This is a genomic window from Paenibacillus sp. cl6col, from assembly GCF_900102125.1.
Taxonomy (GTDB): Bacteria; Bacillota; Bacilli; order Paenibacillales; family Paenibacillaceae; genus Paenibacillus_B; species Paenibacillus_B suaedae.
This window is the reverse complement of the sequence record NZ_FNAZ01000003.1, coordinates 176102-233772: the sequence shown is the minus strand read 5'-3', so window position 1 is coordinate 233772 and position 57671 is coordinate 176102. Positions and strand designations below refer to the sequence as shown.

General features: G+C 47.9%; 49 protein-coding genes and 2 pseudogenes (2 of these 51 running past the window's edge). 49 read left to right on the top strand and 2 right to left on the bottom strand.

All coding sequences use genetic code 11. From position 1 onward, the window contains the following. From BLS15_RS09010 to BLS15_RS08815, 41 genes and pseudogenes are all read left to right on the top strand, one after another. Window positions 1–96, top strand: partial view of a DHH family phosphoesterase gene (locus tag BLS15_RS09010; RefSeq protein ID WP_021256509.1) — the 3' portion only. The gene continues 903 nt to the left of window position 1, outside the view; the window shows 96 of its 999 coding nt (coding positions 904–999); its start codon lies off the left edge, out of view; the stop codon is at window positions 94–96. Then, on the top strand, window positions 93–1013 hold the full coding sequence (gene truB / locus BLS15_RS09005) for a tRNA pseudouridine(55) synthase TruB (protein ID WP_090511248.1): 921 nt from the start codon (window positions 93–95) through the stop codon (window positions 1011–1013). The genes BLS15_RS09010 and truB overlap by 4 nt, the downstream gene beginning before the upstream one ends. Window positions 1014–1186: 173 nt before the next feature. After that, a complete protein-coding gene (locus BLS15_RS09000; protein ID WP_021256507.1) occupies window positions 1187–2164 on the top strand; it encodes a bifunctional riboflavin kinase/FAD synthetase in 978 nt (325 codons plus the stop codon). 195 nt (window positions 2165–2359) lie between these two features. Beyond that, window positions 2360–2629, top strand: a complete 270-nt coding sequence (gene rpsO, locus BLS15_RS08995) for a 30S ribosomal protein S15 (protein ID WP_021256506.1) — start codon at window positions 2360–2362, stop codon at window positions 2627–2629. A 199-nt stretch (window positions 2630–2828) separates the two neighbouring features. Next, window positions 2829–5033, top strand: a complete 2205-nt coding sequence (pnp, locus tag BLS15_RS08990) for a polyribonucleotide nucleotidyltransferase (protein WP_021256505.1) — start codon at window positions 2829–2831, stop codon at window positions 5031–5033. Window positions 5034–5238: 205 nt separating this feature from the next. After that, complete coding sequence (locus tag BLS15_RS08985) at window positions 5239–6231, top strand: polysaccharide deacetylase family protein (protein WP_227774550.1); 993 nt, start codon at window positions 5239–5241, stop codon at window positions 6229–6231. A gap of 63 nt (window positions 6232–6294) precedes the next feature. Continuing rightward, window positions 6295–7569, top strand: coding sequence for a M16 family metallopeptidase (locus tag BLS15_RS08980; RefSeq protein ID WP_021256503.1), 1275 nt, complete (start codon window positions 6295–6297; stop codon window positions 7567–7569). After that, window positions 7502–7996, top strand: a complete 495-nt coding sequence (gene dut / locus BLS15_RS08975; protein WP_172619420.1) for a dUTP diphosphatase — start codon at window positions 7502–7504, stop codon at window positions 7994–7996. Before BLS15_RS08980 ends, dut begins: the two co-directional genes overlap by 68 nt. Window positions 7997–8159: 163 nt before the next feature. Next, entirely contained in the window at window positions 8160–9059 is a 900-nt protein-coding gene (gene dpsA / locus BLS15_RS08970) for a dipicolinate synthase subunit DpsA (protein WP_021256501.1), read from the top strand. Continuing rightward, the gene (locus BLS15_RS08965; RefSeq protein ID WP_021256500.1) at window positions 9056–9649 is read left to right on the top strand and encodes a dipicolinate synthase subunit B; all 594 of its coding nucleotides are present in this window, start codon (window positions 9056–9058) and stop codon (window positions 9647–9649) included. Before dpsA ends, BLS15_RS08965 begins: the two co-directional genes overlap by 4 nt. Window positions 9650–9722: 73 nt before the next feature. After that, complete coding sequence (locus BLS15_RS08960; protein ID WP_021256499.1) at window positions 9723–10763, top strand: aspartate-semialdehyde dehydrogenase; 1041 nt, start codon at window positions 9723–9725, stop codon at window positions 10761–10763. A gap of 128 nt (window positions 10764–10891) precedes the next feature. Continuing rightward, window positions 10892–12109 carry an aspartate kinase gene (dapG, locus tag BLS15_RS08955; protein WP_021256498.1) on the top strand — a complete coding sequence of 406 codons (1218 nt, stop codon included), beginning with the start codon at window positions 10892–10894 and terminating at the stop codon, window positions 12107–12109. 59 nt (window positions 12110–12168) lie between these two features. Beyond that, on the top strand, window positions 12169–13044 hold the full coding sequence (gene dapA / locus BLS15_RS08950; protein ID WP_021256497.1) for a 4-hydroxy-tetrahydrodipicolinate synthase: 876 nt from the start codon (window positions 12169–12171) through the stop codon (window positions 13042–13044). A 231-nt stretch (window positions 13045–13275) separates the two neighbouring features. Continuing rightward, window positions 13276–14952, top strand: coding sequence for a ribonuclease J (locus tag BLS15_RS08945; protein ID WP_021256496.1), 1677 nt, complete (start codon window positions 13276–13278; stop codon window positions 14950–14952). Between the two features lie 178 nt (window positions 14953–15130). Next, window positions 15131–15838 (top strand): annotated as a pseudogene (locus BLS15_RS08940) (ClpP family protease); the annotation flags it as partial. A gap of 251 nt (window positions 15839–16089) precedes the next feature. Continuing rightward, window positions 16090–16299, top strand: coding sequence for a YlzJ-like family protein (locus BLS15_RS08935; protein WP_021256494.1), 210 nt, complete (start codon window positions 16090–16092; stop codon window positions 16297–16299). 171 nt (window positions 16300–16470) lie between these two features. Next, window positions 16471–19227, top strand: coding sequence for an FtsK/SpoIIIE family DNA translocase (locus tag BLS15_RS08930; RefSeq protein ID WP_028531185.1), 2757 nt, complete (start codon window positions 16471–16473; stop codon window positions 19225–19227). Between the two features lie 142 nt (window positions 19228–19369). Further along, window positions 19370–20125, top strand: coding sequence for a spore cortex-lytic enzyme (gene sleB, locus BLS15_RS08925; RefSeq protein WP_021256492.1), 756 nt, complete (start codon window positions 19370–19372; stop codon window positions 20123–20125). A gap of 244 nt (window positions 20126–20369) precedes the next feature. Next, on the top strand, window positions 20370–21650 hold the full coding sequence (locus BLS15_RS08920) for an EF-P 5-aminopentanol modification-associated protein YfmF (protein WP_175460756.1): 1281 nt from the start codon (window positions 20370–20372) through the stop codon (window positions 21648–21650). Between the two features lie 3 nt (window positions 21651–21653). After that, window positions 21654–22934, top strand: a complete 1281-nt coding sequence (locus tag BLS15_RS08915) for an EF-P 5-aminopentanol modification-associated protein YfmH (protein ID WP_090511242.1) — start codon at window positions 21654–21656, stop codon at window positions 22932–22934. An 80-nt stretch (window positions 22935–23014) separates the two neighbouring features. After that, entirely contained in the window at window positions 23015–23761 is a 747-nt protein-coding gene (gene fabG / locus BLS15_RS08910; RefSeq protein ID WP_021256489.1) for an elongation factor P 5-aminopentanone reductase, read from the top strand. Window positions 23762–23854: 93 nt separating this feature from the next. After that, window positions 23855–24109 carry a DUF3243 domain-containing protein gene (locus tag BLS15_RS08905; RefSeq protein ID WP_021256488.1) on the top strand — a complete coding sequence of 85 codons (255 nt, stop codon included), beginning with the start codon at window positions 23855–23857 and terminating at the stop codon, window positions 24107–24109. Between the two features lie 241 nt (window positions 24110–24350). Continuing rightward, window positions 24351–25115, top strand: coding sequence for a DUF3388 domain-containing protein (locus BLS15_RS08900; protein WP_021256487.1), 765 nt, complete (start codon window positions 24351–24353; stop codon window positions 25113–25115). Window positions 25116–25165: 50 nt separating this feature from the next. Then, window positions 25166–26131 (top strand): helix-turn-helix domain-containing protein, encoded by a 966-nt coding sequence (locus BLS15_RS08895; RefSeq protein ID WP_021256486.1) that lies wholly within the window; start codon window positions 25166–25168, stop codon window positions 26129–26131. A gap of 133 nt (window positions 26132–26264) precedes the next feature. Continuing rightward, on the top strand, window positions 26265–26429 hold the full coding sequence (locus BLS15_RS28925) for a hypothetical protein (protein ID WP_021256485.1): 165 nt from the start codon (window positions 26265–26267) through the stop codon (window positions 26427–26429). 127 nt (window positions 26430–26556) lie between these two features. Continuing rightward, window positions 26557–27048: a YajQ family cyclic di-GMP-binding protein gene (locus BLS15_RS08890; RefSeq protein WP_036592415.1), complete on the top strand. Its 492-nt coding sequence runs from the start codon at window positions 26557–26559 to the stop codon at window positions 27046–27048. A 157-nt stretch (window positions 27049–27205) separates the two neighbouring features. Beyond that, the gene (rimO, locus tag BLS15_RS08885; protein WP_021256483.1) at window positions 27206–28534 is read left to right on the top strand and encodes a 30S ribosomal protein S12 methylthiotransferase RimO; all 1329 of its coding nucleotides are present in this window, start codon (window positions 27206–27208) and stop codon (window positions 28532–28534) included. Further along, window positions 28531–29112 carry a CDP-diacylglycerol--glycerol-3-phosphate 3-phosphatidyltransferase gene (gene pgsA, locus BLS15_RS08880; RefSeq protein ID WP_021256482.1) on the top strand — a complete coding sequence of 194 codons (582 nt, stop codon included), beginning with the start codon at window positions 28531–28533 and terminating at the stop codon, window positions 29110–29112. Before rimO ends, pgsA begins: the two co-directional genes overlap by 4 nt. A gap of 127 nt (window positions 29113–29239) precedes the next feature. Further along, on the top strand, window positions 29240–30508 hold the full coding sequence (locus tag BLS15_RS08875; RefSeq protein WP_090511239.1) for a competence/damage-inducible protein A: 1269 nt from the start codon (window positions 29240–29242) through the stop codon (window positions 30506–30508). A gap of 252 nt (window positions 30509–30760) precedes the next feature. Then, complete coding sequence (gene recA / locus BLS15_RS08870) at window positions 30761–31819, top strand: recombinase RecA (protein WP_036592478.1); 1059 nt, start codon at window positions 30761–30763, stop codon at window positions 31817–31819. Window positions 31820–31889: 70 nt separating this feature from the next. Continuing rightward, window positions 31890–32570, top strand: a complete 681-nt coding sequence (locus BLS15_RS08865) for a regulatory protein RecX (RefSeq protein ID WP_021256479.1) — start codon at window positions 31890–31892, stop codon at window positions 32568–32570. A gap of 303 nt (window positions 32571–32873) precedes the next feature. Continuing rightward, window positions 32874–34421, top strand: coding sequence for a ribonuclease Y (gene rny, locus BLS15_RS08860; RefSeq protein WP_021256478.1), 1548 nt, complete (start codon window positions 32874–32876; stop codon window positions 34419–34421). A 133-nt stretch (window positions 34422–34554) separates the two neighbouring features. Beyond that, window positions 34555–35349: a TIGR00282 family metallophosphoesterase gene (locus BLS15_RS08855; protein WP_021256477.1), complete on the top strand. Its 795-nt coding sequence runs from the start codon at window positions 34555–34557 to the stop codon at window positions 35347–35349. Between the two features lie 200 nt (window positions 35350–35549). Then, a complete protein-coding gene (locus BLS15_RS08850) occupies window positions 35550–35810 on the top strand; it encodes a stage V sporulation protein S (protein WP_005550495.1) in 261 nt (86 codons plus the stop codon). Window positions 35811–36021: 211 nt separating this feature from the next. After that, complete coding sequence (locus BLS15_RS08845; protein ID WP_021256476.1) at window positions 36022–36981, top strand: dipeptidase; 960 nt, start codon at window positions 36022–36024, stop codon at window positions 36979–36981. A gap of 204 nt (window positions 36982–37185) precedes the next feature. Further along, window positions 37186–38919 (top strand): 2-oxoacid:acceptor oxidoreductase subunit alpha, encoded by a 1734-nt coding sequence (locus BLS15_RS08840; RefSeq protein ID WP_021256475.1) that lies wholly within the window; start codon window positions 37186–37188, stop codon window positions 38917–38919. 1 nt (window position 38920) lies between these two features. Then, complete coding sequence (locus BLS15_RS08835; RefSeq protein ID WP_021256474.1) at window positions 38921–39787, top strand: 2-oxoacid:ferredoxin oxidoreductase subunit beta; 867 nt, start codon at window positions 38921–38923, stop codon at window positions 39785–39787. A gap of 104 nt (window positions 39788–39891) precedes the next feature. Further along, entirely contained in the window at window positions 39892–40461 is a 570-nt protein-coding gene (gene pduL, locus BLS15_RS08830; protein WP_021256473.1) for a phosphate propanoyltransferase, read from the top strand. 362 nt (window positions 40462–40823) lie between these two features. Beyond that, on the top strand, window positions 40824–41207 hold the full coding sequence (locus BLS15_RS08825) for a DUF1259 domain-containing protein (RefSeq protein WP_021256472.1): 384 nt from the start codon (window positions 40824–40826) through the stop codon (window positions 41205–41207). 490 nt (window positions 41208–41697) lie between these two features. Further along, the gene (miaB, locus tag BLS15_RS08820; protein WP_021256471.1) at window positions 41698–43251 is read left to right on the top strand and encodes a tRNA (N6-isopentenyl adenosine(37)-C2)-methylthiotransferase MiaB; all 1554 of its coding nucleotides are present in this window, start codon (window positions 41698–41700) and stop codon (window positions 43249–43251) included. Between the two features lie 86 nt (window positions 43252–43337). Further along, a complete protein-coding gene (locus BLS15_RS08815) occupies window positions 43338–43841 on the top strand; it encodes a YlbF/YmcA family competence regulator (RefSeq protein WP_021256470.1) in 504 nt (167 codons plus the stop codon). Window positions 43842–44030: 189 nt separating this feature from the next. Here BLS15_RS08815 and BLS15_RS08810 read toward each other — a convergent pair whose 3' ends face one another. Together BLS15_RS08810 and BLS15_RS08805 are read right to left on the bottom strand one after the other, a co-directional pair. Beyond that, window positions 44031–45038: an electron transfer flavoprotein subunit alpha/FixB family protein gene (locus tag BLS15_RS08810; protein ID WP_090511235.1), complete on the bottom strand. Its 1008-nt coding sequence runs from the start codon at window positions 45036–45038 to the stop codon at window positions 44031–44033. A gap of 101 nt (window positions 45039–45139) precedes the next feature. Next, window positions 45140–45916, bottom strand: coding sequence for an electron transfer flavoprotein subunit beta/FixA family protein (locus BLS15_RS08805; RefSeq protein ID WP_028531173.1), 777 nt, complete (start codon window positions 45914–45916; stop codon window positions 45140–45142). Between the two features lie 220 nt (window positions 45917–46136). Here BLS15_RS08805 and BLS15_RS08800 point away from each other — a divergent pair. The 8 genes and pseudogenes from BLS15_RS08800 to BLS15_RS08765 form a co-directional block, all read left to right on the top strand. Beyond that, window positions 46137–48345 (top strand): annotated as a pseudogene (locus BLS15_RS08800) ((Fe-S)-binding protein). A 212-nt stretch (window positions 48346–48557) separates the two neighbouring features. Further along, window positions 48558–50978 carry a 3-hydroxyacyl-CoA dehydrogenase/enoyl-CoA hydratase family protein gene (locus BLS15_RS08795; RefSeq protein ID WP_268632503.1) on the top strand — a complete coding sequence of 807 codons (2421 nt, stop codon included), beginning with the start codon at window positions 48558–48560 and terminating at the stop codon, window positions 50976–50978. Window positions 50979–51204: 226 nt separating this feature from the next. Beyond that, a complete protein-coding gene (locus BLS15_RS08790) occupies window positions 51205–52470 on the top strand; it encodes an acetyl-CoA C-acyltransferase (protein WP_021256465.1) in 1266 nt (421 codons plus the stop codon). Between the two features lie 83 nt (window positions 52471–52553). Continuing rightward, window positions 52554–54371 carry an acyl-CoA dehydrogenase family protein gene (locus BLS15_RS08785; RefSeq protein WP_021256464.1) on the top strand — a complete coding sequence of 606 codons (1818 nt, stop codon included), beginning with the start codon at window positions 52554–52556 and terminating at the stop codon, window positions 54369–54371. A gap of 75 nt (window positions 54372–54446) precedes the next feature. Further along, window positions 54447–56189 (top strand): long-chain-fatty-acid--CoA ligase, encoded by a 1743-nt coding sequence (locus BLS15_RS08780; protein WP_090511231.1) that lies wholly within the window; start codon window positions 54447–54449, stop codon window positions 56187–56189. Between the two features lie 161 nt (window positions 56190–56350). Then, window positions 56351–56776, top strand: a complete 426-nt coding sequence (locus BLS15_RS08775) for a PaaI family thioesterase (protein ID WP_021256462.1) — start codon at window positions 56351–56353, stop codon at window positions 56774–56776. 77 nt (window positions 56777–56853) lie between these two features. Beyond that, on the top strand, window positions 56854–57405 hold the full coding sequence (locus tag BLS15_RS08770) for a cysteine hydrolase family protein (RefSeq protein ID WP_036592466.1): 552 nt from the start codon (window positions 56854–56856) through the stop codon (window positions 57403–57405). Between the two features lie 51 nt (window positions 57406–57456). Beyond that, window positions 57457–57671, top strand: partial view of a nicotinate phosphoribosyltransferase gene (locus BLS15_RS08765; RefSeq protein WP_021256460.1) — the beginning only. Its footprint extends 1282 nt past the window's final position; only the first 215 of its 1497 coding nucleotides appear in the window; its start codon is at window positions 57457–57459; its stop codon lies off the right edge, out of view.

Genomic DNA, 57671 nt, shown 5'->3' with positions numbered 1-57671 from the left:
GGAGGCGGTCATGTCCGTGCAGCAGGCTGCAAGCTTACTGGTACTTTAGAAGAAGTCATTACCATTGTAATAGAACGGGTGAAGCAAGCTTTATGAGTAACTATCATGGTGTATTACCCGTATGGAAGCCTGAGGACTGGACGTCCCATGACGTAGTTGCCAAAGTACGCCGCCTTATTTGGGAGAAGCGTATCGGGCATACGGGAACATTGGATCCGAAGGTTGTTGGAGTGCTGCCGCTATGTATAGGCAAGGCGACACGGATCGTTGAGTATTTGCAGGAGATGCCTAAGCAGTATGAGGCAACCCTCCGATTCGGTGTATCAACAGATACCGAGGATCTAAGTGGAGAGGTACTGGAGCGCTCGGACGCTTCGCATTTGACGGAAGAGATGATTCGTGAGACGATTCTATCCTTTATCGGGCATATCGAACAAGTGCCTCCGATGTACTCCGCTGTTAAGGTAGACGGAAAGCGACTGTATGATCTAGCGCGTGAGGGGAAGACGGTGGAGCGTAAAGCGCGCCAAGTTACGATCCATAACATTGATCTTCTAGATGTACAGTTAGGCACCTCTGAACCGGAAGTACGTTTTCTAGTTGAGTGCTCCAAAGGAACTTATATCCGAACACTATGTGTTGATATCGGTCGTAAGCTTGGCGTTCCATCTACAATGGCGAAGCTGATGCGAACGGTATCTGCTGGGTTTGTTCCTTCACAATGTGTAACCTTCGATCAGATTGAGCAGGCTGTCGCGGATGGAACATTTGAAACGATGCTTCTATCTGTGGAGGATGCAATCTCAGATATGCCTAGAATTCAGGTTTCTGAGAAGTTTGCCCACTATGCATTGACCGGCCGATCAATTCCTTTGCACGCTTTACAGCCGAAACCTTTGACGAATGGTACGATTCGATTGTATGATGAACAAGGAACGTTCTATGGGATATTCCAAGTTCCACAGGGGCAATCGGTATTGCGTCCTGTGAAGGTATTTCTTCCGAACGAGTAATGTATATAATGCTGTGCGCGATTCGAGCAGGCAATTGACTCGGCTTGCGCTAGCTTTTGTCTACTCTTGTGAAAGGGAGAACATACTAGTAGGTAGGAACTTTGGTTTACTGTCCGTGTAACTGGATTGGGAGTTTAACCACAAATCGATAATACGCAGGGGCTCTGATTACAATGGAAACGATAGCATTACATGCAGCGCTCGATGATTCGAGCTGGCGACTGCAGGAGCAGCCGCAAGTATTAATATTAGGACATTTTGACGGTATTCATGAGGGACATGTACAGGTCATTCGGCATGCGTTGGACTACGGGAAGCAGCATCAATTGCCCGTAAGTCTGATGACTTTCCATCCACATCCCAAGGGAGTATTCGGCAAGCCGGAGTATGAACGATTCATTACGCCATTGTCGGAGAAAAAACGGATTTTGAGTCAGCTTGGGCTTGACCGTTTGTATGTTGTACATTTTGATTTGTCATTCGCTAAGGTTACCGCGCAGCAGTTCGCAGAAGCGATCTGCCGTATGAAGGTAAAACACGTCGTTGTCGGCTTCGACTATCGCTTTGGTCATGGTGGAGAAGGCACTGCGCAATTGCTGCAGGAATGGGGCAAGGGCTGCTTTACTGTGGATATCATACCGGCACATAATGATGTTGAGACCGCAGTGAAGGTGAGCAGCACACGGATTCGCGAGAGTCTGCTGCAAGGTGATGTTGTCAATGCGAATCGACTGCTAGGCCGAACGTATATCATTCGCGGCGAGGTTGTTCACGGTGACGCCCGTGGTCGTACGATGGGCTTCCCAACTGCGAATGTCCGGGCAGAAGAAGCATATGTCATCCCAGCGAATGGCGTATATGCAGTGAAGGTGCTGGTTCACGGGACGTGGCATGATGGTGTGCTGAATATTGGCTTGAAGCCGACATTCAAGACGGGAGAAACCGTTCAATCGGTTGAAGCGCATCTGTTTGATTTTGATCAAGATATATACGGGGAGACCGTAACGGTTGCCCTGATGAGCTACATTCGTCCAGAGCGCAAGTTCAGCTCCATACAAGAGCTGATCGCACAGATTACTGCGGATTCAGAGGAAGCGCGCCAACGTCTAAGCACGATGGATAAGGCGCCTGCAGTAACAATTGGCGTCTAATATTGTGCACAATATTCTTAGCCTTCTATCTTTGTACGAATTGATTGCTAAGACTTGTTTTACTTTTGTAGATGGAGATGCTATACTAATAACGTTGTCGTGAAAAACGACCTGTCCATAGCTTGGTTATTCGATCTCACCGTCGATGACGAGGCTAATGGCGTAAACTAACACATATTTTAGGAGGTGAATAGGATGGCTATGACTCAAGAGCGTAAACAACAGCTTATTGAAGAACATAAGACGCACGCTACGGATACAGGTTCTCCGGAGGTGCAAGTCGCTATCCTTACTGAAAACATCGTAAACTTGACGGACCATCTTCGTACACACAAGAAGGATCATCATTCCCGTCGTGGTTTGATGAAAATGGTAGGTCAACGCCGTAAATTGTTGGCTTATGTTAAGAACAAAGATGTTAAACGCTACAGCGCATTGATCGCAAGACTCGGTCTTCGCCGTTAATAGCACGAACCAAAGCAGCCTGGTTGTTCATTGCCGCTTCTTATCGCGGCATGCAACCGGGTTGCTTTTTAGTGATTGCATATGATACTACATATTGTGATAGTAGACAAACTCCCATCAGGACGGTATTTCAAATGAAATGCAGGAAATAATGGGAGTAGTAACGAAGAATATAAAGTGAAACTTAAGGAGGGATCCGATGAACCGCATCGAGATGGAACTTGGCGGCAGAAGGCTTGTCCTGGAAACGGGTCGTTTGGCCAAGCAAGCAAATGCCGCAGTCAAAGTCGAGTACGGTGATACAGTCGTATTGTGTACCGTTACCGCATCGAAGGAACCTAAAGATCTAGATTTCTTCCCATTGACTGTCAATTACGAAGAAAGATTATATGCTGTAGGTAAAATTCCTGGAGGATTCATCAAGCGCGAAGGTCGTCCAAGTGAGAAAGCGATTCTTGCCAGCCGCCTTATTGACCGCCCAATCCGCCCATTGTTCCCGGAAGGTTTCCGCAATGATGTGCAAATCGTGGATTTGGTTATGAGCGTGGATCAAGACTGCCCGCCAGAAATCGCGGCAATGATCGGAACATCCGCTGCATTGACGATATCTGATGTGCCATTTAATGGCCCTATCGGAGGCGTGATTGTAGGTCGTATTGACGGTCAATTTATTATCAACCCAACCGTTGAACAAGAGGAAAAGAGCGATATTCACCTTGTTGTATCGGGTACAAAAGACGCGATCATGATGGTTGAAGCAGAAGCGAACGAAGTACCGGAATCGGTTATGCTTGAAGCAATCATGTTCGGTCACGATGAAATTAAGAAAATTGTAGCGAAGATTGAAGAATTCGCTGCGATGGCAGCTAAACCGAAGATGGAAGTGAAGTTGCACGCAGTTGATACAGATGTGAATGCAGCTGTTCGTGCGTTCGCAAAGGAACGTCTCGTTGAGGCAATTCGTATTCCTGAGAAGCATGCGCGTCAAGATGCGATTGATGCAGTCAATCAGGAAGCAACTGCACACTTCGAACAATTGTATGTGGAAACGCCTGAGAATATGAGTGATGTGAGCGAAACCTTGTACGATATCGTGAAGGAAGAAGTTCGCCGCTTGATTACACATGATAAAGTTCGTCCAGACGGCAGACAGCTTGAGGAGATTCGTCCGATCGATTGTGATACAGGACTCTTGCCTCGTACTCACGGATCTGGCTTGTTCACACGTGGACAAACGCAAGCACTCAGCATCTGTACGCTAGGCGCGCTTGGAGATGTGCAAATTTTGGATGGTCTTGGCTTGGAAGAGTCGAAACGCTTCATGCATCACTACAACTTCCCTCCATTCTCCGTAGGGGAAGCTCGTCCGCTTCGTGCTCCTGGACGCCGCGAGATTGGTCACGGTGCACTCGGTGAACGTGCCTTGTCCAAGGTGATTCCGCCTGAGAGCGAATTCCCGTATACAATCCGACTTGTATCCGAGGTCATAGAATCTAACGGTTCTACTTCCCAAGCAAGTATTTGTGCAAGCACACTTGCGATGATGGATGCAGGGGTTCCGATCAAGGCACCGGTTGCAGGTATTGCAATGGGTCTGATCAAAGACGGGGAACACTTCTCCATCTTGTCCGATATTCAAGGTATGGAAGACCACCTCGGCGACATGGACTTCAAGGTTGCTGGTACAGCTGAAGGTGTTACAGCCATTCAAATGGATATCAAAATTGATGGTATCGACCGCAGCATCTTGACACAAGCGTTGGATCAAGCACGTGCAGGACGTATGCACATCTTGGGTAAAATGAATGAAGTCATCCAAACTCCACGTGAATCCTTGTCACAGTATGCGCCTAAGATCTTGACGATGCATATTAATCCAGATAAGATCCGTGATGTTATTGGTGCCGGCGGTAAAGTCGTCAACAAAATCATCGAGGAAACAGGTGTCAAAATTGACATCGAGCAGGATGGCCGCATCTTCATCGCATCTACAAATGCAGAGTCCAATGAGCGTGCCCGTGAAATTATCGAGGGTATCGTGAAGGAAGTTGTCGTTGGTGAAGTATACACAGGAACAGTGAAACGCGTTGAGAAGTTCGGTGCATTTGTTGAAGTGCTTCCAGGCAAGGAAGGTCTTGTGCATATTTCTCAATTGTCAACTGAGCGTGTAGAGAAAGTCGAAGATGTCGTTAAAATTGGCGATAAGCTTGAGGTTAAGGTTGTCGAGATCGACCAACAGGGACGCATCAATTTGTCCCACAAAGTGCTGCTTCAGCCTGCACAGACAGAAGGAACTGCAAGCTCCGAAGCTGCAGCTACAGAACGTCCACGCAGCAGCAGACCACCACAAGGGGGCGGCAATCGTCCACCTCGCGGACCGCGTCCGTCTAAGCCGCAAAGCTAAGTCGGATACAGCGAGCAAGACAAGCCTGAGAAGGCAACATACGTAGCAAGGAAAGAGGCAGACTGGTTTCTGGCTCTTTTTTTGATGCAAAAAATAGGTATTGATTGCATGATAGGCATAGATTGCTTCCAGACCGAATAACTCGTCCCGAAATCGCATAGAATCAAAAGGACTATCTTGGAAGGGAATGGACTGGATGCAGCCAATGTTAAAGAAATGGTTCGCCGTAACAGCAGGAGTTGTCATCGTGCTGGCAGCAGTAGCGCAGCCCGATGTGAGAAGCTATTTGCAGGAGAAGAAGGCAGAGCTCGCCGTGAGCTATGCTTACCAATCGGGGGTAGAGGATAAGGCTGCGAATGATCCATTAATGGCTCGAATTAAGGAGGAAGCAGCCAAACGATATATTGCTCCAATTAATGCCCGCATTGATCGGGTGTGGAAGGCAATACCCGGATACAATGGGCAGGAAGTAGATATTGAGCGAACGTACACTGCCAATTCGGGGAAAGATCGTTCGGCTGAATTGAAAATGGTCATGCGCGAGGTGAAGCCGGAGGTCTCATTGACGAGTCTAGATCCACAGCCCATCTATCGAGGGAATCCGAATAAGCCGATGGCAGCGCTTATGATCAATGTCGCTTGGGGGAACGAGTACATCGATCCAATGCTGAAAGTGCTAGCAGATGAGAAGGTGCATGCGACATTTTTCTTAGACGGCAGCTGGTTGAAGAAAAATCCTGACATTGCGAAGCGGATTCAGGCGGCGGGACATGAGATGGAGAATCATGCATACTCTCATCCCAATATGAGCGAGCTAAGCGAGGGGCACCAGACGCAGCAAATTGAGAAGACGAAGCAATTGCTGAAGCAAACGCTTGGCGTAGAGAATAAATGGTTCGCTCCACCATCAGGAGACTTCAATATGTTGACGGTACGTACAGCACATGCACTCGGATTGAAGACAGTGCTGTGGACCTTTGATACGAGAGACTGGATGAAGCCCTCTGTGGCTACGATACTGCGTAGATTTCAAGAGAAGACAGAACCGGGATCACTGATCCTCATGCATCCAACGGAGCCATCCAGTACAGCCTTGAAGGAAATGATTCGGATATTGAAGCAAAAGGGCATTGTACCAGGTACGGTAGGAGAAACACTTTCTGAGAAGCGGGTGCCTCCGATTGAAGTTGAGAGGTGATCAGATTTCTGGTAGGATTAGAAAGGCATACTTGGAATGTACTTGGACGAGGAGGAATTGCCGGTGGAAAAAGTGCAGCTGTCTAACGGCCTTCGTGTCGTGATGGAGAAAATACCAACCTGCCGTTCCGTTTCATTTGGGATATGGGTTAAGACAGGTTCACGCAATGAGGATGAAACGACCAACGGGATTTCCCATTTTATCGAACATATGATGTTCAAAGGAACAGAACGGTTTGATGCGAAAGCAATCGCAGACTCCTTCGATGCGATCGGAGGAAGTGTTAATGCGTTCACTTCCAAAGAATATACCTGTTATTATGCAAAAGTATTGGATGAGCATTTGCCGATAGCGGTTGATGTGCTGTCCGATATGTTTTTCCGGTCATCCATGCTGGACGAGGAATTGCAGAAAGAGAAAAATGTAATCCTTGAAGAAATTGCGATGTATGAGGATACACCGGATGATACGGTGCATGATCTGGTTACTCGTGCTGCCTTTGGCGCACACCCGCTCGCATATCCGATATTAGGAACGAAGGAACGCCTGACACCAATGGGGCCTGTTCATCTCCGCGCATATATGAAGAATCATTATACGGTCTCGAATACGGTCATTGCAGTAGCAGGTAACTTTGATGACTCGATCATCGAATTGCTGGAGAAGCACTTCGGACAATTCACGAATGATGAGCCTGCGGCCATATTAACGGAACCAAGCTTCCATAGTGAATTCATATATCATAAGAAGAAGACAGAACAGAATCATATTTGTCTCAGCCTGCCAGGCTGTTCGATGACAGATCCGCGCCTTTACGCTATGATATTGCTCAACAACTTGATCGGTGGCGGCATGAGCTCTCGCCTGTTCCAGGAAATTCGAGAGAAGCGTGGACTTGCCTATTCTGTTTACTCCTATCATTCGTCACATGCAGATAGCGGTCTATTCACGCTCTATGCAGGAACCGCACCGAAGCAGACGAAGGAAGTGCTTGATTTAACCTTGGATATGCTAGGTGAACTGGCAGTGAAGGGCTTGTCTGAGGAAGAACTTCACAAAGGCAAGGAGCAGTTGAAGGGAAGCCTTATCCTCGGCCTTGAGAGCACAGGCAGCCGAATGAATCGATTAGGGAAAAATGAGCTGATGCTAGGCAAGCATTTCACGCTGGATGAGATCATCGCTCGAATTGAATCGATTAAACTAGAAGACGTTACCTTTGTATTGAACCGTATGCTTTCCCATCCATTCGCAGGTTCAATGGTCGGAGCAAATGATAAAGCAATATCGGCTTTCAGGAGGGATCAACTTGTTACAACAATCACACCAAGTTCAAATTAAACGCCTGCCAGGCAATGAGGATGTACCGCTCCCTCAAAAAATGTCCGAACTCGCAGCAGGCTTCGATCTATATGCAGCGGTAGAAGAGCCGCTTACATTAGCACCCGGCCATCGCGCACTCGTGCCTACTGGATTTTGCATGGCAATGCCTGGATACTTAGAGGCACAGATTCGTCCACGCAGCGGACTTGCCTATAAGCATGGCATTACTTGCTTGAATTCACCAGGAACGATTGATGCCGATTACCGCGGCGAGGTGAAGGTCTTGCTTGCCAACCTTGGACAGACTCACTTCACGATTGAGCGCAATGAGCGTATTGCGCAAATGGTGATTCAATTCGTTCCTTCTATTCAACTTGTCGAGGTAGACGAGTTGACTGATACGGAACGCGGAGAAGGCGGCTTCGGCCATACCGGAACGAAGTAAAATAATGATTAAACAGGACGCAGTTGAATTACCGTTTTGGTAAATCAGCTGCGTTTTTTTTACGTCTTGAGATGGGCTTGCACATGGATGCACCCTTTTTAGGCGTGCGCATAAGATGTTTTATACGTTGTGTGCACGTTTGTGAAAGGAGTGATCAGCGAGGATGTTGACTGGAGTTCAGGTCGTGTTTATTGGCGGAGATGCTCGCCAGCTTGAGATCATCCATAAGCTGACTGAATTAGATGCCAGTGTCACGATCGTTGGGTACGATCAACTGCAAAACCCATATCATGGCGTACAGCGCCAATCCCTCTCTATCGAGCTGTTGAAGCAGGCGGATGCTCTTGTGCTTCCTGCTGTAGGAACTGATGACAGTGGGAAGGTTCATGCCATCTTTACATCGGATGAATTGGTGCTGACGGAAGAGCATATTGCGGTACTGCCGGAGCACTGTGTTGTCTTTACGGGGATGGCCAAACCATATTTAAGCAAGCTGTGTGCGAAATACCGCCTCTCGCTTGTTGAATTGTTCGATCGGGATGATGTTGCAATATACAATTCCATTCCGACGGCTGAAGGCGCGATTATGATGGCGATTCAGAACACCGATATCACCCTTCATGGTTCTGAATCGGTCGTACTTGGGATGGGGAGAACAGGGTTCACATTGGCACGTACCCTTCTTGGCTTAGGGGCTAATGTGCGGATTGGGGTGCGCAGAGATGAACATTTTGCCAGAGCGACAGAAATGGGTTTCAAGCCTTTTTTCATAGCAGATCTCGCGCGTCAGGCGGCAAATATCGACTTGCTTTTTAATACGATACCGACTATGATAGTCACAGCGCAGGTCATAGCGCAAATCCCTAACCGTGCCGTGATTATCGACCTTGCTTCCCTGCCGGGTGGCGTGGATTTCCGATTCGCGGAGAAGCGGGGGATCAAGGCTATGCTGGCACCAGGATTGCCAGGCATTGTCGCACCGAAGTCTGCTGGACGAATATTGGCACAGAGTATCACGCAGCTGTTGCTTGAGGACATGCGGAATCGGGGGAATGGACAATGAACTTCACGGGGAAGACAGTTGGCTATGCACTAACAGGCTCACACTGCACATTAGAAGAAGTAATGCCTCAGGTGAAACGCTTCGTAGATGCTGGAGCGCGCGTTATCCCGATTGCATCACATTCGGTCATGACGACCGATACACGCTTCGGGGAATCCGATCACTGGCAGAAACAGTTGAAAGAGATTACTGGTAATGATATCATTTCTACAATTGTGGACGCAGAACCGCTCGGGCCATCCAAATTGCTGGATGTGATGGTGATCGCGCCTTGCACAGGCAATACAACGAGTAAGCTGGCAAATGCATTGACAGAAAGCCCTGTCCTAATGGCAGCCAAAGCACAAATGCGCAACCAGCGCCCTCTTGTGCTTGCGATTTCGACTAATGATGGACTCGGTTTAAACGCAGCCAATATAGCCAAACTCCTTGTAGCCAAGAACATATACTTCGTTCCGTTCGGCCAAGATAATCCACAGCAGAAGCCGAATTCATTGGTGGCGCGCATGGACTTGGTACCAGAGGCATGCTATGCAGCATTAGAAGGCAAGCAGCTTCAACCGGTATTAATTGAACGGTTCTTATACTGAACATAGCATACCACGCAAATTATCATAAAATAGATGTTTGAAAGATTGTGGGTATAGAGGGGAGAAACGACAGATGACGAATCAGAAGCGGTATAATGTTGCTGTAGTCGGTGCTACGGGTGCAGTAGGGGAACAAATCATTGCATTATTGGAACAACGTCAATTCCCCATTCAATCTTTGAAGTTGTTGTCTTCGGCACGTTCAGCCGGTAAGAAGATCGTATTTGACGGTCAAGAAATTACGGTTGAGGAAGCGAAACCGGAGAGCTTCGAAGGCGTTGATATTGCCCTGTTCAGCGCAGGCGGCGACGTTAGTAAAGAGTTGGCTCCAGCAGCTGTAGAACGCGGAGCGGTATGTATTGACAATACCAATGCATTCCGTATGGATCCCAACACACCACTCGTAGTTCCAGAAGTGAACATCGAGAAAGTGAAGGAACACCAAGGCATTATTGCCAATCCGAACTGTTCCACGATTCAAATGGTAGCAGCCTTGAAGCCGCTCTATGATCGCTACGGTATTTCCCGCATCATCGTGTCTACGTATCAAGCAGTGTCAGGCGCTGGCAGCAAAGCGATTAGCGAGCTGTTGCGTCAATCTACAGAAGTGCTTGCAGGCAATGAAGTTGAGCCGGACATTCTTCCAGTTGGTTCTTTGCCCGTGAAGCATCAAATCGCATTCAATGCTATTCCTCAAATCGATAAGTTCCAAGATAATGGATTCACGCTCGAGGAAATGAAAATGATCCGTGAAACCAAGAAGATCATGAATGATGATAGCCTTCAAGTGACGGCAACATGCGTCCGAATTCCGGTCGTATATGGCCACTCTGAATCTGTATATGTTGAGTTGAAGGACGACTTCCAAATGGAGGATGTGCGCGAGCTGTTGGCAAACGCGCCAGGATTGACGCTCGTCGATGAGCCTTCTGAACAGAAGTACCCGCTTGCTACCGAATCTGCAGGCAAGCCAGATGTTTTCGTTGGCCGTTTGCGTCGTGATCTGTCTCAGCCACGCGCATTGAATATGTGGGTCGTATCCGACAATTTAATGAAAGGCGCTGCATGGAACGCGGTACAAATCGCAGAGTACATCGCTTCGGAGCGGCAGTAATTGGCAGGCCGCTCCTGCCTTTTTGTCTTACTTGACAAGGTGTGTTCAGCTTGGTCACTGCGTGATTCGTTGAATAGCCTTATATTTCGTTCTGGCAGTCAGTGTTCATTAGTTGGGGGAAATAATACATGCGAATATTAGTACAAAAATTTGGTGGAACTTCCTTGTCTACACCCGAAGCCAGAGAAAGAGTCATACACCATATCCGTCGGGAACTGGCGCAGGGTTACCAATTAGCTGTGGTTGTATCAGCAATGGGAAGACGAGGAGAGCCATATGCAACCGATACATTACTTGATTGGGCCGGTCAGAACGGGGACAGTTTGCCAGCACGTGAGAAGGATATGCTATTGTGCTGCGGCGAGATTATCTCGGCTACAACCCTGTGCAGCTTGTTGAACAGTGAGGGGATTACATCTACTGTGCTAACAGGTGCTCAAGCTGGTTTCAAGACAGATAGCCACTTCAATAATGCCCGTATTCTGGATGTTACTCCGGATCGGGTCGTTGATGCGTGGAAAGATGTACAGGTTGTAATTGTAACAGGATTCCAAGGCCAAACAGAAACAGGTGACTTTACGACTCTTGGCCGTGGTGGCAGTGATACATCTGCAACAGCATTGGGTGCGGCGCTGCACGCAGAAATTGTCGATATTTATACGGATGTTAACGGCATCCTAACGGCAGATCCTCGACTGGTAGAGGACGCGAAGCCGCTTACGATCGTTAGTTATGCAGAAATATGCAACATGGCACATCACGGCGCCAAAGTTATTCATCCGCGGGCGGTGGAAATTGCGATGCAAGCGCAGGTGCCTGTTCGCGTTCGTTCGACATTCAGCGATGAAGAAGGAACGCTCGTTACGAATCCGGAAGGGTTCCGAGATATGCAGCCTGACATCGTTGATCGCTTTGTAACGGGAATTGCCTATGTCGGCAATGTAACGCAAATCACGGTGGAATCGCGCGAAGGCGTATATGATTTGCAATTAAAAGTGTTCAAGGCAATGGCACAAAATCAAATTAGCGTTGATTTTATTAATGTAACCCCTTCTGGCGCGGTTTATACGGTATTTGATAGCGATGCGCCGCGGGCACTGCATGTGCTCAAAGAGATGGGATTCGAGCCAAAATCGTTATCGGGTTGTGCGAAAGTATCTGTAATCGGTGGAGGCATCAATGGGGTGCCAGGTATTATGGCACACATCGTAGAAGCCTTGACAGAGCAAGAAATTCAGATTCTTCAATCCGCCGACTCCAATACAACGATTTGGGTTCTTGTACGCAAGGAAGATATGGTTCGGGCTTTGCGAGCGCTGCATGCGAAGTTCCATCTGAATCGATAGCACGCAGCGCTAGGGATGTCCGGGTCTTGTGCATATTGTCGCAGGAGGAGGAGCCTTTAGTGGATTTTGGTAGATTAATTACGGCGATGGTGACGCCGTTCAATGAACATAATGAGGTAAACTGGTCTGAGTTCGAGCGTTTGCTGAATGCTTTGATTGAAGAACAGAAGAGCGACAGTATCGTTGTGTGTGGGACGACAGGGGAATCTCCTACATTGACAGACGACGAAAAGATTGCGCTATTCCGTTTTGCAGCTCAGAAGGCAAATGGACGTGCACGCATTATTGCTGGTACAGGTAGCAATAATACAGCTCATTCCATTCATTTGACGAAGGCAGCAGAGGAAGCGGGCGTTGATGGCATCCTCCTTGTCGCTCCTTACTATAATCGTCCGACACAAGAAGGCATGTATCGACATTTTGAGGCCATTGCGAACTCTACCTCTTTGCCAATCATGCTGTACAACGTTCCAGGACGGACTGCATCGAGCATTTCTGTCGAGACGACGCTACGTTTGGCTGAACTGCCAAATGTAGTTGCTACGAAGGAGTGTGCTGGTCTTGAGCAAACATCGCAGATCGTTGCTGGTGCACCCGCTTCTTTTAGAGTGTATAGCGGTGAGGATTCTATGACATTGCCTACTTTGGCCGTTGGTGCGTATGGGATTGTCAGCGTTGCTAGCCATCTCGTAGGTGCACAGATGAAAGCGATGATTGAACATTATCTGGCTGGTCAACATGAAGAAGCAGCCAGACTGCATCTCGAACTGTTCCCCGTATTTAAGGGAATATTCTTATGCCCGAATCCAGTTGGAGTGAAGTATGCTCTCCAGTTAGCTGGTTTCGAGGTAGGGAGCGTCCGTTTGCCGCTTGTTGAGGCAACTTCGGATGAGGCTGCAGCGATCCGTGAGCTTGTTCAATCCATTAAGAAATAATAGGAAAATAGAACTTTTACAATGTGCATAATAGCGCACTTACGAAGCCGATGCTGAGAACCAGCATCGGTTTTGTGTTTTTCGGCAACAATAGGAGGACAAATCGCCGACTTGTGTTTTTTACTTTTGTTCATGTATAATGGATATCAAGTGACTGGGTGCGGTATATTTTTCAAAAGAAGGATGTTCATTGGTACGACGGCCAATTGAATATAGGAGGTTAAGATCCAATTGTCGAAGAAAAACAACGTTGATAAATTGTCCATCTTCGCATTGGGCGGCGTAGGTGAAATCGGAAAAAATATGTACGTCGTCCAATACGGTAACGATATCGTCGTCGTAGACGCAGGGTTGAAGTTCCCGGAAGAAGACATGCTCGGAATAGATATTGTCATCCCGGATATTTCATACCTCACGGAGAATCGAGATAAAGTAAGAGCAATCTTGATTACGCACGGACATGAAGATCATATTGGCGGGTTGCCATATGTACTGAAGCATTTGAACGTTCCAGTATACGGAACAAGATTAACGCTCGGATTGATTGAGAGCAAATTGCGGGAAGCGAATTTGCTAGGTGAAACAAAGCGAATTCTAATTACAGCTGACTCGGAAATTCAGCTCGGAGCTATTCGTGCAAGCTTTTTCAAGACGAACCACTCCATCCCGGATTCGGTTGGTGTATGTCTTGATACACCCGAAGGATGCGTCGTTCATACAGGAGACTTTAAGTTTGACCATACGCCGGTCAACGGTCAGTATGCTGACCTGCAGCGTATGGCGGAAATTGGCCAGAGAGGAGTTCTTGCACTGCTGTCCGACAGTACGAATGCAGAACGCCCAGGCTTTACACCATCAGAAAGTAGTGTGGGTGTCGTTCTGGAAGATATCTTCCGGAAGGCAGAGCAGCGTGTAGTTGTTGCGACATTCGCTTCAAATATTCACCGTATTCAACAAGTCATTGATGCAGCATATGCAACAAACCGTAAATTAACAGTCATTGGTCGGAGCATGGTGAACGTCGTCACGATCGCTTCCGAACTTGGCTACTTGAACATACCTGATGGAATGCTGATCGAACCTGAAGAAGTGAACAAGATGGCTGCTGACCGGGTAGTAATCCTGTCCACAGGCTCCCAAGGCGAGCCGATGTCAGCCTTGACGCGCATGGCGCGTTCTACGCACCGCAAGGTTGATATTCTGCCAGGTGATACCGTAGTTATCGCAGCTACACCAATTCCAGGAAACGAAAAATACGTAGGTAGAACTGTCGATGAATTGTGCCGACTAGGCGCACATGTCATCTATGGCGGATCGAAGACTGGCGTCCATGTATCTGGTCACGGCAGTCAAGAAGAATTGAAACTGATGTTGAATCTGATGAGACCGAAGTACTTTATTCCGATTCACGGTGAATACCGTATGTTGCGCAACCACGCTGATTTGGCGGAAGCAGTCGGAATTGAGCGCGAGAATATCTTCATTACAGATATCGGTGATACTGTTGAAATTACAAATGGTGTTGCACGTCGTGGCTCTAAGGTTCAATCCGGTTATGTACTTATCGATGGTCTTGGTGTCGGCGATGTCGGCAATATCGTATTGCGCGATCGGAAGCTGCTTTCCCAAGACGGAATTTTGGTTGTTGTTGTTACACTCAGCAAGCAGGAAGGTACGATTTTGTCAGGACCAGACATCATCTCTCGCGGATTTGTCTATGTTCGGGAATCGGAAGGACTGCTTGATGAAGCGAACCGCATCGTCACTTCAACACTGCATAAGCTAATGAATGAAAATGTGAACGAATGGGCATCACTGAAGACGAATGTGAAGGATGCGCTTGGACGTTTCTTATACGAGCAAACGCGCCGTCGTCCAATGATTTTGCCAATCATTATGGAAGTATAGAACGAAGTGAGCGAGAATCCCAGTCACCAGTCATTCTCGCTCACGAACGTTATCAGCCGCCGTTCCTGCCGTAAGGTAGGGACGGCGGCTTTTTGCGTTCCCGCTGCTGTATAAAACATCGCAGGGTGAAGCATGCTATGACGGCATTGTACCGGTCAATTGGAGGTAATGGAACATGATGAACGAACAGCCTTTAGATCCACAGGGACAGCCGCAGCAGCTACCCAAGGGTCCGCCAACGGTAGAAACGATCCAACAGCTGGGGACGGCATCGATTCCGTCAACTGGTGAGTCAAATATTTATTGCTTGAATATCATCGGTCAGATTGAGGGGCATATCGTATTGCCTCCACAGAACAAGACAACGAAATACGAACATGTCATTCCTCAGCTTATCGCAGTGGAGCAAAATCATAAAATTGAGGGTGTACTTATCGTATTGAACACGGTTGGTGGCGATGTAGAGGCAGGTCTGGCTATCGCAGAGATGATATCCTCCCTGTCCAAGCCGTCGGTGACCTTGGTACTTGGAGGAGGGCACAGTATAGGAGTGCCGATTGCTGTGTCTGCCAATGTGAGTGTAATCGCGGAGACAGCGACGATGACGATTCATCCGATTCGATTAACAGGTCTTGTCATTGGCGTTCCGCAAACCTTTGAGTACTTAGAGAAAATGCAGGAACGTGTCGTTCGCTTCGTTAAAGCTCATTCGAATATTTCGGAACACAAATTCAAGGACTTAATGTTCACAACTGGCGAGCTGACCCGCGACATTGGGACGACGGTAATCGGACAGGATGCTGTCAAGCATGGCCTAATTGATGAAGTCGGCGGAATTGGTACTGCATTGGAGCATTTGAATCGCTTGATTGAAGAGAAGCGTGCAGAGAGATGTTCGAAGGAGGGGCACCATGATCAAGGCCATCATAATCAAGGTCATCATGAGCACGTCCAGCATGAACAAGCACAACATAATCAAGGCCATCATGAGCATGCCCAGCATGGAGCACATTCGAATCATTGTGAACATCAGGCCAACACGTCTGAGCAGCCAATGCTATTAGGTGGACAGTGTGGGACTAATCCGCAGCATACTGGTACACAGGCAATGTATGTGCCAGCAAAGGAGCGAGGATAATGCTGCACACAATTATTCCGATGGAGCAAGTGCTGCAAGGGATTGACAAGGAGCCGTCTTTTTTCGAAATGCAGTGGCAGGGACGCACCTTGCTTGTACAGCAGGTTGACAATACGACGGTTCGTATCGAACGATTGCTGAAAGACACAAGTATGCATGATTTTCTGGATCCGGGGTTTTCACCCGGTACGATTATTCCTCTACGCTAAGTGTTATCTTGTGCGATGTGAGGTCACGTGATCCACACTGATCCATATTTCTCATTTAGACAGATCCTACCCGGCTCTGTCTTTTTTATTTTTCTCAATTCCCTTGTTATGGAATGGTCATAGGAAGAACGGTTGTTCTGTGTTATAATAAGGGATGGAGGTGACGGCATTTTGGCCCGTAAGAAGAAGAAAAAGCAATCCTTCAGCAAGAGCCTGAAATACGAAATTTATGGCATATTGCTGATTACCTGTTCCGTCATTGCGCTGGCTGGCGGGGCGGCGTTCGGGCGCTCCTTATCTAAAATATCAGGCTTGCTGCTTGGTAAATGGTACTTTTTCATACCGCTCGTGTTCATATATATTGGATTGTCGGTAATGATTAAACGCCAGTGGCCTTCAGGCTGGAACTCCCGCAAGAGCGGCATCATGGTCATTATTCTTGCTTTGACGATGATAAGTACCGTGCACGCGGTAGAACAACGTATTTTGCCAACTGCAACGGATGAAGTAAGTGCTGGATACATATTGAAAGACATACATAATGCTTTGAACTTAGAACTCGTGCAAGCAACCGATACAGGCACGGCTGGAACGATGCTGCAGAAAGACATTAGCGGCGGATATATAGGTGCAATTCTTTATTGTACCTTATTTGTATTATTTGGTGCATTAGGAACAAAACTGCTCACCATCGTCATGCTCTTCATTGGTTTCATGCTGGCTACACAGCTTTCCTATGTTGAGCTTGTGAGGCTGATTCGCACCCAATTGAAGAAATTCGCGGCTGTCATGAAGAAGAAGCGCAAAGCGCGTATCAATGAGCGCAAACGAATGGAAAACAAGCAGCGTAAATCGGCGAAGAAGGACGCAGACGACGATTACATGCTCGATGATGCGCTTGATGATGAAGAAGATGATGAGAATTTACAAGGCCGCACACCTGTATTTATGCAGATATTCGGCAAAATCAGTGAGGCAAGCAAGAAGCGATTCCTCGCCACCAAAGAAGATGATGAAGAATACAATGAAGGTTCTGCTGTATATACAAGCAAGCCGCACGCAGCTAGATTAAATGAAGAGCACACTATACAGCCAGAGGCTGGAGCCGCTGCAATGAATACGGTAAGCAAAGCTTCGAAGCTGAACGCACTCCTTGCTCGTATTGAACAGGATGACGAACAATCCCATGCTCCATTGTTCCGTGATTTTACAGCAACTGCGGACGTCGATCATATTGATAATTCGGATTCCCAAGAGGATGTAGCAATCAGTGGATTTACCAAGCCGCACACTTCTCCTATTGATGAGGCAGCAGACGACATTGAAGATGATTGGAACAATGAGAACCAAGCTAAGTCGAAAGACATGAAGCACGGGCAGATTGAGCATAACCATGCGGATGAGCTTACAGGTGATGAGGGTGATATCCATCTGGAGACAGATGGATTGCTCAGTGACGGTGAAGGCTCAGGGCAGGCAGTCGTTGTCCAAAAGCCGCCTCCGAAGCCGTACAAGATGCCTCCATTCAACCTGCTTGCGAAGCAGCAGGGAAATGGGAAGGGCGGCGATCAAGCCGACTTCATGCAGACAGCTCGCAAGCTGGAAGCTACGCTCGAGAGCTTCGGCGTTCGAGCGAAGGTACTAGAGGTCGTTCGAGGGCCGGCAGTTACCCGCTATGAAATCCAACCTGACATCGGGGTTAAGGTTAGCCGCATTGTCAGCCTGTCTGATGATATCGCACTTGCCTTAGCAGCGAAGGACATTCGGATGGAAGCGCCCATACCAGGGAAATCCGCGATTGGGATCGAGGTTCCGAACAATGAAGTATCAATCGTTACGATGCGAGAGGTCATGGAGACACCAACTTTCATTGATGCTCCGTCACGGTTGTCCATTACATTAGGCCGTGATATTGCCGGGACGCCGATTGTAGGCAACCTTGCTCGAATGCCTCATTTGCTCGTTGCAGGTGCTACAGGTTCGGGGAAATCGGTATGTATCAACGGGATTATTACGAGTATCTTGTATAAGGCGAAGCCGGATGAAGTGAAGTTCCTCATGGTCGACCCGAAAATGGTAGAACTGAATGTATACAATGGCATCCCGCATCTTCTTGCGCCAGTCGTTACTGATCCAAGACGCGCTTCGCTTGCTTTGAAGAAAATCGTTGTTGAAATGGAAAAGCGTTATGAGTTGTTCTCCAAATCGGCGACTCGGAATATTGAAGGGTATAACAAGCTGGTTGCAGATGAGCCAGACAAGGTACTTCCTTATATCGTCATTATTGTCGATGAGCTCGCGGACTTGATGATGGTTGCTGCCAATGATGTAGAGGATTCAATATGCCGATTAGCTCAAATGGCGCGTGCAGCTGGTATCCATCTGATTATTGCGACCCAGCGCCCATCGGTTGACGTTATTACCGGGGTTATTAAAGCTAATATTCCGTCTCGTATCGCGTTCGGTGTATCGTCCCAGGTGGATTCACGAACAATTCTGGATATGGCAGGCGCCGAGAAGCTGCTCGGACGTGGGGACATGCTATTCCTACCGATGGGCTCATCCAAGCCGATTCGTGTGCAGGGCGCATTCCTGTCCGACCAAGAGGTCGAGGCAGTCGTTGGGTTCGTAAGCGGTCAAGCGCAGGCGGAATACAACGAAGAGCTGGTGCCGGAAATCGATGAGAGTGGACATGCTTCTGATGAACCGGTCGATGAGTTGTATGATCAAGCGATTCAAATCGTGCTCGAAGCGCAGCAAGCCTCGGCATCGCTACTGCAGCGCCGGATGCGCATCGGATATAACCGCGCCAGTCGTCTGATTGATCATATGCATATGCAGGGCTTGATTGGCGCGCATGAGGGCAGTAAGCCGCGTGAAGTGCTGATCACATTGGAACAATATCAACAAAGCAAAATTTCATCCTAAATAGGATACAGAAAGAGAGCGCCCTGCGCTCTCTTTTGCTTATGCAGTAGGTGTTGGCTGTAAGTGCATAGATCTCTATCCGTTATCTCATAATAATGTTGCCAATCCTGTTAAATTCACAAGAGAGAGGTAGACGTTAGGCATGAGAAAACGGATGATTTGGATCACGATATGTATTGTATTCATGCTAATTGGAGCGTTCCAGTACAAGCATATGGGCAAGACGGAAGCCACATTTAGCAATGCAACACTGCAGCAAGGCTCCCAAGGCCAAGATGTGAAGGAGTTACAAGGTCGATTGAAATTCCTTGGTTACTATGATGGCAAGACAGATGGAATCTTTGGTCCCGCGACGAAGAATGCAGTGACATGGTTCCAATGGAAGTTCGGAATGAAGTCAGACGGAATCGTTGGATCGAAAACCAAAGAAATGCTAGTAAAAGCTACGAAAAATTGGAAGCCTGAAACTTCGGGAGGAACGGCACCTAACAAGCCATCTGGCTCAACAAATAATAATGTTAGCGGCTCCAACAATTTAGGGTTGTCGGAGAATGATTTAAAATTTATGGCCAATGCCGTGTATGGCGAAGCGCGCGGTGAGCCTTATGAGGGACAAGTAGCTGTAGCTGCGGTAATATTGAACCGTGTGAAGTCGCCAAGCTTTCCGAAGACAGCGTATGGCGTAATTTTTCAACCAGGGGCATTTACTGCAGTAGCGGATGGACAGATTTGGCTGGAACCGAACGAGAATGCCAAACGAGCAGTGAAGGACGCCATAAATGGCTGGGATCCTTCTGGTGGCTGTCTGTACTATTTCAACCCTGAGACGGCAACTTCGAAGTGGATTTGGACTCGACCTCAAGTCAAAACAATCGGCAAACATATCTTCTGTATGTAATCAAGTGACCGAAGCGACGGTTGAGATGAGACGGTACGGGATGCTACATACAGAAGCGGGATGAAGAAGCAATGGCGTTCAGTCCATTTGCTTCTTTGTTTCCATTTCGGTATGTTAGGGATGTTGAACGATTGATCATATGTGTACGGAAGCGAGAAGGTATACATTGGATTATCACTGAATATAACATGCAACATGGTTGCAATTCACCGTGACAATCACGGAAGAAATGGGGTTAGATATGGTGAGCAAACCGACATTTGAACGGGGAAAGGTTAAAGGCATGCGTGTTCATGTTATGCCGACAAAGCGCTTCAAAACGTTCGCCATCTCTGTGTATGTGGGCATTCCTCTTCAAGAGGATACCGTAACGAGTACGGCACTTACGCCTTTTGTATTACGGAGAGGGACGGCTTCTTATCCAGAGACGATTCGGTTCCGCGAGCGACTTGATGAGCTGTATGGAGCGGGCTTCGGCTTCGATGTGTTCAAGCGAGCAGATTATCAAATTATCCAGTTCCGCATGGACGTTATTAATGATGCATTTGTAAATTCATCTGAGTCTTTGCTTGCCCAAGCATTTCAGTTTTTGGGTGAAGCCATTACAGCACCAGTTATGGACAATGGAACATTGCGCAATAAGTATGTAGAAGAAGAGAAGCAGACAGTGCGTCAGCGGATTGAATCTATTGTCAACGATAAAATTCGCTACGCAGCAGAACGCTGTGTGGAAGAAATGTGCAAGAATGAACCGTATCGACTGCATGCGCTTGGTAATCGGGACGATCTGGATGGAATTGATGCAGCGACCTTAACCGATAAGTATCGCTGGCTGCTTGAGCATGCGGCGATTGATGTATATGTTGTTGGAGATACGTCCTATGAAGAAGTAGAACGCTGTGTCGAGGCTTCATTCCGTATCGATCGAAACGTGGAGACACCATATGCACGTTCTATTCCAGTACCACGTATTGGTGAACCGAACACCGTCATTGAACGTTTGGAGGTTAGCCAGGGCAAAATGAATATGGGGCTTCGATCTACGATTACGTATGCGGACGATGCTTATCCTGCCGTGCTTATGTACAATGGCATATTAGGCGGTTACCCGCATTCAAAGCTGTTTATAAATGTACGGGAGAAAAACAGCCTTGCATACTATGCAGCTTCTCGCTTTGAAGGCCACAAGGGTATTTGTACCATTCAGTCAGGTATTGAGTTCGAGAACTTCGACAAAGCCCGTCAAATTATTATCGAGCAGCTGGATGCGATGAAGGCTGGGCAGCTGCAATCGCTTGAAATTAGCCAGACTAAGGCCATGATTGCGAATCAATTGCGGGAGATTGATGATTCTTCGTTTGAGATGATTGGCTTTGATTTCAATCGAGTGTTATCGGGAAGAGAGCGCACAACATCCCAGCTCATTGATGAGGTAGAGCATATTGAAGCTGCACATATTCAAGAAGTCGCGCAGACCTTCCACTTGGATACCATTTATTTCTTGCGCAATAAGGAGGAGGCTTAATCGATGGAACAACGTCAATACTCCAATTTGCAAGAAACTATATATTATGAGCGGATGGACAATGGTCTAGATGTGTATGTGCTGCCAAAAGCGGGATTCCAGAAAACATACGCAACATTCTCTACAAAATATGGCTCCATCGACAATCACTTTCAAGTAGAAGGACAAGAAGAGGTTCAAGTCCCCGATGGGATTGCCCATTTTTTAGAACATAAAATGTTCGAAGAGCCAGAAGGGGATATATTCGCGAAGTTCGCTGAACAGGGGGCATCTGCGAATGCCTTCACTTCATTTGATCGTACGGTCTATTTGTTCTCTTCCACTTCACACATTGAAGAGAGCCTGCAGACATTGATTGATTTCGTGCAGAGACCTTATTTTACAGATGAAAATGTAGAAAAAGAAAAAGGCATTATCGGCCAAGAGATTAACATGTATCGCGACAATGCAGCGTGGCGAGTGTACTTCGGCCTCATTGAGGCAATGTACCACATCCATCCTGTACATATCGACATAGCAGGCACAATCGAATCGATTGGAACCATTACGAAGGAGACGCTCTATACGTGCTACCATACCTTCTATCATCCTTCCAATATGCTGCTGTTCGTTGTAGGCGGTGTTGATCCGAAGGGCATCTTCGAACTTGTGCGGAGCAATCAAGCGGCCAAATCATTCGAGCCACAGGGCGACATTCGCCGGATCTTTGAAGAGGAGCCTGTAGAGGTTAAGGAAGCAAGACGTGTGGCGAAGCTGCCCGTTTCTCTGCCGCGTTGTCTATTTGGCTGCAAGGAACCGCGTCCGGGCTTAGAGGGCAGAGCGCTTTTGGAATACGAAGTGACAACCCGCCTCATGCTGGACTTGATGATGGGCAGTAGTTCGCAGTTGTATCAGACCCTGTATGAGGAGGGTTTGACGACAGATTCTTTTGGCAGCGAATATACCTGCAGTCCGGACTATGCATTCTCCATTATCGGCGGTGAATCAAAAGACCCTGATGGCCTAGTGAAGCGGGTGCAGGAGCTAATTGATGAACGCAAGGCGTCGGGCTTTGAGCAGGCAGCATTTGAGCGTATTCGCAACAAAGCGATTGGCTCATACTTGCGCATGCTTAATTCACCTGAAGCAATTGCCAATGAATTTACGAAGTATAAGTTCCGTGATACCGATTTATTTGATATACTTTCGGTATACGAGACGCTAACGTTAGAACAAGTTCATCAACGGTTGAAAGATCATTTTGATTGGAATCGGCTGGCAGTATCTATTGTCGAACAACCGTAACATACGAAGGCGTGCCTATCAATAGGTGCGTCTTCTTTTTTTATCTAAAGAGAATACTTGTCCATAGGGGGAGAACATGTATGAAAGCATTGTCAGATACTTCTGTTCTTATTACCGGAGCAAGCCGAGGAATTGGAGCTGCGATTGCGGAGCGCTTCGCCCAAGTCGGCATGAAAATTGTTATTCATTATTTGCATTCACATGAAGCAGCAAATGAGGTGGCCCGTAAATGCATCAATCACGGGGCGCAAGTAATGACGATTTCAGCTGATCTTAGAGATATGGAACAGCTAGATCGAATGAAGGACAAGCTTGATGAACTGGGGTTTACACCCGACATCTTGGTTAACAATGCTGGGGTTGCCTATTACGGATTGTTCACGGATGTGACAGAACAAGAATGGACGGACTGCATGGATATCAATCTGAAGGGGATGTTTATGTGCACCCAGCGGTTCGCTCCTTACATGATTACGCAGAAGTACGGTCGAATCATCAACGTATCTTCAATTTGGGGAATCACTGGAGCATCTTGTGAAGTCATGTATTCGATGGCCAAAGGCGGGGTTAATGCGTTTACAAAAGCATTGGCCAAAGAGCTGGCTCCTTCTGGTGTAACCGTAAATGCAGTAGCTCCAGGGGTAGTGGATACCGATATGGTGAAGCATCTGGATAAACAAGAGCGAATGGCATTGCAAGAAGATATTCCGTTAGGACGGCTTGGAACCCCTGAAGAAATAGCCTCCCTTATTTACTATTTGGCATTGCCGGAATCCGGTTATATTACAGGACAGATTATTAGTCCCAACGGTGGATGGCAGATGTAAGCGATCTGTTTGCAGACAGAACGTATAATTCCGGTGGCAGAGGCACATATTACGACTGATGAATTCACACTAGGCCACAAGGAGGGCGTTCTCATGTCATCAGTACTTGAAAACTTCGACTCGTGGAAAAAGTTTCTTGGTGAGCGTGTCAAGCAAGCAAAAGGGCTAGGCATGTCTGAAGAAACGATTTCCAAGCTTGCTTTTGAGATCGGATCATTTCTGGAAGAAAAGGTTGATCCTAAAAATGCAGAAGAAAGTGCATTAAGGGAGTTATGGAATGTAGGCTCTGATGAAGAGCGGCAAACGATTGCTCGTTTGATGGTAAAATTGGCTGATCAAAACGGGTAATTCGTCATTTTGTCCATATATCTAAAGAAAGGAAGTTCTGGTACGAACTTTCTTTCTTTTCATACCCATAACCAGGCGCGAACGACATGAATACATGCTCAGAACCTGCTATAATGGTACTTAATCGGAGAAAATAAGAAAGTATTGCGTTTTTTCTCGTTTTTTAGCCATACTCCGGTGGAATTTGTGTCCCATGTATTGTAGAATGGAAAACGGCGGATAACCGTGGATGAGGTGTGTCATGGAGTACAAACAGTGGTATATGGAATATAAGATACATAAGAACCGACCTGGTCTTCTTGGAGACATTGCTTCGCTGCTTGGTATGCTTGAAGTGAATATCTTGACGATTAATGGTGTGGAAGACAAGACAAGAGGAATGCTTCTGCAAACCGATGATGATGAGAAGATCGAAATCATGGGACAGATGCTGAAAAAGGTTGACAATATTACAGTGTCCGCACTCCGGCAGCCGAAGTTGGTTGATATTCTGGCTGTACGCCATGGCAGATATATTGAACGCGATTCTGATGATCGGAAGACGTTCCGCTTTACAAGGGATGAGCTTGGCTTGCTGGTTGATTTTCTGGGGGAAATATTCAAGCGGGATGGCCATCAGGTGATCGGGCTTCGAGGAATGCCCCGGGTTGGCAAGACAGAGTCCATCATTGCTGGAAGTGTGTGTGCGATGAAGCGCTGGACGTTTGTATCTTCGACGCTGCTCAGGCAGACCGTACGCAGCCAAATGTCGGATGAAGAATTGAATCCAAACAATATCTTTATTATCGATGGTATTGTCAGTACAATTCGTTCAAATGAGAAGCATGCTGGATTGCTAGATGAAATTATCAACATGCCATCCACGAAGGTCATAGAGCATCCAGACATATTTGTTCAAGAAACCGGCTATAGTTATGATTTCTTCGATTATATTATTGAATTGCGCAGTAACCCGGATGAGGAAATTACGTATGAATCGTTTACGATAAATTATAACGAAATTTAACATAAAGCAGTACGCAAGTGCAGCTTGGATTAAGGACAGGAGGTGAAGTTGTGTCAGAATTAGGGCAATTATTGAAAAAAGCAAGAGTGGAGAAGAATCTCTCTCTGGATGATGTGCAAGAAGCAACGAAGATACGTAAACGTTACTTGGAAGCGATTGAAGAAGGGGACTATAAGGTTCTGCCGGGTTCGTTCTATGTACGTGCTTTCGTGAAGACGTATGCAGAGACGGTAGGCTTGAATCCTGATGAAGTATTGCAGTATTACCGCAACGACATCCCAACGCCGGAACCAGAGCCAACAATTGAACCGCTAATGCGTACGAAGAAACGTAGTGTACAAGCGCCGTCTGATCGATTCGGACGCTGGGCATCGACGCTGCTTCTATGGGCATTCATCATTCTTATTGGTGTCATAGTATATTTCTTCGTCGTGATGAAAGTGAATCCGAGCACAACGGATAATACTTCTGATGATACGAATATTACAGAGACACAAAATCCATCAACAGGCTCAAATGGAGCGGCGAATGGCGACAAAGCAGGACAAAACAATGCAGGTGGAGCGGTTCAGCAGCCGGTTAAGCCTACTACGCCGGAACCTCCGAAACAGGTGGAGAAGCCAATCGTCATGTTGGAATCCTCCAAGCGTTCTGAGGATGTATACACCGTATCGGCTCCAGCAAACACGCCAGTGAAGGTAGAGATTAAAGCGGCAGGCGACAGAAGCTGGCTGGCTGTTCATGAGAAGAGCAGCAGCGGGAAGAAGCTTCATTATGCAACATTGGAGAAAGATCAGACCGTTACGTTCGATATGACCGAACAAGGTATGTTCATTCGTGCAGGCTATGCCAAAGCAATTGAAGTGACAGTTGCTGGCGAAGCATTGACGAAATCCGATAACGAAGGCTCCAAAAATATTCGTCTGCAGTGGGTATCTTATGAGGAAGCTCAGAAGCTGCAAACGGAGAAGCAAGGTCAAGCCTCAACGAACAATGCGAACCAAGGCTCACGTTAAGTAAGCGGTCTTTCCTTAGGTACTTGGTGTGAATTTCATCATGATACATGACATATTCACTTTGCGAGGGGATACAATAATAGCTGCGGCGATCATTGTTATTCTCCAATAAAATAAAGTGAGGTGTCGAGCAATGGCAACCAGTTGGATCGTTACCGGAGCAGGTATTGTGGTCAGCTTGTTAGGGTATTACTTGACGCCAAGTGTTTGGGGGTACGGTGTGTTAGGCTTCGGACTGGCTCATATTTTGCTGGGCATTATTGATATGTTCCGAGCGCCAGCACGTGTCCGTTTTTAGACAATCGCATGCTACAGGGGCATTCTTTTGCAGGCTTAGTTCTGTGTAAGAATGCCTTTGTGTATATACATAACTATGATCATACAAAGGGTTTGATTTGACAGCAGTATTTGTAAAGGGGGAGCTAATGATGGCGGACAGTTCATTTGATATTGTATCCAAGTTGGATCTACAGGAAATGAATAACGCGATTACACAAGCAATGAAGGAGATCGAATCTCGATACGATTTCAAAGGGAGCAAAAGTAAAATTACACTCGAGAAGGATGAAGTGATAATTGTCTCGGATGACGAGTACAAACTGAAAAATGTCATTGATATTTTACAGTCCAAAATGGCAAAGCGCGGCGTAGCCATTAAAAATATGGAATTCGGCAAAATTGAACCTGCAGCTTCTGCTGCGGTACGGCAGCGAGCGAAATGCAAACAAGGAATCGATCAGGATGTAGCAAAGAAAATTAACATTATGATCCGTGATTCGAAGTTAAAAGTAAAGAGTCAAATCCAAGGTGATCAGATTCGGGTTACTGGGAAAAGTAAAGATGATTTGCAAGCTGTTATGACGCTGTTACGAGGTGCAAATCTGCCGCTAGATCTACAGTTTACGAATTATCGCTAAACGATAGCCCATCATCACTAAGCTGCAAGAGGGAAGGATGCTGGGCTCTTTTTGCTTTTTTGACTCCAAAGTCATGCCTGTATTATACTTGATGAGGTACATAGACATACGGATGTGAAAATACTCCAATGGGAGTCTGCCTTATGGGGGATGTAAAATGACAGAAAAGATTAAAATCGTAACGTTGGGCTGCGACAAAAACTTGGTTGATTCCGAGATTATGTCCGGCTTAATTTATGAGCGTGGATATGAACTGGTGGAAAACGAAGAAGAAGCAACGGTAATCATCGTCAACACATGTGGATTCATTGATGCTGCTAAGGAAGAATCGGTGAATACGATCTTAAGACTAGCAGATTTGAAGGAAACTGCTGACTTGAAGGCACTTATTGTATCCGGATGCTTAACGCAGCGATACAAGGAGCAGCTGCTTGATGAAATGCCGGAGATTGACGGTATCGTTGGTACCGGTGATTTTGACAAAATCAATGATATTGTTGATGAAGCCCTGCAAGGAAGCAGGCCGATTCGTGTAGGCAATCCCGTATTCGATTATGATCGCATCCTTCCACGCAAAGTGGCGACTCCGCGCTATACGGCATATGTCAAAATAGCCGAAGGCTGCGACAATAACTGCACATTTTGCAGTATACCAATCATGAGAGGCAAGTTCCGCAGCCGTACAATGGAATCCATTCTTGCTGAGGTAGCTCAGCTTGCAGGACAAGGGGTCAAGGAGATTAGCCTAATTGCCCAAGATTCCACGAATTATGGTGTAGATTTATACGACGGTTTCAAGCTGCCGGAGTTAATGAATAAAGTAAGCGAAATTCCGGGTGTGGAATGGGTTCGTCTGCACTATGCGTACCCTGGATTTTTTACTGAGGAGCTTATGGATGCGATTGCGAGCAATCCGAAGATTTGCAAGTATATCGACATGCCATTGCAGCATAGTGAAGATAGCATTTTGAAGCGCATGAGACGTCCTGGTCGCCAGCGTGATTCCCGAGAGCTGGTGAACAAAATTCGTGAACGAATTCCTGGTGTAGCGCTGCGTACGTCTATTATCGTAGGGTTCCCTGGAGAAACAGACGAAGACTTTGACAGACTATGCGACTTCATCAGGGAGATGAAGTTCGATCGGCTTGGCGTATTTACCTATTCTTCCGAAGAGGACACGCCTGCAACGAGGCTGCCAGACCATGTGCCTGATGATGTTAAGGAGTGGCGTGCGAATACCCTTATGGAAATTCAGCGCCAAGTATCTAAAGATGTAAGTGAAAAGCGTATTGGTGATATATTGGAAGTCCTTGTTGAGCGTTACGATGGCCGCAATGATGTGTTCATTGGCCGCTCGCAATTCGACGCCCCTGAAATTGACGGGGAAGTATTTATTTCCGGCCAGCCATTGAGTATTGGGGAAATTGCCAAGGTAAGGATTACTCATGCGCTTGAATTTGACTTAGCCGGGGAGGGTCTCGCGTGAATCTGGCGAACAAGATAACGTTAGTCCGTATTTTTCTTGTGCCAATAATGATGTTCTTCCTATTGGTGAACTTTGATTATTTGCCTGCGATTGAACTAGAGGGTTTCTCGATTACTTACAACCAGATTATTGCGGCCTTGATCTTCATTATTGCTGCAAGTACCGATGGATTGGATGGTTATATCGCCCGTAAACGCAAAATGGTTACAAATTTAGGAAAGCTTCTTGATCCACTTGCAGACAAGCTGCTCGTAGCGGCGGTTCTTATCTCACTTGTTGAGATGCAAAAATGTGATGCGTGGATTGCGGTTGTTATTATTAGCCGTGAATTTGCGGTTACTGGCCTAAGGCAAGTTGCCTTGCTCGAAGGAACTGTTGTTGCTGCAAGCAAGTGGGGGAAATGGAAAACAGCAACCCAAATTACGGCGATTGCAGCGATGCTACTGAACAATTTCCCATTTGCGTTCGTTCATTTCCGGTTTGACATCTTGGCGACTTGGGTCGCTGCGTTAATTACCGTATACTCGGGAATTGACTACTTTGTAAAAAATAAAAATGTGCTTCACCTTTCGGATTAATAACGGAAGCTGATAGGTCAATAGGTGCTTTTTCCATAGTTCCGGCTCTCCGGGCAGGAAGGGGCACCTATTCGCATGTATAGACTAGTAAAGTGCTTGATAACGACTTATAGGGATGGTGGTTGGCATGAAAGCAGAGATCATTGCAGTTGGGACAGAACTGCTGCTGGGACAAATCGTCAATACGAATGCGCAATATATTTCGCAGCGACTGGCAGTGGTTGGTGTAGATGTGTTCTATCATACGGTTGTTGGGGATAATGCTATGCGGATTCGACAATGTATTGAAACGGCATGCAAGCGTTCCGATCTGCTTATCTTCACGGGTGGTCTAGGACCGACGATGGATGATCTGACGAAGGATGTGCTAGCGGAGATGTTGGGCCGCAAGATGACCTATGATGAGCCCGCAATGGCCAAGATGACCGAGATGTTTGCGGGGCGCGGCATACAAATGGTCGAAAGCAATAAGCGTCAGGCGAATGTGATAGACGGCGCTGATGTGCTGAAGAACTCGACGGGGCTTGCTGTAGGAAATGCCCTGCGGCATGATGGTACTACATATGTACTGCTTCCTGGACCACCTCGTGAAATGAAGCCGATGCTCGATGATGAGGCGATTCCGTGGTTGAAGAGCCAGCAGCTCATTGATCAATCTTCATTATATACACGGATGCTGAAATTCGCAGGCATCGGTGAATCTGGGCTTGAGAATGCTCTTCTAGATCTCATTGAACAGCAGACGGACACAACGATTGCCACCTATGCTAAAGAAGGCGAGGTTCTCGTTCGATTAGCCGTCAAAGGGACAGATCAGCACGAGGCAGATGTGAAGCTTGATCAGGTTGAACGGGAAATTCACAACCGATTGGGGATGCATTTATATGCTGCCAAGGATGTATCTTTGCCAGAGGTGTTGGTGGAGCAGTTATCGCAGCTTGGCCTGACCTTGTCCGCAGCAGAGAGCTGTACGGGCGGGATGTTCGCGGACATGATCACAGCTGTTCCGGGAAGCTCGCAAGTATTTGCGGGCGGGGCGGTAACCTATTCGAATGAGATGAAAGAGCGCATTTTAGGCGTGCCTAATGAACTGCTCGAGGGTGAAAATGCGCCTGGTGCGGTCAGCGAGCCAACAGCCAAGGCAATGGCTGAAGGGATGCGTGATATTGCAGATACGGATTTCACAGTTGCCATAACAGGCGTAGCAGGACCAGCTCACTCCGAGCGGAAGCCTGTAGGCCTAGTTTATATTGCGATTGCGGAGAAGGGCCGGGAAATCGTAGTGGAGGAGCTTCGTTTGAACGGAGATCGAGAAGGAATCCGCCGCCGCACTGTATATGCTATTATGTATCGATTGTGGAGAAGGCTGCAGGATCGAACAGTACATATTCATTAACAAATGTTGACAAATGAAGTAGTTGAGGATACAATCGAATCATAAGATACGGAAGAACCGTAACGAAGTGTATTTACACGCTTTGTTGCGGTTTTTTTTGTTGGTGCACCAGATGTTTGTATGTGGATAATATGTAAATAAAAGTAATAAACGTTCGTAAAAAACGAATGTATGTTCGAAAAAATGCTTGGCAAACTGAATAAAACACGTTATGATGTATATATCAAACGAATCAGTGAAGGAAGTGAGTTTGTGTCAGATCGTCGCGCTGCGTTAGAAATGGCTTTGCGTCAAATTGAGAAACAATTCGGTAAAGGTTCGATCATGAAACTTGGCGAATCCAATCACATGCAAGTGGAGATTGTGCCAAGTGGATCGCTTGCATTAGATATAGCTCTAGGAATCGGTGGTTTGCCGAGAGGTCGTATTATTGAAGTATATGGACCGGAATCTTCCGGTAAGACAACGGTTGCACTTCATGCGATCGCAGAAGTACAGAAGACGGGTGGACAAGCTGCATTTATTGATGCGGAGCACGCATTGGATCCAGCATATGCGAACAAGCTTGGCGTTAATATCGATGAGCTCCTGTTATCTCAACCGGACACAGGGGAGCAGGCGCTTGAAATCGCGGAAGCATTGGTACGAAGTGGTGCAGTAGACATTATCGTTATTGACTCTGTTGCTGCACTTGTGCCGAAAGCGGAGATTGAAGGCGAGATGGGTGATTCCCATGTCGGCCTGCAAGCACGTCTAATGTCGCAGGCTTTGCGTAAATTGTCTGGTGCAATCAGCAAGTCGAAGACGATTGCGATCTTCATCAACCAGCTTCGTGAGAAGGTTGGCGTTATGTTCGGTAACCCAGAGACGACTCCTGGTGGCCGTGCCTTGAAGTTCTATTCCAGTGTTCGTCTTGATGTGCGTCGTGTTGAGACCATTAAGCAAGGTACGGACATGATTGGTAACCGCACTCGGATTAAAGTCGTTAAGAATAAGGTTGCGCCTCCATTCAAACAGGCGGACATCGATATTATGTATGGTGAAGGTATTTCTCGTGAGGGAAGCATCGTCGATATTGGTACAGAGATGGATATCGTGCAGAAGAGCGGTGCATGGTACTCCTTCGAAGGTGAGCGTCTGGGTCAAGGCCGCGAGAATGCCAAGCAATTCTTGAAGGAACATTCGGAGATTGCTCTTACAATCGAAAATCAAATTCGTGCAGCAAGCAATCTGACTACAACAATCCCTGATAAGGGTGTCAGTGAAGATGACGATGATGCATTTGAATTGGAATTAGGTGACGACGAATAATTTGTTGTTAGCTCAAGCACCTTCGCGTTAAGCGAAGGTGCTTCTATGTATTTGTATGGAGGAGAGTCGTTTGAAGGATAGCGAACGCATCGTAACGATTACTCGTGTAGAGCGAATCGAGAGGCAGGCAGGCCGTTATAAGATTCATTTCGATGAAGCGGAACCGCTAGAAGTGCATGAAGATGTGATGGTAAAGTTTCGGTTATTGAAAGGTACTGAGTTGTCTCTGGACTCGCTCACGGAGATATTGCGCGCAGACGAAGGGAATAAGGCCTACGTGCAGGCGATCAAGTATTTGCAACGCAAACCACGTACTCGCATTGAACTCGCCCGTAAGCTAGCTCAGAAGGGCTATGAGGATGGGATAGTGCAAGAGGTGCTTGATCGTCTGGAACGAGAGTGGCTTGTCGATGATAAATCATATGCAATGCAATGGACGCATCAGCGCTTGAATCGACATATGAAGGGGCGGCGATGGATTCAGCATGAGCTGAAGCAGAAGGGAGTCCAAGAGCGGCATATTGAGACAGCTCTTCATTCGATAGACCCAGATGAAGAGTGGGACAGTGCATTGACCGCAGCTCGCAAAAAATGGCGGCAGACAAAGGGAGAACTGCATCTGCGCAAGCAGAAGGTCGCCGCATTCCTTGCACGTAGAGGCTATCCAATGGATATGGCTAGGCGCGCAGCTTACACTGCAGCAGATGAGCGCAGTGAAGAAGAGGAAGTTTCCCACGACATCGAGGAATAATAAAATGACCACTCACGTCATTTGCTTGACAATATCTTTTCTTGAATAATAAAATGAACATGTATCTTTATTTTCACGAGATCAATCTCCTCTTCCAGAGATTGATTTCTAATGATTCATTTCGCCAATTTACTGATTTCCGATTGTCGCCTCAAGGCGACGCCCGTGTATGCGCAAGGCATACACATAAGCTGGCGTATTCGCGCCAGTCCATTGAGTTAATTAATGAATAGGGAAACTTGAAAACCACAAATGTAACCTGTCCCAAGCAGTGCTTGGAGGAACCAACGGGGAGGTGAGGCAATGAACGTTCAACTTTGGCTCGCGATCGTTCTCGTTGTGGCCGCATTGTTCTTGGGGTTTGGAATCGGATACCTGATTCGCAAATCGCTTGCCGAAGCGAAGATAACGAGTGCTGAACACGCCGCGGAACAAATTATGGATGGCGCACGCAAGGAAGCTGAAGCACTAAAGAAAGAAACGGTGCTTGAAGCAAAAGACGAAATCCATAAGCTTCGTAATGAAGCGGAGAAGGATATCCGCGAACGACGGAACGAAGTTCAACGACTCGAAAGACGCTTATTGCAAAAAGAAGAGTCGTTGGATAAAAAGTTAGAAGCGCTGGAACGTAAAGAAGAACAAGTAGCTGCTAAAGAGAGACGAATCGAAGAAACACAAGAACAGGTCGATCAAATTTGTCAGCAGCAAGTTACAGAATTGGAACGCATTTCGAATCTGACGATGGAAGATGCGCGTACAATTATTTTGACGAATGTAGAGCAAGAAGTGCGTCATGAAACGGCACAAATGATTAAAGAAATCGAGCAGCAGGCTCGTGAGGAATCGGACAAGCGCTCTCGTGAGATTATTACGATGGCTATCCAACGTTGCGCTGCAGATCATGTCGCAGAAACGACGGTATCCGTTGTTGCATTGCCGAACGAAGAGATGAAGGGCCGCATCATCGGACGCGAAGGACGCAATATCCGCGCGCTCGAGACATTGACAGGAATCGATCTCATCATTGACGATACACCTGAAGCGGTTATTCTGTCCGGATTCGACCCGATTCGCCGTGAAATTGCAAGAACATCTCTTGAGAAGCTCGTTGCAGATGGACGTATTCATCCAGCACGCATCGAGGAGATGGTGGAGAAATCGCGCAAGGAAGTGGACGAGCGTATTCGCGAATACGGAGAACAAGCTACGTTCGAAGTCGGTGTGCACGGATTGCATCCTGATTTGATCAAAATATTGGGACGTTTGAAGTTCCGTACAAGCTACGGACAAAACGTACTGAAGCATTCTATGGAAGTGGCTTATCTTGCTGGATTGATGGCAGGAGAGCTCGGAGTGGATGTAACGTTAGCCAAACGTGCCGGGCTGTTGCATGACATCGGAAAAGCGTTGGATCATGAAGTTGAAGGATCTCACGTCGAAATCGGCGTAGAGTTGGCGAAGAAGTATAAAGAACATCCTGTAGTCATTAACAGTATCGCATCCCACCATGGCGATTGTGAAGCAACATCTGTTATCGCTATGCTGGTCGCTGCGGCTGATGCCTTGTCAGCAGCAAGACCGGGAGCTCGTAGGGAAACGCTTGAAACATACATCAAACGACTTGAAAAACTGGAAGAGATTTCGGAGTCGTTCGAGGGCGTTGAGAAATCATACGCGATTCAAGCGGGACGTGAGGTTCGCGTAATGGTACAACCGGATAAGATTGATGATGCGGAAGCGTATCGCCTCGCTCGCGAGATTACGAAGACAATTGAGGGCGAATTGGATTATCCGGGGCATATTAAAGTTACGGTCATTCGCGAAACCCGAGCGGTTGAATATGCGAAGTAAGATGCACATATAGGATTTGGAGAAGTGGCCTTATTAGGCCACTTCTCCCTTTTAGGAGATATAAAGCGGCCTCTGCGATCGATCGTACCGATCAGGCTCGAATAGAGGTTGCTGCAAGGAGGACTCAGGCTAGATGAAAGTAATGTTTATCGGTGATATCGTCGGAAATACAGGACGTAAGGCTTTGAAGCAGCTTCTTCCGTCGCTCAAGCAAAAGCATAACCCACATATTATCATTGCGAATGCTGAAAATGCAGCAGGAGGCAGAGGCGTTACGGCGGCCATTGTCAAGGAATTCGCTGATTTAGGCGTGCATGGTTTTACGATGGGTAACCATACGTGGGACAACAAGGATATATTCGAATGGATTGACGACGAGAAGCGCATGATTCGCCCTGCGAACTTCCCGCCAGGAACACCAGGTCAAGGCCATGCGGTCATTAAGGCCAACGGCAAGGAACTGGTGATTGTCAACGTGCAAGGCCGTACATTCCTGCCGGCGATTGATTGCCCTTTCCGCAAGACAGATGAGATCCTTGAGTCACTCGGCAAGAAGCCGCGTGCCATTCTTGTTGACTTCCACGCTGAGGCTACATCGGAGAAAATCGCGATGGGATGGCATCTGGATGGCCGTGCATCACTCGTTGTAGGAACGCACACGCATGTTCAGACGAATGATGATACAATCCTGCCAGGTGGAACGGCATACTTAACAGATGTCGGCATGGTTGGATCCAAGGAAGGCGTACTAGGCATGGAACGGGAAGCTGTACTGCGCAAGTTCAAGACACAGCTGCCTGTCCGCTTCGTCGTTGACGAAGGGAAATGGCAGTTCCATGGACTTGTCGTCGAGATCGATGAGACAACCGGCAAGGCAGTTAAGCTTGAGAAGATCCGCGTCCGCGAAGACGACTGGATCATGGAATAGGAATACGAAAGCGTAGCGAGGTCAGTGCGTTGGCACTGGGCCTCGCTTTTTTTATGCACAGAATCTGTTTCGTTAGGAGGATGCCTCAAGTTCATCGTGAGGAAGTGAAGGAATCTGCATTGTGAAGGAATTTTTAGGACTTTCACGAATATGTTTTAATAATGGAGTCTAACCTTAACAATCCCGAGGAGGTACTTTCCATGGAAGTATTAAAAGTTTCAGCAAAGTCCAATCCTAATTCGGTAGCTGGAGCGTTAGCAGGGGTTTTGCGTGAACGGGGAGCAGCCGAACTGCAAGCAATTGGCGCAGGTGCCTTGAATCAGGCGATTAAAGCCGTTGCCATTGCACGGGGATTCGTTGCGCCGAGCGGTGTGGATCTGATTTGTGTTCCCGCTTTCACGGATATTGTCATCGATGGAGAAGATCGGACTGCAATCAAACTGATAGTTGAACCCAGATAATATACGTCGACAGTGGTGCGTAAGTAATGAATTTATTCAGCCTGTTTACAACGTAAGCAGGTTTTTTGCTTTGTTCTACCTCGGGAGCAGATGGGTTAGAGATGAGATGCAATGGGACAAGCGCAGCTTGGTAACTAGAACTAGAACTAGAACATAAACAGCTGCCTTCACCGGATTACGAATAAAGAAGCTGAGAAGGGGACGTAGAATTATGAGCCAACGGATCATTGATTTTCATTGTGATGTTCTGTACAAGATGCTGTATGAAGGCAAGTTGGATTTTATGAGCAAGGATGCATTAGATATTACGCTGCCGCGCATGCAGACCGGTCAGGTAGGGATGCAAGTATTTGCGGTATTCCTGGAAGAAGCATTAATTAGCGGTCAGCCGCAATTTTCTCAAATCTTGCGCTGTATTGACCTGCTGCGTGAACGGATATGCTCGCTGCCTGATGTGTCCCTTATTCGATGGCGTGAAGATGTAGAGCATTGGGAGCGTTCGCCACAGTTAACGGGTGCTCTGCTGTCTATAGAAGGCGCTGATGGGCTGGAAGGCGACATGGTGTATGTGCGGACTGCATATGAGCTTGGGGTTCGCTTTCTTGGTTTGACATGGAATCATTCGAACTGGGCTGTGGACGGAACAATGGAGCCAAGGCAGGCTGGGTTTACGAACAAAGGGCGGCAGCTTATTCGCGAATGCGACAAGCTGGGGATACTCGTTGATGTATCCCATTTGAATGAAAGAGCATTCTGGGAACTGCTAGAGCTTACTGAGCGTCCAGTGTTCGCTTCCCATTCCAATTCGGCACATGTGCGTAAGCACCCAAGAAATCTAAGTGATGAACAGATCAAAGCCATAATCGATCGGAATGGTAGAATCGGAATCACCTTTGTACCTGCCTTTATTGCAGATAGCCAGCAAGTGACTATTGAGCATCTGCTTAGCCATATTGATCGGATCTGCGAGCTCGGCGGTGAACAGCATATTATGTTCGGCTCGGACTTCGATGGCATTGATGACAAAGTTCAAGGTCTGGAGCATGCTGGACAGTACGGAAATTTGCTGGAAGCAATAGAGCGTAGATATTCGTCGGAATTTGTCAATCGAATTGCTCATAGCAATGCTCTGCAATTTCTGAAGACGAACCTTCCTGCCCGAGAAGGATAATTGTCCATTCATCTCATGAAGGTATCATATCCATCGAATCTTGCTATCGTGGACATCGGCGAAAACGCTTGCTTTTTCCAACCTCTGCACATAGAATGAGAGTGACTCAACCATTACAATATTTTACTTGTTACAATTTAGCGAATTTTGGTGGCATCCGTCGTGGTGCATATGCGAGTCACCTTTCAAAAGGAGTGGGCGAGCTTGATTAGTCAATTGTCTTGGAAAATCGGGGGTCAGCAAGGGGAAGGCGTAGAAAGTACGGACCGTATTTTCTCGACGGCATTGAATCGTCTTGGATACTATTTATATGGGTACCGTCATTTTTCTTCTCGTATTAAGGGTGGTCATACGAACAACAAGATTCGAATCAGCACGAAGCCAATTCGCGCAATTTCGGACGACTTGGACATTTTGGTTGCATTCGATCAGGAATCCATTGATTTGAACGTTGGTGAACTTCGTCCAGGCGGCGTTATCGTCGCAGATGCCAAGTTCAATCCATCCGTTCCAGAAGGTGTGGATGCACGTCTCTTCGCGGTTCCTTTCACATCGATTGCTGAGGAACTCGGTGCTTCCCTCATGAAGAACATGGTTGCTTCGGGCGCATCTTGGGCATTGCTTGGATTGCCGCTGGAGGTCTTCAACAAAGCTCTTGAAGAGGAATTCAGCCGCAAGGGTCCAGCAGTTGTGGAGAAGAACGTTGAAGCTGCACGTAGAGGTGCGGAGTTCGTACTGGAGCAAGCAGGCGGTCCGCTTGACGATTTCAAGCTGGAGCCGGCTGACGGCAAGCAGAAGCTGTTCATGATTGGTAACGATGCAATTGGCTTGGGTGCGGTAGCGGCAGGATGCCGTCTGATGGCAGCATATCCGATTACGCCTGCATCCGAGATTATGGAATATTTGATTAAGCGTCTGCCGAAGTTCGGCGGCACGGTTATTCAGACAGAGGATGAGATTGCGGCAGTTACGATGGCGATTGGCGCCAACTATGGCGGCGTACGTGCACTGACTGCATCCGCAGGTCCTGGTCTTTCCCTGAAGACGGAAGCAATCGGTCTTGCTGGCATGACGGAGACTCCGATTGTTATCGTGAATACACAGCGTGGCGGTCCAAGTACTGGACTTCCGACGAAGCAGGAACAAAGTGATATGAACGCGATGATCTACGGAACGCATGGTGAGATTCCGAAGATTGTAATTGCGCCAAGTTCAATAGAAGAGTGCTTCTTCGATACAGTAGAGGCATTCAACCTGGCTGAGCAGTACCAATGTCCAGTTATCGTCTTGACGGATTTGCAGTTGTCTCTCGGTAAGCAAACTTGTGAGATGCTTGATTATGAGCAAATTACAATCGATCGCGGTAAGCTGATGAGCGATGTTCCTCCACTAGAGACGAATCAACAGTTTAAGCGCTATGAACTTACGGAAGACGGAATTTCTCCACGTGTTGTTCCGGGGGAGAAAGGCGGACTTCACCACGTAACTGGCGTTGAGCACGACGAGATCGGCAGACCGTCTGAGAGTGCAGTGAACCGCAAGAAGATGATGGACAAACGGTTGAACAAACTGAATGGACTGCAGGTGACGAATGCGATTCACGCAGATGTGCCGCATGAAGAACCAGATCTACTTATCGTAGGCATGGGCTCCACTGGCGGTACGATTGATGAAGCACGCAGACACTTGGAAGCGGATGGGGTAAAGACCAACCATATTACGGTTCGTCAAATTTATCCATTCCCAACAGAGCTGTTCACACCGCATGCGCAGAAGGCGAAGCAAATCGTCGTTGTTGAGAACAATGCTACCGGCCAACTGGCTGATCAAGTAAAATTGAACGTTGGATTCGGAGAGAAGCTTCGCCGAATTAATAAATATGATGGAACTCCGTTCCTGCCTTTGGAATTGTACAAACAAAGCAAGGAGTTGGTCTAGTATGGCAACGTTCAAAGAGTTTCGCAACAATGTGAAGCCGAACTGGTGCCCTGGCTGCGGCGACTTCTCAATTCAGGCAGCCATTCAACGCGCGGCAGCCAACGTCGGACTGGAACCTGAGAATTTGGCTGTTGTATCCGGGATTGGATGTTCTGGTCGGATTTCCGGTTATATCAATGCATATGGCTTCCACAGCATTCACGGCCGTGCGCTGCCAATTGCACAAGGGTTGAAGCTAGCTAACCGTGACCTGACTGTTATTGCATCCGGTGGAGATGGAGACGGCTTCGCAATCGGGATGGGACATACCGTACATGCGATTCGCCGGAACATCAACGTTACGTATATCGTCATGGATAACCAAATCTATGGATTGACGAAAGGTCAGACTTCGCCACGTAGTGCGGTTGGGTTCAAGACGAAGAGTACACCAGATGGCGCAATCGAGAACACATTAAGTCCGCTTGAGATTGCACTGTCTGCGGGAGCTACCTTTGTAGCACAGTCGTTCTCTAGTGATTTGAAGCAGTTGACTTCACTGATTGAGGAAGGCATTAAGCACGAAGGCTTCTCTTTAATCAACGTATTCAGCCCTTGCGTAACATTCAACAAGATCAATACGTATGACTGGTTCAAGGAAAACATAATCAATCTGGAATCCGTAGAAGGCTATGATCCGTCCAATCGGATCGCAGCAATGACGAAGTTAATGGAAACAGATGGAATGATAACAGGTCTTATCTATCAAGATAAATCGAAGAAGAGCTACGAGAATCTTGTATCTGGATTCCGTGATGAACCGTTAGCGAAGCAAAATATTCGCCTTTCTTCTGAAGAATTTGACAAATTGGTGGCAGAATTCAAATAATTGTTGAAAAGGCATGCGTCTTTAGGCGCATGCCTTGTTGCATTTCGTAGTATAATATGATTTGGTACTAGCTAGAGAGAACACATACGTGAGGTGGAAGAGAAATGAAAAACGTACCTGTCGGCGTATCCGCTCGCCATATTCATTTGACTCAAGAACATATCGAGATTTTGTTCGGTAAAGGTTATCAATTGACGGAGTTCAAGCCATTGTCCCAACCAGGACAATTTGCTGCGAACGAAACAGTTGAAGTTGTAGGCTCCAAAGGATCCTTCAATAAAGTTCGTATTTTGGGACCAGCACGTCCTGCATCCCAATTGGAAATTTCCCGCACTGACTCCTTCGCAATCGGTGTAAAAGCACCTGTTCGCGAATCTGGAGATATCGAAGGTACACCAGGCGTTCTTGTAAAAGGACCTGCAGGGGAAGTTGAATTGCAAGACGGCGTTATCGTAGCTGCTCGTCACATTCACTTCCATACTTCTGATGCAGAAAAATGGGGGATTCAAGACAAGCAAAAGCTTCGCGTACGTGTAGGTGGAGAGCGCGGTGTTGTATTTGAACACGTGGTTGCACGCGTATCTGAGAATTTTGCATTGGACATGCATATCGACACAGACGAAGCGAATGCTTCTGGCGTGAAAAACGGCGATACTGCTGAGATCATTGATTAATTATTGATTCATACTTTCGAAATGAAAGGTGCAGTCCTTATAGGGCTGCGCCTTTTTTGCATGGAGTGAGACTCTTCTTCGTTCGTGCAGGGTTCATACTAAATCTGGAGAGTTGGCATTTTAACATAATATAGTGTTATTAGAATCAAATCCGTAGGAACTAGTGAAAAGGGGCTCTGCTGGCATAGTGCTGGCGGGATCCTTTTTTATTTATGGAAATTCTGTCGCAATCCATAATGAGAGAACAAATGAACCTTAAGACGTAGCAATGCACATTTTTATGATTACAGGACAGTGGCTAGTTCCGTCACTTTCCCAACCTTCATATTTTGTATCATCTACGGAAAAGGAGAGACCACGACATGAAAATTTCCGAGTCACTTTGTAAGCGCCTTGCAAAGATCCTAGGTGGAAAGGGAATGTCCGATGGGAAAAGCTGTAGCATTATGGTCGAGAGAAAATTAAATGCAAGAATCCTTGGGAGAAACTATGAGACAGAGCATGAAATCACGATTCAATCGCCGAGAAATGGAACAACGCTAAATACCGCGGAAATTACACTGCTCCAATCGGAAGTCCAGCGCTTTATCAATGCGGCTCGCAAACAGGGATTCAAAATCACGGCTATACACAATCATTGGTTATTTGATAAGCCACGCTTAATGTACCTGCATATTGAAACGATCGAAAACCCTGTTACGTTTGCCAGAAAATTAAGAGCGGCTTTAAATGTCTTAAAAAAATAGGTTTTAATTAAAACTAGCGCATGAAACAAGAGCCGAGGAAAGCATACCTAGGCTCTTTGTAATATTACTTTATTAATGTACTGTCTAGCTTTAACCTCGATACGCAAATTTGTCCCACCTTTAGATGATACGTATATCTCCACATCCTTTTTACCGAACAATGATGATGTGGGAAATTCCGCTTTTCTAGGATCCACATAGATATTACTACTCGCAGAACCGCCAATAGTTACTGACCTACACTTTACTCACAAAATCGATGTAAACACCGGATAAAGTTGTCGAACCTTGTCTGTAGCGAAAGCTCAGAAAACCGCACCATTTCAGTGTTTTGGACAACATAAGGCGATATTGCCTACTCCCTAATAACTAAATCTGGAAGTTCATTCTTGGCTCTCCACTTTGGATGATGGTATAATTTGAAGTGATGTTCATGTACATAGATAACCTACAGACTACAGAATCGAATGAGAAGAAGGAGTGCCGACCAATGAACAAAGAGTCGAAAGATTACTCCAAATATTTTGATTTCTCGAATGCCAAAGTCATTTCCGAGGATGAACAAGGTAAACGGATTCGTATAAATGGTCGTGAAATCAACATTATTTCGGAGCCTAACCAACGTCAGGAGAAGCAGCGGGGTAAGCAGGATGTACAGGTACACTATGATCAGGCCGTGCCTGAGGAGCTGCAGGGACTAGGCGTTGGGAAGAAATATATTATTTATACATTTGGCTGCCAAATGAACGAGCATGATTCCGAGACGATGAGCGGCTTGCTTGAACAGATGGGCTATGAAAAAACGGAAGACCGAAAACAAGCAGATATTATCTTATTAAATACATGCGCGATTCGTGAAAATGCAGAAGATAAAGTATTTGGTGAGCTTGGACATTTGAAGACATTGAAGCTGCAAAGACCGGGGCTTATTCTTGGCGTGTGCGGTTGTATGTCCCAAGAAGAAAATGTCGTGAATCGCATTATGCAGAAGCATCAATTTGTTGATATCGTATTCGGTACGCATAATATCCACCGCTTGCCGATCTTGGTGCGCGATGCCTTGTTTAATAAGGAAATGGTCGTGGAAGTGTGGTCTAAGGAAGGCGACATCATCGAGAATCTGCCGAAGAAGCGGGAAGGAATGCGAGCTTGGGTCAACATTATGTATGGCTGTGATAAGTTCTGTACATATTGCATCGTTCCTTATACCCGTGGCAAAGAACGCAGCCGCCGTCCGGAAGACGTAATTGCCGAAGTAAGAGACTTGGCTCGTCAAGGATTCAAGGAAATTACACTGCTTGGTCAAAACGTTAACGCTTACGGCAAAGACTTTACGGACATCGACTACTCGTTCGGCGATCTGATGGACGAAATTCGAACTATTGATGTACCGCGTATCCGCTTCACTACTTCACATCCAAGAGACTTTGACGATCGATTAATTGAAGTACTTGCGAAGCGCGGCAACCTGGTTGAGCATATACATCTTCCTGTACAATCGGGAAGCACGGAAATATTGAAGAAGATGAGCCGCAAGTATGATCGGGAGCGCTTCCTGGAGCTGGCATTTAAAATCAAACAGGCGATACCGGATGTTGTCTTTACAACGGATATTATTGTAGGGTTCCCTGGCGAGACGGACGAACAGTTCGAAGAAACGATGTCACTTGTACGGGAGGTAGAGTTCGACTTTGCCTATACATTCATCTATTCCCCGCGCGAAGGCACACCGGCGGCAGGGATGGAAGACAATGTTCCGATGGAAGTGAAGAAGGAGCGCCTGCAGCGCCTGAACGCCCTGCTGCAGGATCAGAGCCGTCGAAGCAATGAAAGGCTGCAAGATCAAGTGGTGGAGGTGCTAGTGGAAGGGGAGAGCAAGAATAACCCAGACATTTTATCCGCTCGGACGCGCACGAATAAGCTTGTCCATTTTGCAGGATCGGCCTCGTTGATCGGTCAAATCGTTCATGTTAAGATTACAGATGTGATGTCCTATTACATCAAGGGTGTGCTTGTCACACAACCGATGCAAATGACTTCTTAACCTTTTCTTTATTTTCGGATACAATAAACGAGAAGAGATAGATTTTACCAATACAATTCAGGCCGAATAGATGGGAGAGGTTCTCATTGACGCAACAATCACAATCTTCGAAGGTGAATTCAGAACACGCAGAACACTCGGAGCATGAGGAGCACGCCCATCGATCGGGATGCGGTATACCGAAGTTCAATACGCGGGATTTGCTAGTACGAGAAGATATTATGACGAAGGCGAAGCAATTGTCTGAACTCATTATTACAACGGATGAGGTTCGGCAATATCAGCAAGCTGAGAAGCAAATTCAAACGCATACTAGGGTACAAGAGCTGATCTCAACGATTAAGAAGAAGCAGAAGGAACTGGTTGCGTTCCAATCGTTCCAAAACGCGAAGATGGTAGATAAAATCGAGAATGAGATTAGTGAGCTCCAGGATGAACTGGACAATATTCCACTCGTTGTGGAATTCCAGCAAAGCCAGAGCGATGTGAATTACATGCTGCAACTGGTTATGTCGGTTATTCGTGATACGGTATCTAATAAGATTGAAGTAGAAGCAGCAACTCCTGAAGCGCCAGAATCATGCGATTAAGCACGGATGAATAGAAGAAGGCTTCCTACAGATGATGTGGGAAGCCTTCTTTTTCTTATGAACGGAGAGGGGATCATCGATCATCTTTCATAGTAGGCAGCATTGCTCCAAGGTACACAGACGACGTATGCGGCATTAGGAGCAGTATAGTCGTCAGCGAGATTGAGCCGTTGACAGCCTGCGAAACAATCAGGAGAGCAGCTTGCGGAATTGTTCGGTAAGCAGCGGCACCACCTCGAATAAATCACCGACGATCCCGTAATTTGCTACTTTAAAGATAGGGGCTTCCGGATCGATATTAATGGCAACAATGATTCGAGCTTGACTCATTCCTGCGATATGCTGGATGGCTCCACTAATCCCGCAGGCAAAATAAATCTCAGGTGTAACAACCTTACCCGTCTGTCCGATCTGCAACGAGTAGTCGCAATAGCCCGCATCACAAGCTCCGCGCGAAGCGCCGACTGCTCCATTCAGCACACGTGCCAGCTGTTCCAGGGGCTTGAATCCTTCGGCACTTTTCACACCTCGACCGCCAGAAATAATAATTTTGGCCTCTGACAAATCAACGGAGCCGCTCATCTTCGTGACGACTTCGTGGACAACCGTCCGTAGGGATGGGGCGGGGGCAAGCAAGGAATCAACCTGCGGCTGCTGAATGCTCTCGTGAGTCGGAAGTAAACCCGCTTGTTGAGTAACAGGAGTGAAGTTGTTAGGTCTAACCGTAATGATCCAAGGTCGTGCTTGATTGGCGAAGCGTCTAGTTTCTAATGCTTTGCCTGCATAGACAGGCCTTAGGAAGGTCGTATCGGAGTCATCCGCACGAATCGATACGACATCGGATATTTGACCTGTATGGAGCTGAGCTGCTAGCATCGGCGCGAGATCACGTCCCATCGCTGTATGCCCAAGCAGCACGACGTCCGGCGATTGCTGCTCTGTAAAGGCATGCAGTGCCGCGAAATACGTCTCCGCCTCGTAATATTTATACCTCTCATCATCTGCGCAGCTAACTTGCGCAATTCCTGGAATCATCAAGGACTGGATTGTGTCCTCTGCAAGTTGAAACCCAATGACAAGGACAATAATTCGATCATCAGGCTTCGCCATTTGCGCGGCAGCACCAAGCGCTTCGAATGTAACCTGGCGCAATCGATCTCCGCGTATTTCAGCAATAACAGCATATGTGCGGCTCATAGCAGCACTCCTTTCCAGTCGATAGCACGCTTGCGGCTTCATGTTAAGGCTCAATCGTTACAAGTAAGTGCATGTTCAATTTGCAACCTAGTTAGAAAGAGTTAGAAGAGAGAGGAAGTATCGCGTAGCGATTGAACCAATTGCTCTACTTGCTCCGATACAGTGCCCTTCAATATCTGCCCCTCCTGTCTTGGGGGAGGAAGCTCGAGGGCTACTCGCTCTGTGGCAGGAGCATAAGATTCATTCTGAAGCTGTTCGGCAGCCGACCGCTTTTCGATAGGCTTCCGCTTCGCCTTCATAATGCCTGGTAGAGTCGGATATCTGGGCTCGTTCAATCCTTGCTGTGCCGTAAATAATGCAGGCAAGGTCACTTTGAGATTCTCGTTATCACCTTCTGCGTCACGACTGACCGTTACCTGCGAATCATCGATACGCTCGATCGAAGTGATCGCAGCGACATGTGGCAGGTCGAGCAGGCTGGCGACACGGACAGCAACCTGGGCACTGCCTTGATCAACAGAGAAGTGACCAGAGAAGATTAGATCCGGCTGTTTCTCCTGCAATGTCTTTGCGAGCAAGTGAGAGATTGTGAATTCATCCATCTCCCCTGTTTCACTTGGCGACAGAACAAGATGTACGGCTTCGTCTGCTCCCATTGCGAGCGCTATGCGAAGCGCTTCCTCGGAACGATCAGGACCGGCAGTCACTACGGTGACTACGCCGCCATGATTTTCTTTCCATCGTACGGCTTCTTCGATGGCATATTCATCATAGGGATTTATTATCCATTTTACTCCGTCTTCAGAGAGCAGACCATCTGTAATTATGACTTTTTCTTCTGTGTCGAACGTTTGCTTCATAAGCACAACTAAATTCAAGGTCATCACCCCAAGTTCCGGCTTCATTACGATCATTGTATGGAGAAATCTTCGGACTTATCTCTACTACTTTTATTCGAATTTCATTAACCAGTGGTCATAAAAGGCAAGAACGTATTTTTTCATGTCCCAACTCATATCCATCAAACATAGTTCATTACGAACAGCTATGTTGAACAAAACGAGATCATGCATGTATCACCCAAAAGGGAGGGGAGGTATGGTGCTGATTTATGTAAAATGGCTTGTCTTTCTCTTCGTTGTTGCGATAGGCATCGGCTTGGCATCTGCTGCAATTCGACGACGAGTCAGCTACATAGGCTTGGGGCTGGCAGGCACGAAGCCAACCGAGCAGGCGAGGCGAACCATGCGTGCCATAGGACAGACGTTCGGTCAAGGCAAGCTGTGGAAGGATCCGCGAAGTGGGTTTATGCATGCAGTAATGTTCTACGGATTCCTCCATTTGCAGGTCGGAGCACTAGATTTGATTTGGAAGGGGTTGACCGGCCACTCACTGCCGCTGCCAGCTCATCATGTCTTCATCGTGGCTCAGGAATGGACAGTGCTCATGGTGCTCACAGCAGTATTGTTTGCAGTCTATCGACGCTACGTGGAGAGGCTGCCTCGCTTGAAGCGGGGGGTGGAAGCCCTCAATTGTACTGTTCTTCATCGGCGGATTGATGGTGACTGTCATTGGCACCATGACATTCGATTATGCGCTAGAGGCCATGAATGGAGTTGGAGGGCCTAATGGTTCGATTTCGGCAGGAATTGCATCGGCTATCGTAATGCCCTTGTCAATTGGCGCACATGCAGAACTGTGGCTCACCGTCGGATATGAATTATTTTGGTGGTTACATTTGCTGATTTTGTTTTCATTTCTCATATATGTGCCGCAATCGAAGCATTTCCACCTGATAACTGCACCGATTAATCTCTGGCTGAAGCGTCCAGAGGAAGAGACAGGGAAGCTGAAAATGATCAATTTAGAAGACGAGGAGGCAGAATCATTCGGGGTTGGAGCAATCGAGCAATTCGAGCGGAAGCAGCTGCTTGATCTGTATGCCTGCGTGGAGTGCGGACGCTGTACGAATGTGTGTCCTGCATCGCATACGGGCAAGCTTCTCTCTCCTATGCATCTCATCTCGAAGCTGCGTGATCACTTAACCGAGAAAGGGGCAGCCATAACTTCGACCAACCCGTGGGTACCAAGCTTGGCAGCACCTGGGTCGCTGCCGTTCCATCGCATGGCGGAGGAAGGTGTGCAGCAGGCCGAAGGTGCATTTGATGAGCCAGCTGCGCTGCAGCGATTTCCGCAAGGGATGCAGGGGACGATGGCTAAGCAGCAGGAGAGATGGCTGAGAAACATACCTGATGAGCAGCATCCGTCTGCTCAGTCAATCGATTTGATCGGTAATGTTATTACCGAGGAAGAACTATGGGCATGTACAACATGCCGCAACTGCGAGGATCAGTGTCCAGTCGGAAATGAGCATGTCGATAAAATTGTAGACATGAGGCGCTATCTGGTGCTGACACAAGGGCAAATGCCTGTGGACGGACAACGAGCGCTGCAAAATATTGAGCGTCAGGGCAACCCATGGGGGATCAGCCGCAATGACAGATTCAAATGGGCCGCAGAGTGGACGAAGGAAACAGGGATAACTGTGCCGACGGTTAAGGAGCGTCCAGATTTCGAGGTGCTGCTGTTCGTGGGAGCTATGGGTTCCTATGATATGCGTACACAGCACGTAACGAAGGCACTAATTCGTCTTTTCCATGCAGCTGATGTGGCATTTGCTGTTCTTGGCAATGAAGAGCGGAGCTCAGGAGATACCGCGCGGCGTATGGGCAATGAATTTTTGTTTCAGCAGATGTGCACAGAGAATATTGCAACGTTCCACAAATATGGTGTCCGAAGGATCGTTACCGCTTGTCCGCATACGTATCACACATTGAAGAAAGAGTATCCGGATTTTGGGTTGGATTCAGAAGTGCAGGTATATCATCACACAGAATGGCTGTATCAGTTGTGGCAGGCGGGGCGTATTCGCTTCGTTCATCCGGTTCACGAGAGCGTCGCTTGGCATGACTCCTGCTATTTGGCACGTTACAACGGGATTATTGACGTCCCTAGAGAACTGCTGCGTGCAGTGCCGGAACTAACGGTGCTTGAATTGGAACGAAGTGGGGCTAATGCGATGTGCTGCGGGGCAGGCGGTGGTCAGATGTGGATGGAGGAAACGTCTGGGACGCGCGTCAATGTGGCGCGGGTGGAGCAGGCGCTTCAGGTTCAGCCTTCTGTGATTGGGTCTGCATGTCCATATTGCCTCACGATGATGGAGGATGGTGTCAAGGCGAAAGAGCGAAGCGATGTGCGCAGTGCCGATATTGCTGAGCTGCTCGTCAAGTCTGTATGTGGAATCTAATGTTCAGGGAGGTGGAGTGAAGCATGGCATGCTTGTATGGCCGTTCTTCTACGCTGCGTTAGCTGATTAACATACGAGGCTTGCTTATGGTGTCCTGGGGTGCGTCTGAGAAGGAGTGAGGCATATAGAAGGACAGATTGCGGGGAAGTGTGTCCGTGCAAATGAAAGGCAGCTGGGCTATATCATGCATATGCAGTAGGAGGGGTACCGAGGTGAAACGATGGAATGAGGTTCAACGGGCAGCTGTTATTGGCTCAGGGGTAATGGGAGCCGCCATCGCAGCTCATTTGGCGAATGCAGGCATACGATGTCTGTTATTAGATATCGTGCCAGAAGAGCTGACGGAGGACGAAGTGGAGGCAGGCAAGACTCTGGAGCATCCAGATGTCCGCAGCCGCCACGCTAATCAAGCGATTGCGCGATTGAAGAAGTCGAGCCCAGCACCGCTCTATATGGAAGCGTTCGCAGAGCGTATCATACCGTGTAATACAGCGGATCATTTGCAGGAACTTGCGCAGGTAGATTGGATTATTGAGGCGGTCACGGAACGAGTGGACGTGAAGCGCACGGTGCTGGCGCAAATAGAGCGCCACTGGGAAGAAGGGACGCTGATCAGCTCGAATACGTCAGGCATTTCCCTTGAATCCATGTTGGAAGGGCGATCAGAAGCATTTAGGCGTTCATTTGTCGGCACTCATTTCTTTAATCCGCCACGATACATGCATCTGGTGGAGCTTATACCGAATGCATTGTCGGATCAGTCGGTATTAGAAGGGGCCAAGGAATGGTGTGAGCGCAGACTGGGCAAGGGAGTAGTCATTGCCAAAGACACGCCTAACTTCATTGCCAATCGAATTGGGACGTACGGCTTGGTGATCACGCTTCAAGAAATGGAACGGTACGGTCTTACCATCGAGGAGGTCGATGCCTTAACAGGGCCGATTATCGGGCGGCCGAAGAGTGCTACATTCCGAACGCTGGATATCGTCGGACTAGATACATTCCTCCATGTAGCGAACAATGTGGCTGAGCATGCTGAGACAGAAACGGAGCGGAATGCGTTTGCTCTGCCGCCTTGGTTCAAAGAAATGGTAGAACGAGGCTGGCTAGGAGAGAAGAGCGGCCAAGGATTCTATCGCAAGGTACGCAGCGGTTCACCTGGAGAAGATCCGATCCATGCACTGCGTTGGCAGGATTGGACGTATGGGCCGAGGCAGCAGGTTGCTTCGGTGACGCTGCAGCAGGCGAAGCGGGAGAAGGGAACGGCAGCAAAGCTGAGAGCTGCAATCAGCGGCCGTGACCAAGGTTCACAGTTCATCTGGAGCATGATGAAGCAGGTATTGTGCTATGCAGCTTCCAAGGTAGGGGAAATTGCAGATCATATCGAGGATATTGATAAAGCAATGCGATGGGGCTTCAATTGGGAGCTGGGCCCATTTGAATGCTGGGATGCGATTGGTCTTCGGGATAGTGTCGCACGCATGAGGGCGGAGGGCACAGAAATTCCGGCCTGGCTGGAGGCATGGCTGGAACAAGGTCACGAGCGGTTCTATGAGCATCGAAGCAGCGGATTGTTCTTCGCCGCGGCAGGAGAATGGCAGCAAGCCGTGGAGAGTGAACAATCGATATTGCTTCGCTCTTTGAAGGAACAGGGAAGGACAATCGCACGCAATAGCGGTGCAAGTCTTATTGATGTCGGCGATGATGTGGCCTGTCTGGAATTCCATTCTCCGAACAATGCAATCGGGGAAGATATTTTATCCATGATCGAGAAGAGCGTAGATATCGTAGCGCGTGACTACCGAGGTCTCATTGTTGCGAATGAGGGACGTAACTTCTGCGTTGGGGCAAATGTGATGCTTCTGCTCGGCGAAGCTCAGGCCGAGGAATGGGACGAAATCGACTTCATTATCCGCCAATTCCAGCGAGCGATGATGAAGCTGAAGGGCTTGCAGCGGCCCGTCGTTGCTGCACCGCACCGAATGACACTTGGCGGAGGTGTGGAGGCGTGCCTGCCGGCCGATATGATTGTGTTCAGTCCAGAGACATACTTCGGACTAGTGGAGACCGGAGTTGGACTGATTCCTGGTGGGGGAGGCTGCAAGGAAACGGCGATTGCGCTCTCACATCGGCTGCCGCATCCCGATGATGATCTGAACGCATCACTTGTGCGAGCATTCGAGACGATCGCCATGGCCAAAGTGTCGAACAGCGGTCATGATGCACTGCGACTCGCCTATGTACGATCCCAAGATCGTGTGCTATTCGCGGAGCAGCGCCGCATCTATGAAGCGAAGCAGGCCGTTCTCGCTATGGATTCGGCAGGGTATGTAGGGCAAGTGCAAGAGGCTGGTCGACCATCTATACGCGTAGCTGGACGGGAAGGCTTTGGCGTTCTGCAGTTAGCCGTATCCAATATGCTGGAGGGCGGCTACATAAGTGAGCACGATGCGTTAATTGCTCGCAAGCTCGCACGTGTACTTACAGGTGGAGACGTGCCTGCCAATCGCCTCGTATCTGAATCGCATCTGCTCGACTTGGAGCGGGAAGCCTTCTTATCTCTTTGCGGAGAACGGAAAACACAGCAGCGGATGCAGCACATGCTGAGCAAGGGGAAGCCGCTGCGCAATTAGGGCATATCGAATTAGACATCATACTGGCAAGCAGGGACGGAGCAGTGGCTTGGATAGCAGCAAAGAAACAATGAAGCAACCAGTAACGGAACAACAGAACATCAGAGCAACAGAGCAACAGAGCAACAGAGCAACAGAGCAACAGAACAGAATCAGAGCAACTGGGCGGTGATAGCTGGCATTGGTTCCTGTTGCTGGAAGGCAATTGGGTGAGAGGGGGATATGCATGGTAGCGGATACGCCTGCAAAAGCATTAAGAGAAGTGGTCATCGTTGCGGCAGCAAGAACAGCAGTAGGTAAGGGAAAGCGTGGAGCACTGGCTGACACGAGAGCGGAGGATTTGGGACGGACCGTCATTGAGGCGGTGCTGGAGCGAACCCCAGGACTAGAGAAGCATGACATAGATGATGTCATTCTCGGTTGTGCGATGCCGGAGGGGGAGCAGGGGCTGAATGTAGCGAGGACAATCGCGCTTTATGCAGGGCTGCCCCATACGGTTCCTGGGGTCACCATCAATCGATTCTGCTCTTCCGGATTGCAGGCAATTGCCTATGCAGCGGAGCGGATTATGACGGGAGCTGCGGACGTCATCATTGCCGGAGGCGTGGAGAGTATGTCACATGTTCCAATGACAGGCTTCAAGCTGTCTCCTCATCCAGTTATCTCTGAAGAACGTCCTGAAGTCTATATCAGTATGGGTCACACAGCGGAACGGGTCGCCAAGCAATTTGGCATAACTCGCGAGATGCAGGATGCATATGCGACAAGGAGCCACCAACGTGCAGTTCAAGCCTATGCGGACGGGAAATTCAACGATGAAGTGGTGACCGTTCAGGCTAAGCGAACTTGGGAGGAAGCAGGCGGCAAACTGAAGAGTACGACCATCGATTTTCGAATAGATGAATGCATTCGCCCAGAGACAAATGAGGATACGTTGCGCAAGCTGAAGCCGTCTTTTGCCGCACAGGGCTCTGTAACAGCTGGCAATTCCTCACCGTATAGCGATGGAGCGGCCGCGGTCATGGTAATGAGCCGGGAGCGGGCAGAAGAACTAGGGTTGGAACCGCTCGCGGTATACCGTTCGTTTGCCGTTGCGGGCGTCCCGCCTGAAGTGATGGGCATCGGACCGGTTGAGGCTATCCCGAAGGCGCTTCGCCTTGCAGGAATCACGAAGGAAGAGGTAGCGCTCTATGAGGTAAATGAGGCATTTGCCGCACAGTGCCTTGCGGTCATTCAGGAGCTGGGACTTGATGACAGCATTGTGAATGTAAATGGTGGAGCGATTGCGCTTGGTCATCCGCTTGGCTGCACGGGCGCGAAGCTGACCACAAGTCTCATTTATGAGCTGCGCCGCAGAGGTGGTGGTCTTGGTGTTGTGTCCATGTGCATCGGCGGCGGGATGGGGGCTGCAGGCGTATTTGAGGTTCTGCCGCCGCGTGAAGAGAACGGTGAGGATCTTGCAATCGCATCGAAAGATTCAGATGAGGATTAACGGCACATAGACTTGTCTGCATGAATCGTACCAGACGGGAAGATGGCGGGTACAAGAATGAGGATGGATCGGAGGAATGAAGCATGGAAGCTGCGTCTACGACGCGTGTAAGAGGCGGTGGCTTCGTCATTGACGAGCCGAATCTGGAGTGGGTAGTAACACCAGAGGATTTCACTTCGGAGCAGCGATTGTTCGCGGACACGACTCAGGCATTTGTTGAGGGAGATGTGCTGCCGCATGATGAGGATATTGAACATCTTAATTATGAGCTGACTGTTCAATTGATGCGCAAGGCAGGAGAGCTTGGACTGTTAGCGACAGATATCCCAGAAGCCTATGGGGGGCTTGGTCTCGATAAGGTAAGTTCTACGATTGTCAATGAGAACTTGGCCCGTGCATCTTCCTTCGCATTGTCCATTGGCGCTCATGTTGGCATCGGCACTCTGCCGATTGTGTACTTTGGAACGGATCAGCAGAAGCGCACGTATTTGCCTGAACTGGCGACAGGCGCTAAGATCGCTGCCTATTGTCTAACAGAACCAGCATCCGGTTCTGATGCGCTCGGCGCACGAACAACGGCTAAGCTGTCTGATGATGGTACTCATTACATTCTGAGCGGATCGAAGTTGTATATTACGAATGCTGGTTTTGCAGATATTTTCATTGTGTATGCCAAGGTAGATGGTGTGAAATTTACAGCATTTATTGTGGAGCGAAGCATGGAAGGATTTACGGTTGGGCCGGAAGAGAAAAAGATGGGGATCAAGGGCTCATCCACCTGCCCGATTTACTTCGATCATGTCCGTGTTCCGATTGAAAATGTGCTTGGCGAAATCGGCAAGGGGCATCTGATCGCATTTAATATTTTGAACATAGGCAGATTCAAGCTGGGGGCAGGTTGTTTGGGTGCGGCGAAGGAGACGATCCAGTTGGCTTCCGCATATGCGAATGCTCGCACACAGTTCGGAAAGCCAATCAGCAGTTTCCCGCTTATTGGGAAGAAGCTCGCGGAGATGAATACGCTGACCTATGTGTTAGAGAGCATGGTATATCGAACATCAGGATATATTGATGCGATGCTGCAAGACGTCAATGATGGCTCTTCTAGTACGGGAGCGCAAGATTCAGCCCATGCAGGCGTATCTCCGGCCAAAGCAATCGCGGAGTTTGCGCTTGAATGCTCCATTATTAAGGTATTTGGCAGTGAAGCACTGAACACGATTGCGGATGAGGGCGTGCAAATCCATGGCGGTTATGGCTACATCCAAGAATACAAGGTCGAGCGGATCTATCGCGATGCACGCATTAATCGGATATTCGAGGGCACGAATGAGATCAATCGACTGCTTATTCCTGGAACCTTGTTGAAAAAAGCATTAAAGGGTGAGCTTCCGTTAATGGAGCGCCTAGAGCAGCTGCAGGAAGAGGTTCTGGCATTCAGCCCTTCACTTGGCGATGAAGAAGATGGCCCAATGGCTGAACTTTATAAGTTGTTGAACCAAATGAAAACTGCGTTTCTCGTTGTGGGCGGAACGGCGGTTCAGAAGTATGGTACGCGCATCGAGCAAGAGCAGGAGGTTCTTTCCGCACTCGCAGACATGATGATTTATATTTACGCAGCAGAAAGTGCGATTCTCCGAACGGATAAGCTGGTTAGCCGCTTAGGTAAAGAGAAGGCTGCGCTTGCTCTGCAAATGACACAGGTGTTCGTTCGTGATGCGCTTCAGGTAATTGAACAGAGAGCCAAAGAAACGCTTCAAGAAGCAGCATCAGGAGATGCCCTTCGCACGCAGTTATCGCTGCTCAAGAAATTCAGCCGCACCACTCCATTATCCTTGACCTCGCGGAAGCGGGCTATCGCTGCACGCATTATTGCGAACGAGCGTTACACCGTTGTCTAGATTAACAATGAGCAGCAATCAATATGCGCTGATGCATGGTGAAGCGCAACTAGAACGAGGAAGGGGAGTAGCATCATGAATGCCTATTCTGATGAAAGGCCATGGCTGCGCCATTATCCCGAAGAAGTAGCACCGTCGTTCGACTATCCGAAGCATAATGTGGCCCACCTGCTAGAGAAGGCTGCGGCAGAATTCCCCGAGCGCGCAGCTATTGAGTTTATGGGGAAGACGCTTACGTATCGTGAACTACTCGCTTCTGTCTATCAATTTGCTGGAGGCCTGCGCTCACTTGGTGTGAGTCCAGGAGAGCGGGTTGCCATCATGCTGCCGAATTGCCCGCAAATGATCATAGCCTATTACGGCACATTGATGATGGGTGGAATTGCGGTGATGACGAGTCCGCTGTACATGGAGGGAGAATTGGCCCACCAACTGGAGGATTCCGGAGCAACCGCGATCATTACATTGGATTTGCTGTTTGCTCGTGTACTTCATGTGAGGCAGAAGACGAAGCTCAACCACATGATTGTTACTTCTATTCGGGATTATTTGCCGTTCCCAAAAAATTGGTTGTATCCATTGAAGATGAAAAAGGATGGCCAATCGCTCGCAATTCCTGATGTTCCGGGTGTTGTTCGCTATAAGCGCTGGCTCGCATCAAGTGCGCCCCTAACGAGCGCGCATTCTGTGGATGCCGAACAGGATGTCGCCATGATTCAATATACAGGAGGCACAACCGGAAGAGCGAAGGGAGTGATGCTGACGCATTATAATTTGATTGCCAATACGGTGCAGACGTCAAATTGGTTCTATCGCGCGCAGCGCGGCAAGGAAACGTTCCTTGCGGCACTCCCATGCTTCCATGTGTTCGGCTTGACGGTACTGCTCAATTTAGGAATTCATCTGGCAAGCAAGCTTATTCTGCTGCCTCGGTTCGATACGATGCAGGTGCTCGAGTGCATTCATAAGGAAAGAGCAACGATCTTCCCAGGAGCTCCGACGATGTACATTGCAATTAACCACCATAAGGAGGTAGCACAGTACGACCTATCGTCTGTGCAGGCGTGCGTGTCTGGCTCTGCACCACTCCCATTGGAGGTGCAAGAGCGGTTCGAAGCCATTACAGGAGGCCGGTTAATTGAAGGTTATGGCTTAACGGAAGCTTCACCGGTTACACATGCGAATCCGCTCTGGGGATATCGGAAGATCGGAACCATTGGCATTCCATTTCCCGATACAGATGCTAAGATCGTCAATCCAGACACTGGAGAGACGATGCCAGTCGGCGCCATTGGCGAACTGGCTGTACGAGGGCCGCAGATCATGAAGGGATACTGGAATCGACCTGAGGAGACGGCAGATGTGTTGAAAGAGGGGTGGCTGCATACTGGCGACATGGCCAAGATGGATGCCGACGGGTTCTTCTCAATCGTCGATCGGATGAAGGAAATGATCAATGCAAGCGGATTTAAAGTGTTCCCGCGCGATGTGGAAGAAGTGCTGTTCGAGCACCCGCAGGTAAAAGAGGCAGCTGTCATCGGTGTGCCGGATCCTTATCGGGGGGAGACAGTCAAGGCCTTCATCGTGCCAGTGGAAGGAGCTGCGATTACAGAGAAGGAACTGGAAGGATGGTGCCGGGCTAAACTCGCTGCATTCAAGATTCCGCGGCAAATTGAATTCCGATCGGAGCTGCCTAAAACAATGGTTGGCAAGGTGCTAAGGCGCAAGCTAGTGGAGGAAGAGGCCCAGCGCCGGCTGCAGCGCGATGGCCATCGGGATGGGATCGCATCAGATGATACAGACAAGGACAAAGAGTAGATGCTGCGCAATATGCATGCATTGTGATAAGATAGAAGGGGAAGGCCGGTCGTTGATAGAGATCGGCCTTCTCTACTTTCAACATTTTGTTAGTGAAGTAAGGGCATAATGTTAGTATACTATTAGGTAAATAATGGCGGAAGAATCGAGAGGTGGCTAACATGAGCAATGAGCAGAATCTGCAGTGGGATGAATTAGAGGCACGTGCGCAGTCTTCGTTCTGGGGATACTTGGGTTGTGAGCTCGTTCATGCGGATGAGAAGGAAGTGATCCTCCGGTTAGATGCGAAGGATTACCATTTGAATATGATAGGCATTGTACATGGGGGCGTGTTGTCCTCCCTGCTTGATAATGCGATGGGAATCGCCGCTTCCGCATACAAGCAAGATCCGAATATTGTTACCGGAAGCCTGAATGTGAACTTTCTGCGACCAATGAAGGCAGGCATATTGGAAGTAAGGGCGCATGTCGTTCATGCAACGAAGCGCGTGCTCACGCTTCAAGGCACGGTAGTGAATGAGCAAGGGGAGCTTGGCACGATGGCAACGGGGACTTTCCACGTGAGAGGTCAACGCGCGGGAGGTTGACATTTAGCACCGATTTGTCATAATGACGTTAAGCTAACTATCGGATATCAGGTCTCGGAGAGGAGATGGATTCGGAATTGAAGGCATTGATTGTCATAGATTATACGTATGATTTTGTATTGGGCCGACTTCCATGCGGGGAACCGGCCGTACATATTGAGAATCGTGTTGCGGAGTTGGTAGATTCCTTCGTGAATGCTGGAGATTTCGTGACGATGGCGGTTGATCTGCACGAAGAACAAGATCCCTACCATCCTGAAACGTCTCTGTTCCCGCCGCATAATATTAGGGGCACGGATGGGCGAAATCTATACGGTCAAGTAGCTGAAGTATACGAACGCCATCAATCCGAAGTATACTGGATGGATAAGACCAGATACAGCTCATTCTGCGGCACGGATCTTGATATGAGACTGCGAGCAAGACAGATTGAAGAAGTCCATTTAGTTGGAGTATGTACGGACATCTGCGTGCTTCATACAGCTGTAGATGCTTATAATATGGGATATAAGATTATTGTCCATGAGGATGCTGTCGCCACCTTTAATGAGCATGCGCATGAATGGGCGCTACAGAACTTCCGCAATTCACTCGGTGCTCAGATTATAAGTGGGTACCGCACAGAATAGTTAATGCCGCATACTGTATGACTGGTAAGTGGTAGAAAGAGAGATGACCTGATGAATACATCAATGGCCCTACACACAGATAAATATCAAATTAATATGATGTATGCACACTGGAAAAATGGCACTCACAATCAGCAGACTGTGTTCGAAGCTTTTTTCCGCAAGCTGCCCTTCCATAACGGGTATGCTGTGTTCGCTGGCCTTGAGCGCATCGTTGAATATATTGAACGCTTGCATTTTACAACAGAAGATATTGAGTATCTCGG

Excerpts from the sequence above, each read along its gene's own strand:
- fabG (WP_021256489.1), top strand. The coding sequence starts at position 23,015 with ATGAAAGCATTGTCAGATACTTCTGTTCTTATTACCGGAGCAAGCCGA.
- BLS15_RS08825 (WP_021256472.1), top strand. The coding sequence starts at position 40,824 with ATGAAAATTTCCGAGTCACTTTGTAAGCGCCTTGCAAAGATCCTAGGT.
- BLS15_RS08790 (WP_021256465.1), top strand. The coding sequence starts at position 51,205 with ATGGTAGCGGATACGCCTGCAAAAGCATTAAGAGAAGTGGTCATCGTT.
- rny (WP_021256478.1), top strand. The coding sequence starts at position 32,874 with ATGAACGTTCAACTTTGGCTCGCGATCGTTCTCGTTGTGGCCGCATTG.
- miaB (WP_021256471.1), top strand. The coding sequence starts at position 41,698 with ATGAACAAAGAGTCGAAAGATTACTCCAAATATTTTGATTTCTCGAAT.
- BLS15_RS09000 (WP_021256507.1), top strand. The coding sequence starts at position 1,187 with ATGGAAACGATAGCATTACATGCAGCGCTCGATGATTCGAGCTGGCGA.
- BLS15_RS08835 (WP_021256474.1), top strand. The coding sequence starts at position 38,921 with ATGGCAACGTTCAAAGAGTTTCGCAACAATGTGAAGCCGAACTGGTGC.
- rimO (WP_021256483.1), top strand. The coding sequence starts at position 27,206 with ATGACAGAAAAGATTAAAATCGTAACGTTGGGCTGCGACAAAAACTTG.
- BLS15_RS08935 (WP_021256494.1), top strand. The coding sequence starts at position 16,090 with ATGCTGCACACAATTATTCCGATGGAGCAAGTGCTGCAAGGGATTGAC.
- BLS15_RS08810 (WP_090511235.1), bottom strand. The coding sequence starts at position 45,038 with ATGAGCCGCACATATGCTGTTATTGCTGAAATACGCGGAGATCGATTG.
- BLS15_RS08915 (WP_090511242.1), top strand. The coding sequence starts at position 21,654 with ATGGAACAACGTCAATACTCCAATTTGCAAGAAACTATATATTATGAG.
- BLS15_RS08875 (WP_090511239.1), top strand. The coding sequence starts at position 29,240 with ATGAAAGCAGAGATCATTGCAGTTGGGACAGAACTGCTGCTGGGACAA.
- BLS15_RS08985 (WP_227774550.1), top strand. The coding sequence starts at position 5,239 with ATGTTAAAGAAATGGTTCGCCGTAACAGCAGGAGTTGTCATCGTGCTG.
- BLS15_RS08900 (WP_021256487.1), top strand. The coding sequence starts at position 24,351 with ATGGAGTACAAACAGTGGTATATGGAATATAAGATACATAAGAACCGA.
- BLS15_RS08890 (WP_036592415.1), top strand. The coding sequence starts at position 26,557 with ATGATGGCGGACAGTTCATTTGATATTGTATCCAAGTTGGATCTACAG.
- pduL (WP_021256473.1), top strand. The coding sequence starts at position 39,892 with ATGAAAAACGTACCTGTCGGCGTATCCGCTCGCCATATTCATTTGACT.
- dut (WP_172619420.1), top strand. The coding sequence starts at position 7,502 with ATGATAAAGCAATATCGGCTTTCAGGAGGGATCAACTTGTTACAACAA.
- BLS15_RS08780 (WP_090511231.1), top strand. The coding sequence starts at position 54,447 with ATGAATGCCTATTCTGATGAAAGGCCATGGCTGCGCCATTATCCCGAA.
- BLS15_RS08855 (WP_021256477.1), top strand. The coding sequence starts at position 34,555 with ATGAAAGTAATGTTTATCGGTGATATCGTCGGAAATACAGGACGTAAG.
- BLS15_RS08845 (WP_021256476.1), top strand. The coding sequence starts at position 36,022 with ATGAGCCAACGGATCATTGATTTTCATTGTGATGTTCTGTACAAGATG.
- rpsO (WP_021256506.1), top strand. The coding sequence starts at position 2,360 with ATGGCTATGACTCAAGAGCGTAAACAACAGCTTATTGAAGAACATAAG.
- BLS15_RS08850 (WP_005550495.1), top strand. The coding sequence starts at position 35,550 with ATGGAAGTATTAAAAGTTTCAGCAAAGTCCAATCCTAATTCGGTAGCT.
- sleB (WP_021256492.1), top strand. The coding sequence starts at position 19,370 with ATGAGAAAACGGATGATTTGGATCACGATATGTATTGTATTCATGCTA.
- BLS15_RS08960 (WP_021256499.1), top strand. The coding sequence starts at position 9,723 with ATGACGAATCAGAAGCGGTATAATGTTGCTGTAGTCGGTGCTACGGGT.
- truB (WP_090511248.1), top strand. The coding sequence starts at position 93 with ATGAGTAACTATCATGGTGTATTACCCGTATGGAAGCCTGAGGACTGG.
- BLS15_RS08775 (WP_021256462.1), top strand. The coding sequence starts at position 56,351 with ATGAGCAATGAGCAGAATCTGCAGTGGGATGAATTAGAGGCACGTGCG.
- dapG (WP_021256498.1), top strand. The coding sequence starts at position 10,892 with ATGCGAATATTAGTACAAAAATTTGGTGGAACTTCCTTGTCTACACCC.
- dpsA (WP_021256501.1), top strand. The coding sequence starts at position 8,160 with ATGTTGACTGGAGTTCAGGTCGTGTTTATTGGCGGAGATGCTCGCCAG.
- BLS15_RS08905 (WP_021256488.1), top strand. The coding sequence starts at position 23,855 with ATGTCATCAGTACTTGAAAACTTCGACTCGTGGAAAAAGTTTCTTGGT.
- pnp (WP_021256505.1), top strand. The coding sequence starts at position 2,829 with ATGAACCGCATCGAGATGGAACTTGGCGGCAGAAGGCTTGTCCTGGAA.
- BLS15_RS08785 (WP_021256464.1), top strand. The coding sequence starts at position 52,554 with ATGGAAGCTGCGTCTACGACGCGTGTAAGAGGCGGTGGCTTCGTCATT.
- BLS15_RS28925 (WP_021256485.1), top strand. The coding sequence starts at position 26,265 with ATGGCAACCAGTTGGATCGTTACCGGAGCAGGTATTGTGGTCAGCTTG.
- BLS15_RS08965 (WP_021256500.1), top strand. The coding sequence starts at position 9,056 with ATGAACTTCACGGGGAAGACAGTTGGCTATGCACTAACAGGCTCACAC.